Annotated in this window: 40 protein-coding genes (1 of these 40 cut by a window edge); 6 read left to right on the forward strand and 34 right to left on the reverse strand. The window is 34.6% G+C overall.

All coding sequences use genetic code 11. The annotated features are described in order from the left end of the window. The 15 genes from A9D35_RS03210 to A9D35_RS03280 all read right to left on the reverse strand — a co-directional run. On the reverse strand, nt 1-1227 hold the 5' portion of the coding sequence (locus tag A9D35_RS03210; RefSeq protein WP_066218943.1) for a CRTAC1 family protein. 672 nt of this gene lie to the left of the window's left edge; the window shows 1227 of its 1899 coding nt (coding positions 1-1227); it begins with the start codon at nt 1225-1227; its stop codon lies off the left edge, out of view. A 48-nt stretch (nt 1228-1275) separates the two neighbouring features. Continuing rightward, a complete protein-coding gene (locus tag A9D35_RS03215) occupies nt 1276-3669 on the reverse strand; it encodes an alpha-amylase family protein (RefSeq protein ID WP_066218948.1) in 2394 nt (797 codons plus the stop codon). Between the two features lie 432 nt (nt 3670-4101). Beyond that, nucleotides 4102-6087 (reverse strand): glycoside hydrolase family 127 protein, encoded by a 1986-nt coding sequence (locus tag A9D35_RS03220; protein WP_066218951.1) that lies wholly within the window; start codon nt 6085-6087, stop codon nt 4102-4104. Between the two features lie 60 nt (nt 6088-6147). Then, on the reverse strand, nt 6148-7626 hold the full coding sequence (locus tag A9D35_RS03225; protein WP_083191596.1) for a family 16 glycosylhydrolase: 1479 nt from the start codon (nt 7624-7626) through the stop codon (nt 6148-6150). Between the two features lie 20 nt (nt 7627-7646). Next, nucleotides 7647-9161, reverse strand: coding sequence for a family 16 glycosylhydrolase (locus A9D35_RS03230; RefSeq protein WP_235817839.1), 1515 nt, complete (start codon nt 9159-9161; stop codon nt 7647-7649). Between the two features lie 8 nt (nt 9162-9169). After that, nucleotides 9170-10741: an MFS transporter gene (locus A9D35_RS03235; RefSeq protein ID WP_066218955.1), complete on the reverse strand. Its 1572-nt coding sequence runs from the start codon at nt 10739-10741 to the stop codon at nt 9170-9172. A gap of 69 nt (nt 10742-10810) precedes the next feature. Beyond that, complete coding sequence (locus A9D35_RS03240) at nt 10811-12229, reverse strand: sulfatase-like hydrolase/transferase (protein ID WP_066218960.1); 1419 nt, start codon at nt 12227-12229, stop codon at nt 10811-10813. Nucleotides 12230-12526: 297 nt separating this feature from the next. After that, complete coding sequence (locus A9D35_RS03245; RefSeq protein WP_066218963.1) at nt 12527-14233, reverse strand: RagB/SusD family nutrient uptake outer membrane protein; 1707 nt, start codon at nt 14231-14233, stop codon at nt 12527-12529. 15 nt (nt 14234-14248) lie between these two features. Then, on the reverse strand, nt 14249-17476 hold the full coding sequence (locus tag A9D35_RS03250; protein ID WP_235817840.1) for a SusC/RagA family TonB-linked outer membrane protein: 3228 nt from the start codon (nt 17474-17476) through the stop codon (nt 14249-14251). A 501-nt stretch (nt 17477-17977) separates the two neighbouring features. Further along, on the reverse strand, nt 17978-18628 hold the full coding sequence (locus tag A9D35_RS03255; protein ID WP_066218965.1) for a bifunctional 4-hydroxy-2-oxoglutarate aldolase/2-dehydro-3-deoxy-phosphogluconate aldolase: 651 nt from the start codon (nt 18626-18628) through the stop codon (nt 17978-17980). A 130-nt stretch (nt 18629-18758) separates the two neighbouring features. Further along, nucleotides 18759-19649 (reverse strand): AraC family transcriptional regulator, encoded by an 891-nt coding sequence (locus A9D35_RS03260; RefSeq protein WP_066218969.1) that lies wholly within the window; start codon nt 19647-19649, stop codon nt 18759-18761. 462 nt (nt 19650-20111) lie between these two features. Then, entirely contained in the window at nt 20112-21584 is a 1473-nt protein-coding gene (locus A9D35_RS03265; RefSeq protein ID WP_066218972.1) for a sulfatase-like hydrolase/transferase, read from the reverse strand. A gap of 169 nt (nt 21585-21753) precedes the next feature. Then, nucleotides 21754-22884, reverse strand: a complete 1131-nt coding sequence (locus A9D35_RS03270; protein WP_066218975.1) for a hypothetical protein — start codon at nt 22882-22884, stop codon at nt 21754-21756. Nucleotides 22885-22887: 3 nt separating this feature from the next. Beyond that, nucleotides 22888-24813, reverse strand: a complete 1926-nt coding sequence (locus A9D35_RS03275) for an FAD-dependent oxidoreductase (RefSeq protein ID WP_066218978.1) — start codon at nt 24811-24813, stop codon at nt 22888-22890. Nucleotides 24814-24844: 31 nt separating this feature from the next. After that, entirely contained in the window at nt 24845-26458 is a 1614-nt protein-coding gene (locus A9D35_RS03280; protein WP_066218981.1) for a sulfatase, read from the reverse strand. A 161-nt stretch (nt 26459-26619) separates the two neighbouring features. Between A9D35_RS03280 and A9D35_RS03285 the strand changes: the two genes are divergently transcribed. The 3 genes from A9D35_RS03285 to A9D35_RS03295 all read left to right on the forward strand — a co-directional run bounded on the left by A9D35_RS03285 (nt 26620) and on the right by A9D35_RS03295 (nt 31001). Beyond that, entirely contained in the window at nt 26620-28194 is a 1575-nt protein-coding gene (locus A9D35_RS03285; protein WP_066218983.1) for a helix-turn-helix transcriptional regulator, read from the forward strand. A gap of 159 nt (nt 28195-28353) precedes the next feature. Beyond that, the gene (locus tag A9D35_RS03290; RefSeq protein WP_066218985.1) at nt 28354-28812 is read left to right on the forward strand and encodes a (2Fe-2S)-binding protein; all 459 of its coding nucleotides are present in this window, start codon (nt 28354-28356) and stop codon (nt 28810-28812) included. A 2-nt stretch (nt 28813-28814) separates the two neighbouring features. Beyond that, nucleotides 28815-31001 (forward strand): xanthine dehydrogenase family protein molybdopterin-binding subunit, encoded by a 2187-nt coding sequence (locus A9D35_RS03295; RefSeq protein WP_066218988.1) that lies wholly within the window; start codon nt 28815-28817, stop codon nt 30999-31001. Nucleotides 31002-31074: 73 nt separating this feature from the next. On the opposite strand, the gene A9D35_RS03300 is transcribed toward A9D35_RS03295, so the two are convergent. The 9 genes from A9D35_RS03300 to A9D35_RS03340 form a co-directional block, all read right to left on the reverse strand. After that, on the reverse strand, nt 31075-31473 hold the full coding sequence (locus A9D35_RS03300; protein ID WP_066218991.1) for a c-type cytochrome: 399 nt from the start codon (nt 31471-31473) through the stop codon (nt 31075-31077). 8 nt (nt 31474-31481) lie between these two features. Next, the gene (locus tag A9D35_RS03305) at nt 31482-33770 is read right to left on the reverse strand and encodes a beta-galactosidase (protein ID WP_141675460.1); all 2289 of its coding nucleotides are present in this window, start codon (nt 33768-33770) and stop codon (nt 31482-31484) included. Nucleotides 33771-33903: 133 nt separating this feature from the next. Then, nucleotides 33904-34686 carry an HpcH/HpaI aldolase family protein gene (locus A9D35_RS03310; RefSeq protein WP_066218997.1) on the reverse strand — a complete coding sequence of 261 codons (783 nt, stop codon included), beginning with the start codon at nt 34684-34686 and terminating at the stop codon, nt 33904-33906. A gap of 3 nt (nt 34687-34689) precedes the next feature. Beyond that, nucleotides 34690-36144, reverse strand: coding sequence for an NAD-dependent succinate-semialdehyde dehydrogenase (locus A9D35_RS03315; RefSeq protein WP_066219001.1), 1455 nt, complete (start codon nt 36142-36144; stop codon nt 34690-34692). Between the two features lie 21 nt (nt 36145-36165). Beyond that, complete coding sequence (locus tag A9D35_RS03320; RefSeq protein ID WP_066219004.1) at nt 36166-37317, reverse strand: mandelate racemase/muconate lactonizing enzyme family protein; 1152 nt, start codon at nt 37315-37317, stop codon at nt 36166-36168. Nucleotides 37318-37716: 399 nt separating this feature from the next. Then, the gene (locus A9D35_RS03325; protein ID WP_066219006.1) at nt 37717-38070 is read right to left on the reverse strand and encodes a hypothetical protein; all 354 of its coding nucleotides are present in this window, start codon (nt 38068-38070) and stop codon (nt 37717-37719) included. A gap of 32 nt (nt 38071-38102) precedes the next feature. Next, nucleotides 38103-39116, reverse strand: coding sequence for a family 16 glycosylhydrolase (locus A9D35_RS03330; RefSeq protein WP_235817841.1), 1014 nt, complete (start codon nt 39114-39116; stop codon nt 38103-38105). 16 nt (nt 39117-39132) lie between these two features. Continuing rightward, on the reverse strand, nt 39133-40122 hold the full coding sequence (locus A9D35_RS03335) for a family 16 glycosylhydrolase (RefSeq protein ID WP_066219009.1): 990 nt from the start codon (nt 40120-40122) through the stop codon (nt 39133-39135). A gap of 239 nt (nt 40123-40361) precedes the next feature. Then, nucleotides 40362-41219, reverse strand: a complete 858-nt coding sequence (locus tag A9D35_RS03340; RefSeq protein WP_066219011.1) for an AraC family transcriptional regulator — start codon at nt 41217-41219, stop codon at nt 40362-40364. Between the two features lie 424 nt (nt 41220-41643). Between A9D35_RS03340 and A9D35_RS18490 the strand changes: the two genes are divergently transcribed. Both A9D35_RS18490 and A9D35_RS03345 read left to right on the forward strand, forming a co-directional pair. Further along, entirely contained in the window at nt 41644-41952 is a 309-nt protein-coding gene (locus A9D35_RS18490) for a hypothetical protein (RefSeq protein WP_141675461.1), read from the forward strand. Then, nucleotides 41898-42647, forward strand: coding sequence for a T9SS type A sorting domain-containing protein (locus A9D35_RS03345; protein ID WP_141675462.1), 750 nt, complete (start codon nt 41898-41900; stop codon nt 42645-42647). The genes A9D35_RS18490 and A9D35_RS03345 overlap by 55 nt, the downstream gene beginning before the upstream one ends. A 589-nt stretch (nt 42648-43236) precedes the next feature. Here the strand turns inward: A9D35_RS03345 and A9D35_RS03350 are convergent. From A9D35_RS03350 to A9D35_RS03390, 10 genes are all read right to left on the reverse strand, one after another. Further along, nucleotides 43237-43677 (reverse strand): hypothetical protein, encoded by a 441-nt coding sequence (locus A9D35_RS03350; protein WP_141675463.1) that lies wholly within the window; start codon nt 43675-43677, stop codon nt 43237-43239. A gap of 48 nt (nt 43678-43725) precedes the next feature. Continuing rightward, a complete protein-coding gene (locus tag A9D35_RS03355; protein ID WP_066219020.1) occupies nt 43726-45417 on the reverse strand; it encodes a hypothetical protein in 1692 nt (563 codons plus the stop codon). Between the two features lie 14 nt (nt 45418-45431). Then, nucleotides 45432-47189 carry a RagB/SusD family nutrient uptake outer membrane protein gene (locus A9D35_RS03360; protein ID WP_066219023.1) on the reverse strand — a complete coding sequence of 586 codons (1758 nt, stop codon included), beginning with the start codon at nt 47187-47189 and terminating at the stop codon, nt 45432-45434. 11 nt (nt 47190-47200) lie between these two features. Further along, complete coding sequence (locus tag A9D35_RS03365) at nt 47201-50296, reverse strand: SusC/RagA family TonB-linked outer membrane protein (protein WP_066219025.1); 3096 nt, start codon at nt 50294-50296, stop codon at nt 47201-47203. Nucleotides 50297-50655: 359 nt separating this feature from the next. Further along, complete coding sequence (locus tag A9D35_RS18285) at nt 50656-50874, reverse strand: glycosyltransferase family protein (protein WP_083191597.1); 219 nt, start codon at nt 50872-50874, stop codon at nt 50656-50658. After that, the gene (locus A9D35_RS03370; RefSeq protein ID WP_083191598.1) at nt 50844-51278 is read right to left on the reverse strand and encodes a nucleotidyltransferase family protein; all 435 of its coding nucleotides are present in this window, start codon (nt 51276-51278) and stop codon (nt 50844-50846) included. Before A9D35_RS03370 ends, A9D35_RS18285 begins: the two co-directional genes overlap by 31 nt. Then, nucleotides 51271-52290, reverse strand: a complete 1020-nt coding sequence (locus A9D35_RS03375; RefSeq protein ID WP_066219030.1) for an XdhC family protein — start codon at nt 52288-52290, stop codon at nt 51271-51273. The genes A9D35_RS03370 and A9D35_RS03375 overlap by 8 nt, the downstream gene beginning before the upstream one ends. Nucleotides 52291-52377: 87 nt before the next feature. Beyond that, entirely contained in the window at nt 52378-52581 is a 204-nt protein-coding gene (locus A9D35_RS03380) for a hypothetical protein (RefSeq protein ID WP_066219033.1), read from the reverse strand. 125 nt (nt 52582-52706) lie between these two features. Further along, nucleotides 52707-53996 (reverse strand): site-specific integrase, encoded by a 1290-nt coding sequence (locus tag A9D35_RS03385; protein WP_369692141.1) that lies wholly within the window; start codon nt 53994-53996, stop codon nt 52707-52709. A 530-nt stretch (nt 53997-54526) separates the two neighbouring features. Then, nucleotides 54527-55900 carry an ATP-binding protein gene (locus A9D35_RS03390; protein ID WP_083191599.1) on the reverse strand — a complete coding sequence of 458 codons (1374 nt, stop codon included), beginning with the start codon at nt 55898-55900 and terminating at the stop codon, nt 54527-54529. Between the two features lie 356 nt (nt 55901-56256). Here A9D35_RS03390 and A9D35_RS03395 point away from each other — a divergent pair, with 356 nt between their 5' ends. Beyond that, nucleotides 56257-57561 carry a DDE-type integrase/transposase/recombinase gene (locus A9D35_RS03395; protein ID WP_066219041.1) on the forward strand — a complete coding sequence of 435 codons (1305 nt, stop codon included), beginning with the start codon at nt 56257-56259 and terminating at the stop codon, nt 57559-57561. The last annotated feature ends 110 nt before the right edge of the window (nt 57562-57671 follow it).

The raw sequence follows: 57671 nt of genomic DNA on the forward strand, positions 1-57671 counted from the left end.
ACTTTTAACTCCATGAACAACGCCTGTTGCTGGCGCAAATAAATACCCCGCGATACGCCAAGCATCGTTACCAATATAACCTATATAAAATCCTGTTTTATCTTTATAATTGGCGTTATCTGGAAAGCCTAAAGCATTACTATTTACCAATGTTATGTCTTTTCCCGAATGTGTTTCACCAGGAAACTCATAATCGTAAGAGGCCTCACCTATAAAATATGTGGCGTTGTTTGGCCATTGCGACTGGAAATTTTCCATTTGTAAAACATCGCCAACTTTTAAATTATCAAACAAGAATTCTCCACGCTTTGTAAAGAAACCCCAAGTTTTGGTATCGCTATTAAAAAAGGTCTCTCCAATTTCAAAATCTAGACCTCTAGTGATGTATAAATCTAAATCCCCATCGTTATCGAAATCTATTTCATTGATACTTGTAACGTCTAAAATATTATAAGGAAACACTTTGTCTGTGGCATCGGTATAGGTTAAATCGCCTTTACCTAAAAAGGCCTGAACACGACCATTACCGTAAAGTAAAATATCTAATACCCCATCGTTATTAATATCGGTTACTACTGTTTTTTGTCCGTCGGCTTTAACTGCTGGTAATTTCGATTTCACAAATAATTCGCCTTTACCATCATTTTCATAGACATAATTTTCACTTTCACCTTTTTTAACCGCATCGGGAAAAGCAAAATTTAACAAATCTAAATCCCCATCATTATCCCCATCGATAAACTTTACGGTACGACCACGCATAAACTCTAAAGGCACTTTAAATTCTGGTAGCGGAATAAATTCGCGCTGTTTATTTACCGTATAAACTTTAGAATTTCTAGCATTACTACCAGAACCGCCACCGCGAGACATAATAACTTCTAATTGTCCGTCTTTATTGATGTCGCCAATAGATAAACCATGTAAATCACCCATGATAATGTCTATAGGTTTTGCAAATTTGCCTTTATTATTCCAACAAACTTGAATGCCATAGCCATGATCGTTAATAAGTAAGTCTTGGTAGCCATCGCGATCTAAATCGGCAACTACAGGGGCGTCCCATTTTCTTAAATTTTTCTCCTGACGCGGAAATATCTTGTTAGAAACCTCAGAAAAAATAAGGGGTAATTTTGCTTCCGATTGTGCAAAACCTCTATGCTGTAACCCTACAAAAAGCCCTAATGTAAGACCTGCTAAACACAGGTTCATTTTATTTAATTTCATTTTAATAATTCTTTTTTATAGCACTTCATGCTTCAACTACACCCAAAACTATTGCGTCACATTTAATAATAATACACCATTTGATTTTAACTCGAAATCTGAATTTAAAGCCTCGCCAGTCATCATATTGGTCAGTTCTAATTTTTGACCGTTTTTATGTGACAGATTTAATTTCGCGGTGTTTTTACCAATATTAAGTAGGTTTACAATATAACTTCCATTAGCATTTTTAGCAACTCTCCAAACACAACCCTTTGCGCCTAAGCCATTGGTTTCTTGCAATACAAGTTCTGGTAAACTGTTTGAAATTAGCTCTAAAGCTTTGCTTTTAATGGTTTCGATGCTTGCTTTTTTATCCATTTGAATTAAAACACCCTTACCTTCAGTTAATTTTTGGGTACGTTTGGCACCATACTCATTTAATGATAAGCTTTCTTCACCATCTAAAATTACCGTTCCGCCTTGGTTAAGATAATTTTGTAAGGTTTCAAATTCGGCATCGGTAGCATATTGCGTTTTATAAACAAGGATAGCATCCCAGTTAGATTGATCTTGATTTTTAATGCTTTTTTCGGTTGCATAACCTAACGGAAATCCTTCAAAATACAGAGATTCATACATATGAAATAGGCCTTCCATATGATGTTTTATATTAATTGCTGAAGCTTCAGAATAAAATAAACGCAATGGTCTTTTTTGGTTTCTTAATGCAAATAACTCTTCAGAAAAAGAATTTAAATCCATCATAACCTGCGTATATTCATTGGCCACTTGAGGCTGCATATTAACCGAGCCTGCAAAAGAACCCGCTAAGGCAGGATCGAAAAAGTTTAGTTCGCCCTCTAAACGATCTTCTGGCGAGCCATCTGGATCTCTTGCCCAAAACCAAGCCAGTTGGGCATCCATACCATGCAAGGTTGCTAACCAAGTGGTGCTTCTTACAAAATCTGTAGACAGGTCTAGTTTTCTCCAACGTGAAGCTGATAAAAAATGGGATTCTGAATTAAAATTAATTTTTTTAGGCGATACCGATTCCATAAAATCGTAAGACACACTCATTTCCTCCCAGAAATAAGAGTAGCGCTCCTCCCAAGCTTCTGGTTTATTTAATCTATTATCATGCTCTCTAATTTTAGCATCGTTACCAATCATGGAAGTTAAATTGGTTAATGCTTCGGTATCGATACCATGCGTACGACCACTTTCGGTAAACATGTTCGGCATGATTTTGATGCTTGTATCGGCATCAGGATTTGTTTTACGTAATTCGCCTTGTAAATATGAAAACCAATCTATACTTCTGTCCATATTATAACGGCACCAGTCATACCATATTGGTGTGCCTTGCTTGGCCTTATCGATAGGGATTTCAATTTCAACTGCAGCGAAATTTTTAAACGAGGTATTCCAGTTTTTATTCAAGGCTTTTATATTGCCCTTGTATTTCACCTCTAACCATTTTTTTAATTTATCTATGGTATAAGAAGACAGCTCGGTCATTTCATGAAAACGAGAAGTCCAGTGTCCTTTTTCAGAAAACCAGTGAGGTTCATTAGATAAAATATAGCCCATTTGTGTGACTTTTTTCCCTTTGGTTAATTCACCCGATTTTTGAATAACATCGCTCCAAACCTTTCTAGCTAAAGGGTTATCGATATCGAAACCAGTAAATAAGGAACGTCCTTTTTCAATTTCAGGATCTTGTTTATGTACCCAGTCTGGCATACCCATATTCCAAAGGATTAGAAAACCCACGTTGGTATCTGGAATATCTGTAATAAGTTTCAATTTTTCCTGATCGAAAGTACCATCTTCTTTTAAAATATAAGGATTAATAGCACGGTCTTGATTAACTTCATACAACGTACTTCCACCGTGATAAATGTTTCCTAAATAATCGTTGTATACACTTGTATTGGTTAGCGGTTTTCCAACAGTTTTAGAAAAGTAATCGTATAAAAACACTGGTTTTCCATGACTTAAAAACATATCTTTGGCAACTTCAATGTTCTCCCAATCGACTTTAGCCACTGGTCTGCGTGTTATTTTACCCGCTAAAACTTGCTCTAAATCGTTTATGCTTTTATCTAAGATTTGAATAACTTTTTTTCTTTCAAAATCTGGTAAATCTTCAGCCGATTTCTTTTTGTCTTCAGCTAAAGGTGCATAATAACCAAATAGTTTTTCGATGTCGTCTTGGTGTGCTTCATCCCAATTTGCAAATTTTAAAAACTCGTGAGCAAACCAAACGGTGGTTTCCTCTCTTGTAACATCAATAGATTTGGCTTTAGCGGTATCCATTAAATTTGTTAACGTTTCAATTTTGTCTTGAGCTTGAGCTTCTAAAGACTTAGGTTCTTCTTTTTTACAAGAAATAAAAACAGTAATTACAAGAATAAAAAGTAAAGACTGTAAACTTTTGTTAGTTTGTTTTCGTGGCATGCTATCACATTATAAATAATTAATAAAAAGAATCATTCAATAAACTTATCTCGTGATTACTAATAGATAAACAGGTATTGAATTAATTGGTTTACAAGTTCTAAAAAAACAGGCTATTTTATTTACTAGAATATACCCTATACTTCCACAGAATTACCTTGACTATGAGTTTACCTAAAAAGTATCCTTGATGTCATATTGTCGATATATTTTAACCGATTGCTAATCAACATCGGTTTCGACAGGTTCAACCTGACAAACAAAATTCAACTTACTTTTTAGACAGCTACATTATAAAACAAAAAAGGAAGTAGAACGGGTTCTACTTCCTTTTTAAATCTAAAAAATTCAACTTGAGCAATTTTAAGACTGTTTCACGTTATAATGTTAAACCACCGCAAAATGGCTATAAAACAGACTTAATAGTATTCTTTACCACACCACTGGCATAAACACCGTCATTTCTGCTTGACCTCTATTGCTCCAAGCAAAATAAGGCACAAACTGCGTATTAAACGCTTTAAACGAAGGTTTCTTTACTGCTTGGTACATGGTTTCGGTATTATTATCTAAACGCAATAAAATCTCGCCACTAATGGTAGTAATACCACCTAAAAAGTCTGGCTGATGCTTTGCTTCTAAGGCAGCATTTCCATTTAAATACACGTCTAGAATACTCGTGTCATTTGGTAAATCTGGTGTTTCAATACAGTACACCATTGGCCCTCTTTTTATAGCCACTTGGTTACGCACTTCTTCTATTCTAGCATGCCCTTCGATTAAAGTAATTTCCATAAGCATATCTAAAGTTATGGTATCGCCAACGCTCCATGTTCTATTTATGGTAGCAAATGTTCCAGGGGTAACCGCAACATCTACAGCTTCACCATTTACTTTTAAAGTGCTCCCTGTTGCCCATTTTGGTATTCTAATTTGAATATCGAAAGCGGTACTTTTACAAGTATCAACAGTAATTTTCACTAAACCTTTCCATGGGTACTCTGTATCTTGAGATAATTTTAATGGCGAACCATCTAGCATGGTGGTATCTAAATTATTAGCACCGAATAAAACCACAGCTACACCGTTTTCAGATAAGTTATAAGCCCATCCTGAACTTTTACAAATGGTTCTTACTAAGTTTGGCGGACAACAAAAACACTCTAAATACGGTTGTCTTACAGGACTTTCTGTAACATCGGCGTGCGCATCGTAATTCCTTGAATTGTTTACCATACGCAACGGATTAGAGTAGAAATAATCTTTTCCTTCAATACCAATTCCAGACAAACCACTGTTGTATAATACAAGTTCTATAATATCGGCGTATCGTGATTGCGCATGAATTCCCATCATTCTGTGGCTAAACATGGCATTACAAAGGTTGGCACAGGTTTCGTTATAGGCCGTCATGTTTGGCATCATATAAGCATCAATGAAGCCTTCTTCAATCATATCTAAATTTGTTGAAGCTCCGTAATGTGCTTGCCCCACAGCACCTGTAGCGTACATTTTCTTATCGGTAACATTCTCCCAAAGTTTATCTAAAGCTTCAATTAAAGCTTTCTCGCCGGTTTCGGCATACACATCGGCTGCCCCTGCATAATAATACAAGGCCAAAACGGCATGACCAACAGCTTCTTCAGATTCTCGTAAAGGGGTTCTTTCTTGAACCATATCGCCAATAGGATAGCCTTCTGTAGTGGAATCGTGCTTAATTTCGAATGTACCACGACGGTTAATAAATTTCTCGGCTAAATTTAAATAACGCTTATCGCCTACCGTTCTATACAATTCTACCAAGCCCATAATTTGTGTTTGGTTGAAGCCGAAACGCTGATAATGTTTCGTGTCTGGCATAAAGTAAGTGTATAATAAATCGGCCATTTTTACAGCGATATCTAAAAAGTTAGACTGCCCTGTAATGCGATAATGCACAGATCCTGCAATAAAAAGGTGTCCGAAATTGTACATTTCGTGGTACTTTCGGTTTTCAAAACGATCGACACCTTCGGTTATTTGCACATGGGTATGAATGTAACCATCTGGTTCTTGCGCTCTTCCAATAAGTGCGATGTATTCGTCTAATTCTTTTAAAATAGCTTCGTCTTTGGTTAAACCATAAACATAGGTTTTGGCTTCCATAAACTTAAAGAAATCGCCATCATGCCAATAAAACCCCTTATGTTCGCCTTCCTTTTCTCCGGCAGCAATTTTAAAATTATTTAAACCATGACCAATATCGCCACATAATAAATCGCCCATATAAGGCAGCATTTTATCTCCTGCATTTTTAACCTTATCGGCCCAAAAGCCAGACGTCCATTTACAATCTCCAAAATTGATGCTCTTTAATTTTACAAAAGGACTGTTGGAAGTATTTGTAATTGCTGTGGTATGTTTTTTTGTTGTACTCATCGTATTCAATCTATAAATTAGGAATAAACGTGTTTGATACGCAAACTATTTTTGTCTATTTTATTTTGCTTTTTTTATTGTAATATCATCTATAAACAGTCGTGCTGCCTTAGTTTTTGGTAAATCTGATTTTTTAATCGCGATACGCATCTGGTCGTTTTTTGCCGATGCATTTCTGGAAATTTTAGCTTCAACAGTTACCCATTGGCGACGTGGTTGTTTGTCTAAATCTGAAAATGTAATTTCCACCTTAGGATTTGTAAGCGTCATGTGTATTTTGTCTGCCACACGACCTTGATCTAACCATACTTTCATAGATACTATAAAGTCTCCTTTTGGTAATTTTACCGCACCTTCTGGTGTTAAAGCACTCACTTCATGAACTTCTAAAGATTGATTTTTTCCGAAGCCAGAAAACTTTAAACTATTTACTCCTGAAGCATAATCGCCTTCAACAATGGTTAAATATTTTGAAGAAACCTCATCGAATAACCAAAATTTCTGGTAGTCGTTTGCATTTGAATCTTCTGGAACCATTTTTAAAGGTCTAGGATTTTCTTCAAATAAAATAGGCCCTTCAAAACCGTAAAACGCGCGATCTTTAGCTAATAAATTATCTGTTGGTTTTTGCCATACACGCATGTATTCAATTTCAAAATCGACTGGCAACTCTTCCTTATGAGGCAATCCTAACCATTTAAAAATTTCGGAATCCAACCAAATTTCCATAGGGTTGTTTAGTACCCAATCCAATCCAACATCATCTTGTGTAAAGTGGTGTACTAATTTGCCATCAATAAATAATTTTAAGAAATCTTCTCCCCATTCTGCACCGTACACGTGAAATTCGTCTGCGGTTCTATAAGGCAAATTTTCGGTATGCTGAAATACATTTGTTGGGCGTTCGGCTGGCGGACTCCAGTCGTGAGCCGTAGCCAAATACGAATCTTCCCTAATGTTTCCTTTTTTATTTTTAGGATTCCCCATTAGTTCATAAACATCCAATTCCTGCTCGTAACCAATGGCCCAAAATGCACCCGTAATGGCTGCATTACCTACTTTAGAACGCACTTCCATATAACCGTTTAAAAAACGCTTTTTCCCAACCACAGCTGCCGTGGTTATGGGTAGTGGCTTACCTTCATAAATACCGTAGGTTGATGCGCCCATATTACCATCGGCATATTCTTCTTGGGCAAACGGATAATCGGGTTCCCATTGCGTTCTTAACTTTAATTTACCATCTTCTACAATAACATTATGTGGTGCAAATTGTGAAGGAGCACGCCCTTTCCAAATGTAATAATCACCATTTTGCCCCTCTACAAACCATTTGGTTGTATCGATAGAAGTGCCTTCAAACTCATCGCTAATAGCTTCATTAAGCACCCAACCCTCATTGTTTTTAGGATCAGAAAAGGGATACACTTTATCTTTAGACTTTCTAGACTGTGCTTTAGTTGTTTGCACTAAACCTATAGTAAAACACGCCATTAAAGATAAAGGCACCAGGGTTTTAAAATGTTTTTTTGAAATCATTATTTATGATTAATTAGATTTTATTTTACACGCTTAATTTCAATATCATCAATAAAAAAACGAGCTGCTTTAGTTTCTGGCAAATCCTGTTTTTTAATTATAATTTCCATACCATCAATAGGTGAAGATGGTTCTTCTCTTTCAAATTCAGCTGAAATCGTTACCCATTGTTTACGTTCTAACTTTTTTAAACCCGAAAACCCAAGTTTCTTGTAGGGTTCGAATAAATTAACATGTAACGAATCTGGCACACGTCCCTGGTCTAACCAAACTTTCATAGACAAAGTATAATGCCCTTTAGGAATTTGAAGCGAGCCAACAGGCGTTTTTATTTTGACTTCATCGGCTTCTAAATGTTCGTTTTTACCATAACCAGTAAACTTTAAACTTTCAACGCCACTGGCATAATGCCCTTCATAAATATTTAAATATTTTGATGACGTCTCGTCTAGCAACCAAAACTTTTGGTAGTCGTTTGCATTTGAATCTTCAGGAACCATAGTTAAAGGTCTTGGATTTTCTTCAAACAATATAGGACCTTCAAAACCATAAAACGCGCGGTCTTTAGCTAATAAATTATCAGATGGTTTTTGCCAAACACGCATGTATTCCACTTCAAAAATTGCAGGCAGTTCTTCTTGATGAGGCACGCCTAACCATTTAAAGATTTCAGAATCTAACCAAATCTCCATAGGGTTGTTTAGCACCCAATCTGTTCCTAATTCATCTTGAGTAAAACCGTGTATAAATTTACCGTCTCTATAAATATTTAAGAAATCTTCACCCCATTCTGCTCCATAGATATGAAAAGCATCGGAAGTGGTATAATTCAACGTTTCATCGTAACCAAAAGCCTTTGTAGGCCTTACAGATGGCGGACTCCAATCGTGAACTGCAGTTCTATTAGTATTGGAACTTATAGAGCCTTCTTTGGCAATTTTAGGAACGGCAAGTTGCTCATAAACATCTAATTCTTGTTCGTAACCTATAGCCCAGAAAGCCGCTGTCATGGCCGCTTTTGGTGCTTTAGATTTCACTTCCATATACCCGTTTAAAAACCTTTTTTTGCTTACAATAGCAGCTGTGGTTACTGGTAATGGATTTCCCTCGTGCATGCCATAGGTATCCTTATGATCACCATCGGCATAACTTTCTTTAACAAACGGATAATCGGGTTCCCATTGGGTTATTATTTTTAATTTCCCTTCCTCTACAACAACATTATGAGGGGCATACTGCGAAGGTGCTCGACCTTTCCAAATGTAATAGTCGCCGTTTTGCCCTTCTACAAACCATTTGGTTGTATCGATGGAAGTGCCATCAAACTCATCGCTAATAGCTTCGTTTAAAACCCAACCTTCTTTATTTTCTGGATCGGATGAAGGATAAAGTTTAGAAGCAGGACTATTAGACTGCTGCTCCTCTTTTACTTCTGAAACCACGGTTTCTGATACTTTTTCCTTACAGCTTAAAGTAATACTTCCTAAAGCTAAGAAAACCAAAACTACACCATAAATGCCTTTATTCTTCATCATGAGATTCTTTATTTTTTATCTGAAGTCAATGCGGATTGTATCTCCTCAATAGTCATGTTTTTAGTTTCAACCAAATAGCGGTATAAAATAACCAGACCAATAAATACGATGATGGCATAGAATAACAAGGTATTACTTATGCCCATTGTTGCCATTTGCCATGGGAAAAATTTCTGAACCAAATAACTCACAATACTGGTTACTAATGTAAAGAACGGAATGGCAATACCCCGTAGACCAATAGGGAATATTTCTGAAAACAACACCCACATTACAGGACCTACAGAAAAGTGAAAGGCCGCAATAAAACTAAGAATACCTATTAAGATTAACACCGCATTTATATCTGCCGATTTCTCGATTAACACACTAGAAAACGTACGGGCATCCTCTTCACCTAAAGTATCATGAATGGCTTGTTTAAATTCAATATCGCTGCCGTATTCAACATCTACTATAGTATTTAGACGCTCTTTTTTTTCAAGTTCGGTTAATTCAACAACATCCTGATTAGTGATGGTATAACTTGCTGTTTTAAATCCGTAATAACACAAACCAAGACTAAAAATAATCCACACCATACCCCAAATAATTAGTGGTCTACGTCCCAACTTATCCACTAACAATAAGCCTAGAATTGTAAATATAACACTGGTTAAACCAATCCAAATGGCCTGCATAAAAGCCGCATCTGTTCCCACACCTAATTGTTCAAACACCGTTGGTGCATAAAATAGTATGGCATTAATACCTGTTGCTTGTTGGGCTATCGCGATGGTCATAGCGATAATCATGGTAAGTCGCATAGGTTTTGCAAAAATGGCTTTGAGTTGCGCCATGATAGAGTGATCTTGAGTATTTTTACTTAAACTCTCTTTCATTTCTTCCAATTGTACCTCGACCTCACTAACTGGTAAAATTTTACTTAAGGTACCCTTCGCTTCCTGTTCCTTATTATTATAGATTAACCAAGCTGGGCTACGCGGAATAAAGAATAATAAAACAAACCATAAAAAAGCTGGCAAAATTTCTGATCCCAACATCCAACGCCAGGTATGAGTTCGCAAACCAAAATCGACTACCCATTGGGCATCGGAATTAGTCCACTGCAGTATTAAATAATTAATAAAATAAGCTGCAGAAAGTCCAAGTACAATGTTAATCTGAGTCATAGACACTAATTTACCTCTCCATTTTGGAGGCGCTATTTCTCCAATATACATGGATGCTAATGAAATGGAACTAAAAGCTAATCCGCCTAAAAAACGAGCACAAACTAATGACCAATAACTTGGCGCTAAAGTAGAAGCTATAGCTGAAATCAAATAAAGCAACGCGATAATTTGTAGGGTACGTTTTCTACCAAAACGATTTGAAGCATACCCGGCCAAAGGCAATGCTAAAAGCACTCCTAAACCAGGTGCACTAACAACCGTTCCCAATTGTAAATCTGTTAATCCAAACTCCTGAACTATAAAATTAATTGTACCTGAAATTAAAGCGGCATCTAATCCGAAAATAAAACCTCCCATCGCTACGATAGTGGCATATGTAAATGCATTTGATTTATATGACCCCATTGCTTCTTGTGTTGAATATTTAAATTAAAATATCCTGCTTTTTTTAGTTAGTATTGTTTATTACTGGTATTACCCTTTTATTGGTAACATCATTTCTTTTTTCACCAATTCTGGTGTACGGTAGCGATCCATACGATCTATATCGTATTTTTCGAAATCACGTTTTAGCATCCACATTGGGCGTTCAAGCGTTAATTCCCATTCAAACATTTTCTTATACATATCTTTTAAACGCTCTGGATATTTACCTGCCAAATCTTCTTGCTCTGTAATATCTTGTGTTAAATTATACAATTCTGCTGGACGGTCTGGGAATCTAATTAATTTCCAGTCTCCTTCGCGATATACAGCTCTATTTTCCTTTTTCCAATGTAGAGTTTCATGAGGTCTCCCTTTATGTTCTCCTTTTAAATATGGTATTAAATTAACCCCATCAATATCTTTTAAATCGGCTACATCTCCCCCTCCTGCGGCATAAAACGTAGGTAGTAAATCCAGTGTTATAACCGGTTTATCATAGGTTATATTTCCTTTTAACTCTTTAGGCCAAGTAATGACAAAAGGCACACGAATACCACCTTCAAGGAAATTTGATTTTGTACCACTTAAGGGCAAGTTAATGGATGCATTCTTATCGGTAGGTCCACCGTTATCGTTTGAAAATACCACGATAGTATTCTCGTCTAGACCCAATTCTTTAAGTTTATCAAGCACTCTTCCACAAGCACGATCTAAAGCTAAAGTCATTGCTGCTAATTCTTGACGTTTTCCTGTAAGATTTGGAAATTGCTTTAAATCTTCTGGCTTAGCCTGCATTGGTGTATGTACGGCATTAAATGCTAAGTAGATAAAAAATGGTTTGGCTTTATTATTTTCTATAAATGTAATCGCTTCGTCTGCTAACACATCGGTAACATAACCGTTTGGCTCTTCGTAGTGTCCGAAATTGCGTTCCATTTTGTAATCATGGTGAATACCTTCAAAGCTTTTGTAAGGAAAGTAATCGCGAGCGCCTCCTCTAAATCCATAAAACTCATCGAATCCTCTTTTTAAAGGATGAAAACGATCGGCATCTCCTAAGTGCCATTTCCCGTATGCTGCAGTTGCATACCCTAATTTTTTCATATAATCGGCCATGGTAACTTGATCTAACGGTAACCCCATATCGTCTGCTAAATACTTCGAGTTTTCGCTCATATATCCTGGCACGTTGATTTCTTCGTAGCCAAAACGTTGTTGGTATTTCCCCGTCATTAATCCTGCTCTTGAAGGCCCACAAGTAGCATCGCTTACATACCCTTCAAGAAAGCGAACACCACGATGTGCTAATTTATCCAGATTTGGAGTTTTCATAATCTTACTTCCTTGAAAACCAAAGTCAGCATAACCCGCATCATCGGCAAACAAAAAAATTACATTAGGTTGATTCTGCCCAAAAACAGAATATGCAATTACGACCAATAATAGTCCAAGAATCCCTTTTTTCATTTTACTAGATTATTATATTCTACAATGACGTAAGTAATAAATATGATTTTCTTAAAAATTTAATTTCAATTATAAGAAAACTTAAAACTTACGACTATACAAACAAAAGAAATTATCAGACTAATTTCTTCGTTAATTTTACCTGATGGCTACATTATTTTAACCCTAATTTAAATTTACCATATAGAATGGGTTAATATAAGCACAAAAAAAAACCGATTAAATACATAACCGGTTTTAACTAATACAAAACAAACTAACTAAATAATTCTTTATAATACTGTTTAAAACACACTATTAATATCCTGCATTTTGCTCTAAGGCTGGAGCCTTTTCTACTTCAGATGCTGGAATTGGTAAATAGTATTGTTTGGTATCCCAAGGTCTAGTCATTACTGTATATTCCTTGAAAGAAAGAGAACCATCTTTAGCTTTAGTCCAGGTTAAACCTTTAATATCGTACCCTAAATGCGCTTCGTTCATCCAGCGTCTTTCATCAAAGAAATTATGCCCCTCGAATGCTAACTCTACACGACGTTCTCTTTTTATAGCTTCTAATAATTCTGGGCCAGAAGCAGTAATAGCTGGTAATAAAGCTCGCTCTGCTACCTTATTTAAGAACATTCTACTTTCAGATTCATTTCCTAATTGATATTGCGCTTCGGCATAATTTAAATAAATTTCTGCTAATCGGTATAAAATATAAGGGCGTTGTGCCGAAATATCTGTTAGTTGAACCAAACTCTCGTCTTGGAATTTTCTGATATTATATCCTGTTTTTGAAGAATGCAGAACGTTACCTAACCCTTCTGGAGAATCTAAACCATGAGGATAAACACTCGTGTCTTCAGACAAGTAATACTCTACCTGACGCCCTCTAAACGTGGCACCATTAAAATTTAAATCGGCATAATAGCGCATTTCTCTATTTGCATTTGGATTACTAGCATCAAAAGTGCTTCCTTTAGTTGTAGTACCATCGGCCATATTAAATTGTAGCGCAAAATTATGAGAAGGCGAAGATAATGCCCAACCTCCATAACCACTAGGTGATTGTGTTTGGTCTGGTAGAGAGTTTACATCTGTACCAAAATCATAATATGCAGATCCATATGGTCTAGCAAATAAAATATCCTGATTAGGGCTTAAAAACAACTGTTGGTAATCTACTGCATTTGCAACAGAAATTAAATCGCGAGCACCTACAAGTTCGATAACTGCAAGAGCTGCATCTGAAGCATCTTGCCATTTTGATGCTTTAGTATAATCGTAAAGTGGACCGTTAGGTGCTGTACTAGGATCGTGTAATTTACTTGCGGCATATAATAAAGTTCTTGATTTTACTGCTAAAGCAGCTACTTTAGTGGCACGTCCAAACTCTGATGCAGGTCTGTTTTCTGGTAACAACTCTGCCGCTTCATTTAATTCATTTACTATAAAATCTACACAGTCTTCGTAACTATTACGTTCTAAATTAAAATTATCATTTAAGTTTAAAGCATGCTCCATAATAGGTACACCTCCATAATAACTAACCAACTTAGCATAAATATTTGCTCTTAAAAATTTCATTTCTCCTTTAAGCATGTTAATTCGTCCCGGATCTTTACTCATCGCTTCACTACCATCGATACGATCTAAAAACTCATTCGCCAAACGCAAATAATCAAAATAATTAGCCCATTTTTCTGTAAATACACCGACATTATTTGGGTTCCATAGCGCTTGTAATCTAAAAAGATCAAGATTATTAAAATTAAATTTACCTTCGAACGATGCGCCTTCCAAATTAAAACGTCTAGGCCACCATTGTTGCTTGTTTACCCCCCAACTTTCGGTACTGTTATACACGGTATAAACTAATCGTTCTACTTGAGCTGGATCGCTATAAATAAGGTCTTCCGCAAATGCATCAGACGCCTCCGTATCTAATACGTCTGAACAACTTATGATTGTAAGTAACAGACAAATGACTGCTGTATATAATATTTTTATATTTTTCATGTTATCTTTTTTTTATTAAAAACTTAAATTCAATCCAAAACTATAGGTCGTTAACGAAGGATAGGTACTCCCTCTAAAATTGTTATATCCAGCTGCTTCCGGATCTAAACCTCTTTTGTAAACATCGGAACCGAATGTAAACATGTTATAACCTCTCATAAATAATCTTAAGTCTCCAATACCAATAGTTTCTTTTGGCAAGGTGTATGCAATTTCAACTTCTTTTAGTCTTACAAATGCGGCATCCATTAGGTAGATGTCTGCCAATTCATAATTTGCATCATCTCCACTCTGATTTCCACTGTATTGATCTCCTTGACCAAATGCTCTTGGATAAATAGCATCGCGATTATCTGGAGTCCAACGTTCGTTAAACACATAGTCTGGTTTAGCTCCTGCTTGATCAAAATACACTAAAACATCTGCATTGGTTTGTCCTTGGAATAAGAATGTGAAATTGAAATTTTTATATCCTAAACTTCCATAAACACCATATTGAATTTCAGGTACGTTAGAAGAGTAAGTTCTAATTCGATCATTAGCATCAATGGTTCCGTTACCATCGGTATCTAGATAGTGAATTTCACCTTCCACGGTTCCTGGCATTTTAACTTCGGTAGCATCCACTTCGGCTTGATTGTTAAAGATACCATTAGTAGGATACACGATATAAGAATCTATACTGTGCCCTTCAATTTTTCTCCATTCAGGAACATCCTCAGCTTCATCCATATACACCACTTTGTTTAATGCCTTGGTAAAATTAGCACCTATGTTATATGAAACTTCACCAATTTGATCGTTCCAAGCCAATTCAAATTCCCAACCCCAACTATCTACTTTACCTAAGTTTTCTTGAGGAAGTGTAATACCTGCAGCATCTGGAATAGAAGCGTTTCTGGTAATTAATATATCACGACGTTTTTGATAGAAATAGTTAGCATCTCCAGACAGTCGGCTATTAAATAATGAAAAGTTAAGACCAATATTCTTCATATCTGCTTTCTCCCAAGTGATATCTGGATTAGGAACATTGTCTGGTGTATATCCGTTATAACTTACTCCAGGAGTACCAAATACGTAATAATTTGGTTGTGCAGCATTAACAGGTCCACCATAAGCATAACGCGTTAAGAATTGGAACGAAGGAATACGATCGTTACCCATTAATGCCCAAGACGCTCTTAGTTTTAAGTCGTTTACCCAACCTACGTTTTCCATAAAAGCTTCTCTACCAATAGCCCATGATACTGCTGCACCTGGAAAAGTACCGAATTGATTCCCATCACCAAAATTACTTGATCCATCGTATCTTACTGTTAAATCGACGTAATAACGTTTTTTATAATCGTAAGATAAAGACGCAAAATAATTTAAACGGCCCCATTCTTGAGATGCTCCTCCTGATTGTTGTCCGTCATCACTTCCTGCGAATAATTCTGGATGATCGTCTGATGGAAATCCTCTACGCTCTGCCCAAAAATTCCGTTGATTAGATGTTGTTTGTTCTACACCAACAAAGGTGTTAAACGAATGGGCTTCAGCGAATGTTCTGTTATAAAACAAAGTGGCATTAAGCATTAACTCGTCGTACTTCCAAAAACTTTCATTTAAAATTCTTGTATTTCCACGTTGAGAAAAACCCGGTTGCTCTACATATTCAGGATTACCTCCCTCTTGATACGTATATACAGTCCACGGCGTATACCATGATTTTTGATCATTAGACATCTTTCTTATCCCCGCAAAACTTGTTAGTTTTAAACCTTCAGTTAAATTATCTAATTTCCACTCAAACGAGAATTTACCTCTAAAATCGTTATCAAAACGCTTTAAGAACCCGGAGTCATTACTAGACATAACTGCAGGATTTGCTCCGTTTTCTCCACCCCAACCAGGTAATCCATTTGGGTAAATTCCTATTTGTGTTGGCTCATTAGCATAGATATGTTTATAAATGTAACCTTGCTCTACTCCGGGTTGATCGGTTTCTCCAAAACGGCCCGTTAAATCTACTCCAACTTTAAAATTCTTATGAAGCTTAATATCTAAATTAGAACGTACTTGATATTGTTCGAAACCAAGATCTCCAGATCTGTACATCCCTTCTTGATTTAAATAATCTCCACTTACAAAATAGTTTACATTTTCTGAACCTCCAGAAATTGATAATGTCGTTCTAGATTCTGGAGCATAATCTGCGAATGTTAAATCTGCCCAATCTGTATTCGGGTAATTTAAAGGATCGTTACCTGCAGCATAATTATCAATATCACTTTGCGAGTATGGTAATGGTCTACCATATCTATCTTCTATTTCATTTTGATAAATCGCATATTGTTCTGAAGACATAAGCTGTGGTCTAGCAGAAAAGGCCGACCAACTAAACTGCGTTGACAAATTAATTTTTGGTTTTCCTAATTTACCACGTTTTGTCGTAATTAAAATTACACCATTTGCAGCACGCGCACCATAAATAGCGGCAGCACCATCCTTTAAAACGGATAAAGATTCAATATCTGAAGGCGCTAAGTGCGCAAAGGATGCAGCCGGTATATTATCAATTAAAATAAGAGGTTCGTTATTATTTAATGTTGATTTACCACGAATTAAAATAGATGTTTCGTTAGATCCTGGTGTCCCCCCACGGTCATTCACAATAAGCCCAGATACTTTTCCTGATAGTGATTTTTCTAAATCTCTACTCCCTGCTTGCTCTAGTACTTCTGTACCTACGGTACTTACAGACCCTGTAACATCACCTTTTTTCTTAGCCGTATAACCTACTACTACAACTTCCTCTAGACTTTGTGTATCTTCTTCTAAAGTTACATTAATAATGCCTTGACCATTAATAGGAACCTCTATAGTTTTATACCCCATAAAAGAGAATACCAATATAGAATTTGCATCGGTATATTCTAATGTGTAATTACCATCAAAATCGGTTACAGTTCCTACAGATGTTCCTTTTTCCATAACGTTTACACCCGGCAAAAACTGATTTTCATCTTGAACTGTACCAGAAACAGTAAAGGTTTGTTGCACGTTATCTAAGTACGTACTCTTTTTAATTTCTAAAGAAATAGTTTTTGGCATAGCGCCTCCATTTTTAGCTGATAATGGATAACTTACTGCCAAACAATACAAGAAACATAATAAGTACCATTTCATGTTTCCAAAATCTAGTCCATGCGAAATTAGATGACTAGAAAGCATGTGTTTTTGTTTTAATCTTTTCATCAATGTTGATTTAGTTTTGTTTTTTTTTAGGTGATAATCGCGAAGAAGAATTCATTTTTAATTAAAATGAAAAACAAGAAAGACGTAAATAAAAATAGCTTTTAGCAACCTATTAATTACTAAAAACCCGCTTCATTAGAATTAACAAATTCATAACGAAAAACACCTATTTGGTTTATTATGTTAAAATAAGTGTAAATTTTATGAGATTAGTTTACATATATTAACCTTTGATAGCACTATTTTACCCTTAACAAAAAACTAATAAATCCACAAAAATTTAATTAAAAAACTAAAAAACCACCTTTAAAAAAAAGGTGGTATCCTATAGTCTACTTAAGAATCTATGATCATCTAGATTTATTAATATGTATATTTCGAAACTAGTATTCTTATTTAATCAATGTTTTTTAACTGAATTTTACCATTATTAAAACATGCTAGCTTAAAACAACCTTAGAAAACACAATTTTTAAGGAAAAACTTTTCTATAAACCCTGTTTAAGGTAAAAATTCGAAAATCTCTTCTTTAATACTAATAAAATAGTTTTTTAAACCTTCGTAGTCTTTATTATTTACCAAAGTTTTATTTAACAGAGAGCTCCCCATACCAACACCAATAGCCCCTGCTTCAAAAAAGGATCTTATATTTTCTTTAGAGACACCACCAGTTGGCAATAATTTAATTTGGTTTAAAGGTGCTAGAACATCTTTAATATATTGCACGCCCAATTGTGTTGCAGGAAACACTTTTACTGCCGAAGCGCCTAAAGACCAGGCTTTATATATTTCTGTTGGTGTATAGCAACCTGGAAAAATAGGTATATGTTGTGTCACCGCAATTTTTACAACCTCTTCGTTTAAAATTGGTGTTACAATAAATTGAGCACCTGCTTGTATCGCTACTTCTAAATCGGATAGCGTGCACACGGTTCCTGCTCCTACATTTAATTCAGGAAATCTGCTTCTTAATTTTTTTATAATATCTGCAGCCCCTTCAGTATTCATCGTGATTTCAATGGTTGTTAAACCAGCATCTCGATAGGCCGCAACAATATCAAAAATTATGTCTTGAGGTAGGGATCTCACTATACCTACAATAGGAGCTCTATAGTATTGTTCCCAAGAAAATCCCAATTTGTTTGTTAACATGGTTTAGTAATTTAAGTTGTATTTCATGTGTTGCATTTTCTATACGCTTAGAATAAAAGCTACCATTATTCTTCCAGTTAGACAGCTTGGTGTACTAATATAATCATCTGTTAGAAACCAAATCGCACACCTATAATGACATCAAATCTTCCTTCTCTTTATATTGCTCCATATATTCGGTGGGAGTTACCTGCATTAGACTTTTAAATTGTCTATTAAAATTAGTTATGGTATTAAACCCAGATTGATAACAAATAGTAGCAATTTGCTTTTCTCCCTCGATTAATAATCGACAAGCATGCCTTAATCTAATTTCATTTAGGTATTGTGTAAAAGACTTTTTGGTACGTTTTTTAAAATACCGACAAAAGGAATTAGGTGTCATATAGGCAATGGCTGCGACTTCATCTAAATCAATTTTTTTATCAAAATTTTCAGAGATATAAGTAATTACTCGTGCCATGCGCTCCTTTTCATTATTATTAAGGGCACTATTTATAACTTCTGAACACAATATTTCTTGATTTTCACTAACCGAAAGGATGTCTAAAATATTTAATAGTCCTACAATACGTGCCAAACCGTTACAACTTACAAGTCCTACCAATTGGCTATGGACTAAATATGAAATAGATTTCGAAAATTTTATACCGCGATTTGCTTTTTCTAAAAGCGCTTGAAGTTTTTTTACTTCTGCTAGTTCTAAAAAATTGGCACCTAAAAACTCCGGTTCAAATTTGGTGACAATTAAATCAACGCCGCCATGTTCTGAAGAATCTAAATAATATTCCTTATGATTTCTAAATAAATGAGGTACATTACTTCCTATTAAATATAATTCGCCCGGACCAAAATCACCAATAGAATTCCCCACATATCGCGTGCCTTTGCTTTTCATAAAATAAATAAGCTCTAATTCTTTATGAAAATGCCAATTCTGTTCGATGCAAGGAATGGTATCTTGCCTTACATAAAATGAGTTTTCGGGTTTTCGTTCTGTTTGTTTATAGGTAAGTTTCATGTTAGTGGTTGTTTGAATAAGCTTAGGTAGTTGGTAAAAAAGAAATTATTAATACAAAAATGTCTATTCTGTAAAATCTATCCTGATAAGTCTTCATTTTTTTCGAAATTGAAGCCATCCTTACGGCTTGGTTAATGCCATATGTACTTCCCTTTTTTACCCCTGTATAACCAACATTTTATACTACTACAATAAACTTTTCATCTATATATTTTTAAAATGAAAAAACCTTATTTTATAAAAAACGGTTCTACCTTAAATTAATTTTTAGAAAAATAACACGAAATTCACATGCTTTCCTTTATAAAATTACCCTTATCTTAATAATTATTACCTTTTTTAGACAAAACACAAAAAAGTAAAGGTCGCCAAACCCCATATTGTTGACGACCAATTTACTCCCTTTAATAGAAATCTAATCTCAGGGTTAATGCCCTTAAATAATAGAATTCACTCTAACACTTATTTATTAATTTGAAAGGTGGTTGGGAAATCTGACATATGTTTTTCTTTCCAAACCTTACTTAACGCTTCTGGGTCGAACCATCTAGGTTCGGTATGTTTCTTACTCCACTCCTCTGCACCTAAAACCATTTCTTCAAGTTGCTTTGGGAAACTTTCACTTAAATCGGTTGTTTCAGAAATATCCGTATCGATATTAAAAAGCATCCATTTATTATTATAAGCCTTTGTGGCTTTCCATTGATTATGTCTTACCCCCACATCGGAATATCCAGAACGATGACGCATAGCAAATATCATATCATCTTTATGCGGATTTTTTTCATGCACTATATCATTCCAAATATCCTTCCCGTCTAACTTTTTATCGGCAGATATTTTAGCTCCAGCTAAACCAGCGAATGTTGGGTAGAAATCTAGAGCAGATACTGGGCCAGCTTCAATTTTTCCAGCAGGCACATGACCTGGCCAATAGAAAAACATAGGCACTCTAAAACCACCTTCGTAGGTATCACCTTTTCTACCTTTTAAAGGGAAATTATTTGCGCCTTTATCAGGTCTGCCCCCATTATCGCTTAAAAATATTATTAAGGTGTTATCCAATTCGTTTGTTTCCTTTAAGGTATTTACTAATTGACCAACACCCCGATCTACGGCATAAACCATAGCTGCATACGTACGTCTGTCTTTATCTTTAATAGATTCAAATAGTTTTAAATCTTCAGCTTTCGCTTCTAGCGGTGTGTGTGGAGCATTATACGCTAAATACATAAAGAATGGCTTGTCTTTTTTAGAAGCTTCTTTAATAAAACGTACAGCTTCTCGCGAAAAAGCATCTGTTAAATATTCTGTTTCTCTTACTTGTTTATTATTGTGCTCAAGTGGCGTTAAATATTCCCAGATATTTTTATTTCCGTTTTTAACTTGCACATTGTATTTCGCTCTGTAATCTTCTGGAAAATAATGATGTCCGCCACCTAAAAATCCGTAAAAATCATCGAAACCACGCTCATTTGGACGGTAATTAGGAACAGCTCCTAAATGCCATTTTCCAATAGCGCTAGTCGTGTATCCCGAATTCTGTAATACCGTACTAATAAAGGTTTCATTTAAAGGAATTCCCTCACCTACTTTGGTTTCGCTATTTGCTGGTAAATTAAATTGCGAGCCAAACTCGTGCGGATATCTTCCTGTTAACAATCCCGCTCTACTAGGCCCACAAAATGGGTGTGCCACATAAGCCGAAGAAAAAATCGTTCCTGCCGCAGCTAGCTTATCCATTTCTGGTGTTTTAATGTCTTTAGCTCCATTAAAACCTACATCGGCATAACCTAAATCGTCTGCCAATATTAATATTATATTAGGTCTAGAATCTGGATTCTTGCCATCTTTTTGTTGTGCATGTACACTAAAACTTGAAATAAGACATCCAAAAATAAATATCGTAAAAATAGTTTTAACAGGTTTTCGCATTATTAAATTAGTATTGCATGTGGTTTAATTAACTAACTGAAGTATTGACAACAAATTTACAAGTTGTTGCAAAATAGAAATCTATCTTTTTTATCTAAAACATATTAAATTTTACCTTATCAACCGCATAATTTAGCAGGTTATTTCTTAATTAAAAGCAACTTTCAGACTACAAACGTTGCATATTTTCGGTATAAAAGGCTTGTATTTTTTGTTGTTGTTTTGGAGTTAAGGCCTTACTTTTTAAATACCAATAAGTACGTCTGGCTATTAAAAAATCACGGTTTAAAAGTGGAAATACATTTTGAATAACGACTTCCGATTTCGGGTTTCGAGCTTCCATTAACTCAAAAAAACCTGAAAATTCCTGAAATGATTTTAACTTATTTACCGCAAAACTATATGCATCTAAATAATCTTTGTTTGGCTGATATATTGTGTTTTGAATTGATTTTAGAACTGCTATTTTTTGAAGGTTTCCACCGGCATCAAACAATTGCTTTAAAGCAGAAAAATAGATATCTGAAGGTGCTGTTTCTAAATACTGAATGGCTTCCGGAATTAAATCTGAATGTGCTAACCCCTGTGAAACAGCTTGATTTACAAAAACATGTTCATATATATTACGTTGCTCTATTTCTTTTAAAGCTAACTCCACATAATCTTTATTTTCATCTTCTAAAAACGCCAACAATTCCTTATTTGAAACCGTGGTTGCGGTTATGGTTTTAATTTTAGAATTGATTTCACCCTGTGCCCAATGCCAAAGCGTAAAACATGTTAATGCAGCTCCTGGCACTGTATCTTCTTCATTTAGTTCTAGTGCTGTAGCTCCAGAAATGGCATCCACCTCATCGGTATTTAATTCGCCTACAACCGTTAAAATTTCATCCAAATAAACCTCTTTAAAAGGTGAATGTTTATTTGCAAGTATTCGGTTTAACTTGAGGTAATCATCTGCATCAAAAAAATCATCTTTATACTTTTCAAGTGCAGCATCTTCAGCAAGTTCATATTTTTGATATTCACCAAGCGCATTCCAAAATAAACGCACAGGAATCACTTTACAAACCGACTCCAAACAAATTACCGATTCGACATCCATGTAAAAATAATCTGGGATTCCTTGTTTATTTTTAACTTCATATAAAGACACCTGCATAGGCAGTTCCTCGCCTTTATGCTTTATAGAAAGCGTATGTAAAATAGGTTTAACACCTGATTGATGGTACTTAGCTTCAATTTTAAAAATCAAGCTAAACCATATAAAACATGTTGTATATGTTATTAATTTAATCATATTTTAAGCGTAACAGCGCACTTCAAACAAACGTACATTTGCTTTCCCGTAGGTTTCTGTCATTTTTATCTTTATAGCAGACACCTTCTTACTTTCAAATTTAAATTTAATTAAACGAGTTTTATTGTGTTCTATAACACCTAAATCTACCCACGAACCGTCTTCGCGCCCCTGGACTCTTAAGGCTTTCAACATTTCTTTTGGCACCGCATTACCATACAGTTCATCATTTCTACTGTCTTTACGCATCATAATATTACGTTTAACATTTGTATCGCATTTCAGCTCAACAGCAGATAACTCTACAGGAGTTTCCCATTCTAATTGGACTTCGGCAGGCAAGCCTAAAGACTCCCAGTGGTTAATACTACCATCAATATCCCTTGAAATACCATTTGTTAGCAATTTAACATCGCCTGAAGCTGTTGATGAGGCAAACAACAAACTGGCTTTTTTTGCTAAATCCTTCGGGTCGTTTGCAGGACGTTTAGGTATGTACAAATCGTCTCTAAGCAATTGTTCTTGCAGCTCATTAATATAGGTTTTACCTACTTGGCGAGGCGCAACCTTTTGCGTTACACAAATATGTGCTGCGGTACCCACGGCCTGCCCCATTAAAGCACAAGTTGCCATAATTCGACTAGAGGACAAAGCGATGTGCGTCTGACTAACATTACGGCCAGCAAACATTAAATTACTAATGTTTTTGGAATACAAACTTCGGAAAGGAAACTCATAAATCTCATCAAAATGATGATGAAAATGCGTGGGAGGCTCCGAAATATTATCCATACCTCCTGGAATATGCTCATCGATAGGCCAACCCCCAAAAGCTACAGCATCTGGATAATGTTTATATTCGGTTAAATCTTTTTCCGAAACAATATAATCACCCATAAATCGACGCGATTCACGCCTTGCAGGTAAAGAGCCTACCCAATATAGGGCTAAATTTTCTGCTTCAGGAAATTTACCTGAATTTTTAATATAATCCCAAACACCATGTAAATACCCCATTAAACGATGGCTATTAACTTCAAAATCGGCAATAATATCGTCGTCGCTGCCCAATTCTACCCACCAAATACCATCTTGAAACCCTGCAAATTTACGCTCTGGATGTGCCTTTTCAAAATCGTATTTTATAACAAAAGAAGGTGGTGTATACTTCATAGGGCGCCCCATATCTATTGAAGACATTAATAAAGTTGCTCCCATTTGCCAACCATCGGCAACTTTTGGCGCATATTTTTCATTAAATTCCGAACTGGCTTCTCTTCCTGTTCTATATTCGGCTCCTGCTGTTGCAGCTAGTAAACCATCGCCAGAGCAATCGATAAAAACAGGCGCGTTAATGGTGTATAACGTTTCGGTTGTAGCTTGCCAACATAAGGCCGATTTAATTTTATCTCCCGACATTACGGCTTCAATAGCCTGTGTATTTAGCATTAAGGTAATGTTAGGTTCGCGAACAACAAAATCGTATAAAACATGATCTAAAACAGGAAATGATTCTTGCTCGTTATAAAACCTATTTAATAACAACATTTCTTCAATGATTCCTGTTTCGCGCTCTGCCTCGCCATTATTTAATCGGTTAACACCATTTAAATGCACACGCATTTCGCTTGAAGCATTGCCTCCTAAAACAGCCCGATCCTGAACCAACACGACCTTAGAACCTTGTCTTGCTGCTGAAACCGCGGCGCAAATACCGGCTGCACCACCTCCAATAACAGCTACATCGTAGCTTTGTGTTTTTTTTCTTGAAGGTACCCCTGTTTTTCCTGTTCCTAATTGATACCATTTATCCGAATCTCGATCGTAAACCATATCTTTTGAACTTCCACAAGCACTCATAATCAAGGGAACCGCTCCTACAGCAACAGTGGCTTGAGTAGCTTTTGTAAAAAAATCTCTTCGTTTCATGCGTTTATATTTTAATTGTGTTTTTAAATAGTTATTGCGGTAATTGACCCTGCCAGCCTTTATTAAATTGATGTATTAATTGTGCTACGATTTCAGGATGACTGGCTGCACAATTTCTGGTTTCCATCGGGTCTTTTTCATGATCGTACAACTCCACGAAAACAGGGGGTTTCTCAGGATGCGCTCTATCTTTCCAAACTATAAATCGATATTGCTTGGTGCGCATGGCATATCCCATTAAATTATTTTCAAATAAATTGCGACTCCAAGCATCTTTTTGCTGTTTTTTTATGCGGGTTTCCACTTCGGTTAAAAGCGGACCGAAAAACGTTTCTCGCATTGCAGGACGCAATGGGTATGCTCCCCATTCGCGTAAAGCAGGTGTTGGAAACTGACTAAAAACAGCCGTTTTCCATGGCATGCTAGGTTGAGTTAATAAGGGTTTAAAACTATATCCTTCTACATGACTTGGTGCTTTTATTTGCGCCAAATCGCATAAGGTTGGGTAGATATCAACTAATTCTACCAAAGCATCTGTTTTTACCCCTCGTGTAGCATTGGGCATATTTGGTGTTGCTATAATCATAGGCACACGGGTAGCGATTTCAAAATTTGTGGCCTTTCCCCAAATGCCCATATCGCCTAAATGATAACCATGATCGCTCCAAAGAATGATAATGGTATTTTCTCTTAAACCTGCCTCATCCAAAGCATCTAATAATTTACCTATTTGCGCATCCACATAACTCACACAAGCTAAGTAGGCATGCCTTAATGTATGAGATAAAGCATCGTTTATATCGCCTTCTTTAGGAATTCCACTTCTAACGCGTAATTCAAACGAAGGTGTTAACCCCATTTCTGCGCCATCAATTGGTCCTTGCATTTGTGAAGCCAACTTAATATCTTTTTCATCATATAAATCCCAATATCTTTTAGGCGAAGTCCAATTTAAATGTGGTTTATTAAAGCCTAAACCCAAAAAAAACGGTGCTTCTGTTTTCGCCATTTCTTTTAAAGTAGCAATAGCCAACGCAGTATTATAACCATCTAAATAACCGGTATCTGGTACATCGGCATTTTCGTAAGCTGGGCCACTTGCCAATCCAAATTTTGCAACATCTCCATACTTCGCAATCATTGCCTTGCGTTGTTGTTTTGTAGCTTCAATATTTTCTTTTAAAGCAAACCCACTAGGCTTTTCAATGCCTTTAGAAGTTAAACTATCAACAGCTGGTAATCGGCTCCATGATTTTTCATCATCAAGATCTCCATGATGAAAGATTTTCCCTGTATAAACCGTTTCGTAACCAGAATTTTTAAAATGCTGAGGCAAGGTAACCACATCGGGATTTACCGCTCTAAATTTTATATAATTATGAAAAACACCACTGGTTTCGGGACGAATTCCAGTTAACAAACTTGCTCTAGAAGGGCCACAAATAGCCTGTTGGCAATAGGCATTATTAAATAACAAACCTTCCCTTGCAAGTTTATCTATATTTGGTGTTTTAGCTATTTCTGAACCATAACAACCTAATTCTGGTCTTAAATCATCAATAGCAATAAATACAATATTAGGTCGCTCTTGCCCATGAACAAACCACGATGTTAAACATATGAGCATGTAAATTCTTTTAATCATATTTAGAGTTCTTTTAATAAATTCTATATACTCAAATTTAGAACCTCAATTCTAAAAAATTGATTTTTTTGATTACAAAAACTTAACTTCGTATAATTTCAGTAAAAAAATAACTTAACATAACTAAAAACGCTCACCCACAAAAAACACTGTAAACAAGCATGTTAAACTCATTTTTAAAATATAGCATTCTCATTATAACACTTAACATCGGTTTAAGTAGTGGTTTACATGCTCAGCAATTTAAAGCATTTAGAAATGCTACTATAACGAACAAAACACCACTCGACTCTCTTGTTAAAATTTATAAAAATGCGCTTCAAAAACAGGATACCTTAGAAATAATATCGAGTTTAATTGATTTAAGCACTATTAACAGAATACATCTTGAATTTAGCGAAGCTTTTAAATATGCGGGCAATGCTTTATTTCTTGCTGAAGAATTTAAAGACACACTATCAATAGCTCGAGCACATGAAGAATATGGTGTTTTAAATTATTTATTTAAACAAGATGAATCTGCTGGAGAGAATTTCAAAAAAGCAAACACCTATTTCCAAATAGCCTATCAAAACAAGCAAATTCCACAATCCCATTTGTTTAGTTCTAGCTATAATTTAGCACTGTATTATCAACGCACGGCTCAAGATGATTTGTTATTAAAAAGCATTTCAAAGTGTGAGCAAATCGCAAAAAAATCGATTCAAGACTCTGTTTGTTATGATTTTTTAAATGAAAAACGCGCCTCAATATTCGAACGAAAAAAAGAATACAGCAAAGCTATTGCACTACTAAAGAAGAGCATAAACAACCTGAAGCATGCTAAATCGTTTAATGAAAATAAAAGTTTTTTAATCATTCTTAATGCCAGACTTGGCGATCTTTACAGGAGTTTACAGGATTATAAATTGGCTGGAAATTATTACAAAACAGCCTTAAATATTGAAGATTCTAAAAATGAAAACATATTCTACAAAGCCTACATTTACAGCAGATATGCAGAAACATTAACTGAATTAGAAGCGTATAAAGACGCCTATAAGAACGAATTTGAGTCTAAAAAAATCTATCAAAGATATTTAAACCCTAGAAATGATGACAATCTTGGTTTTTTAACCATTAAAAACAACTATAACGAGCAAATAAACAGCAAAAACAAACAACTTATTGCTCAGAAACTAGAGTTAGCCCAGCAAAACCAAAAACTTTTACGTTTACGTGTTTTATGCTTCGTTTTACTATTTACAGCTATCCTTGCAGCCTTAATAATCCGGTCTCACATTAAAAATATTAAACATCAAAAAAAGGAAGCAGATTCAAAATTAGTTATCGACTCCAAAAACAAAGAATTAACAGTAAACACCTTGCAACTTATAGAACGTGAAAAGGTGATTGAATTGTTAAGTGATCACATAAAAAAATCGGATTTAGATTCTACAACTCGAACTTTATTAAAAACAATCGACAAACGGTCTATAAATTTATGGGATAGCTTTAACAATCGATTTATAACACAAAACGAAGGTTTTTATGAGCGTTTAAAAGCCAAAGCACCCGACTTAAGTGCTGCCGATTTAAAAATATGTGCCCTTATTAAACTAAATTTTACAGGTAAGGAAATGGCCTATTTACTTGGTATTTCCTTAGGAAGCGTTCATGTTGCACGACATCGATTAAGAAAAAAAATGAATTTAGACCGTGATGTTAACCTCTCAAACTACATTAATGCCATTTAAAATAGCTGTTTATGTTAATATTTAAGAAGTAACAGGTAATTATTGCCTGTTAACATGCAAAAATTAATTTTAATTGCATATTAATTAGAAAACTAATTTTCAACACATTACAAGAAACATTACATTTAAAGAATAAGTCAATTATATAAACAAACAACTATGATAACGCTACATATAAACGGCACCACTCACAAAATAGATGCAGAACCCGATATGCCCTTACTTTGGGCCTTACGAGACCTTCTAGGTTTTACAGGAACAAAATACGGATGTGGGAAAGGCCTTTGTGGCGCCTGTATGGTTTTAATGGATGGACAAGCCGTAAATTCGTGTTTAATGCCCGTTTCAGCAGTACAGGGTAAAACTTTAATGACCATTGAAGGAGAATCTGAAAATCTTCAATTATTACAAAAATCATGGGCCGACCTAAATGTTCCGCAATGCGGATTTTGTCAACCAGGTCAACTTATTACAGCCACGGCACTTTTAAATAATAATCCATCACCAACTGATGACGATATAAATTCTGCCATGTCTAGAAATTTATGTCGTTGTGGTACGTACCAACGTATTAAAAAAGCAATTCATCAAACTGTAGATCAAAAAACAAAACCTTAATTATGGCAGGAATAAAAAATATAAGCAGACGAGGTTTTATAAAAAATATAGGCTTAGCTTCTGGCGGATTCATATTAGCAACATCGCTTTCGTCTTTCACCAAATTTGCAGAGGTGGTTACAGAAGTCAAGTCTTTTAATCCTAATTTATTTATTCAATTAAATCCAGATGGCAGCTTAATATTGGTAGCCTCTCGATCGGAAATGGGACAAGGAATTAGAACAGCCTTAACCTCGGTAATTGCAGATGAAATGGAAGCCGATTGGAATCGTGTTTCAGTAAAACAAGCCACTGGAAACGCCATATATGGTAACCAGAACACCGATGGATCTAGAAGTGTTAGAACTCTTTACCAAACCATGCGAGTAATGGGGGCTACAGCAAAAGCGATGCTAATTACTGCTGCAGCAAAAACATGGCAAGTTCCAGAATCTGAATGTGTCGCCGAAAACCATTTTATTACACATACTTCGGGTAAAAAATTAGGCTATGGCGAATTAGCTCCTTTAGCAAGCACTATAGATACTCCTGAACATGTAACACTTAAATCACCTAAAGATTTCAAGTTTATTGGAAAGCAATTACCTAGTATAGACGTTCATGATTTTGTTAATGGAAGTGCGATTTACGGATTGGATAAACGCTTGCCTAATTTAAAATTTGCTGCGGTAAAACGTTGTCCTGTTACTTTTGGAACAGTAAAAACTTTCGACAAAACAGAAGCATTAAAAATAAAAGGTGTGCTCGAGGTTGTTGAAATTCCTTGGGTAAAACGCGCCTATGGTGCTCTGGGAGGTGTTGCTGTAATCGCTACAAATACATGGGCCGCTTTTAAAGGGCGAGATGCGTTAAAAGTAACTTGGGATTATGGCGAAAATAAAGATTATAACACTGAATTATTTATAAACCAACTAGAAGAAACCGTACATAAAAAAGGTCGGGTTGACAAATCTATAGGGAATACAGAAACCGCTTTTAGTACAGCAAGCAATATAGTTGAACACACTTATAAATTACCACATTTGGCGCACACTCCTATGGAAGTTCCAAATGCGATCGCGTGGGTTCAAGGTGATACTTGCGAAGTTTGGGCTCCTGTACAAGCTCCTCAATCGGCAAGAAAAGAAGTTGCTAATTTTTTAAATATAGATGAAGAAAAAGTCACTATAAACGTACAATTGTTAGGTGGTGGTTTTGGAAGAAAGGCTAAACCCGATTATGTTGTTGAAGCCACTGCTTTATCTAAAGCCATTAATGCTCCTGTTCAGGTAGTTTGGTCTCGTGAAGACGATATTAAAAACGCCTATTATCATACCATTTCGTCGCAATATTTAAAAGCTAGTTTAGACAAAAACGGACAAGTCACGGGTTGGTTACACCGTTTGGCACTACCTACAATAAAATCTACTTTTCAGCATGGTGCCAATACGCCACAAGCGGGCGAACTGGATAGCGCTGTAAATGTACCTTATAATATTCCTAATATTCAAATTGAAAGCGGAACCTCTAATGCACACCTTAGAATTGGTTGGTTACGTTCGGTAATAAATATTCCAAATGCATTTTGTATAAATGTTTTCGCCGATGAATTAGCTGCCGAAACAGGAAAAGACCCTTTAGAATTCAGATTAAATCTTATTGGTCCCGACAGACTTGAAGACACTAAAAACGAATATAAATACGATACTGCAAAACTGAAACATGTACTTAAAACAGCTGCAAAAAACATTGGTTATGGCAAACCATTACCTAAAGGACATGGCATAGGATTGGCAGTACATTATAGTTTCTTTTCGCATGTTGCCACAGCCATAGAAGTTTCGGTTATTGATAACAAGCTAAAAGTACACAACGTGAGTATTGTAATTGACTGCGGGACTGCTATTAATAAAAATTCGGTTGTAGCGCAGATGGAAGGGGCTACTGTTTTCGGTTTGTCTTTAGCCATGTATGGCAAAATATCGACTAAAAATGGTGTTGTTGAACAAAGTAATTTTAATGACTATCAAATTTTAAGAATGGTTGATACTCCTAAAACACAGGTTGAAATTATTGAAAATAATGCCAAACCTACCGGGGTTGGCGAACCAGGAGTTCCTGTTATTGCTCCTGCACTTGTAAATGCCATATTTAATGCTACTGGAAAACGGTACAGAAGTTTGCCTTTATCTGAACATGGTTTGGTATAATCACTACAGTTTAATTACTAAAAACGCAGATAACGTATTGTGATCTGCGTTTTTATTTTCATAGTACACCTATTTATTTTATAGCCGTTGCTATTGTTTCTTCTTCTATTAACCCAAATTCATTCCCCCAACTGTTGGAGATATAATTTACAACATCTGTTAATTCCTTTGTACTTAAATTATGACTTGGCATACTGCCGTAATACGACACACCGTTTACTTTAATTTCACCACTTAGGCCTTTTAAAATATTTTGGGCCGCTCTAGGAATATCCGACAGCAAATAATCCGACTTGGCTAAAGGCGGAAATGCTCCTGTTAAACCTTCCCCATTTTCCATATGGCAAGCAATACATTGTACATTATAAATCTGTTTACCCCTATTTATACGCTCTTGTAATTCATTCTGACCGAAAACAAAACCCGTATACAACATTACAGTAAGGCTTATTATACTTTTAATAAAATTCATAGTCAATATTATTTTTTTTCTGATAATTCAACAAAATACACCTCGTAAGGTTTTAACACAGGCTGCAAGGACACTTCTATACCATTTAACAGGTCCTTACAGTAGACCTCATGTTCTGCCCCTTTAAGCTTTATCGCTATATTGGTGTCTGTTTTACCCAAGTTAATTATAGACAGAACATAATTTCCTGCATCGTTTGTTGTGTAACGCCACATACATCCTTTATAACCGTTCGCGTTTGTTTCTGTTACCGAAATTTCGGGCAGACCACTTTTGTTTTTTACTTGCGCTAAAACCGACGCTTTTGTTCGATCTAAAGTAGAAACAATTAATAAGGTTCCTTTACTCTGCTTTAATCGTTCTAAAGGCAATCCGTATTCATTCCTTTTTAAACTGATCGCATCTGTAATAATTGTACCTCCTTCATCTAAATACTGCTGTAAGGCATTTAATTCTTCTTGAGTAACATGTTCTGTATTATACACCAAAACCACATCCCACAAGTTAGAATTCTGCTCTAAAAGTATATTCTTGGTGGCAAATCCCAAAGGAATCCCTTCAAAATTTAAAGCTTCATACGCTTCAAAAATACCATCCATATAGCTGGCTTTATTTGCTGCAGACGTTTTAGAATAAAATAAGCGAATAGGTTTTCTCGCATTTTGCATCTTAACAATCTCTTCACTATAGGAGTTTAAATCCATAATAGTTGAAAACAATTCATTGGTAACCTGTGGTTGCTGATTGTTAGATCCTGCATAACCTTTAGTTACTTTTTTTCTTAAGGAGCCATCTATATCTCTTGGCCAATACCACGTTTGCGATGCATTTAAACCTAAAATATGAGCCGCCCAATGTACAGCTCGCACATAGGCAGGATCCATATATAAATCGCGTGAATGATTGGTACTTAACAAATGACTTTCGGAATTAAAATTAAGTTGATTAGGACGTACAGATTTCAAAAAATCATAGCCCATAAAGAGCTCTCTCCAGCCAAAAGCATATTTTTGGTCTAATACAATTTCTCCCGATCGGGTATAATTATAATTTGCTGCAACATCGTTACCGTTAATCTCACTCAATTCTGTTAAAGCTTCCAAATCAATACCTGTACAAGGATCGTTATTGGTAAAAAATGAAGGCATAATTTTTAATTGCGCCTTTGCACTGGGATCGTATTTTCTTATTTCAGATTTCATCCAAGTAAACCATTGGGTTACTCTATAGTCATTAAAGGTATTCCAATCGTACCATTTTGGAGTGCCCAGAAGTGAAATATCCATAGGGATTTCTACAGTAATGGCATCAAAATTTTTAAAATTCGTGTGCCACAATGCATTTAATTGCGCTATAGATTGATGCTTTGTTTGTAACCATTTTTTAAACTTTTCAATGGTAAATGCGCTTACACTTTGACTGCTCCACACTTTTTTAGAACCATTTTTATAAGTAATCCATCGTGGCTCGTTACATAACATATAACCTAAATTGGTATACTGTTTACCTGCCATTTTAGGAACAGTTCCTTTGATAAGATTCCCCATTAATTCCTTTGCTCCCGGGTTATCGATATCATACTCTAAAAACGGAGCACCTTGCATACGATTAAATGTAGCACCGTATTTTTTGTTTGTCCATTCTGGCACATTTTTATTATTTATAAACACAAAACCAGGTGTATTACTTGATTCGGCATATAATTTTTGAAGAAAATTTTCATCCACATTTCCAGAAGCATCTACAAACGAGGGTGAGATAAACGCCACATCTAAATCCCCATAAAACTCTTGTAACTGTTTAGAATCTGGTTTCCATGTAAAATCGGCCAAAAAAACAGGCCGGTTATTACATGTAATTTGATTAGACTCTACCTTAACTTTAGTCCAATCTATATTAGGAATTGGTTGTCTTATTACTTTACCATCCCGCAACTTTTCAGCATATAGTATGGCATTATCAAGCATCTTAATAATGTCGTTTCTTTCAAAATCTGGTAGAGCCTCGGCCATAGATTTCGCATTGTTTTTATAAATTGAAAATTGCTTGAAATAGGATTCGTTTTCAGCCTTATGGCTTTCATCCCATTGGGCATATTTCAAAAACTCTTCGGCCGTTCTCACTGTCATGCGCTCTTTTAAAGCATCTTTTCCTTGAGCTTCAATGGTGTAAATTAATTGATCTAGTTGTGAAATTTTATTATTAGCAGTCTTTTCTAAGGATTGTGAAAAAGACAAATTAACCATTAATACGAAGAGATAAACAAATCCTTTATATTTTATTTTTGAAACCATCATTTGAAATTTTTATTCCATTAAATTTAGAACTAAAAAAAAGAGAACAGCTAAATTATAGTTATTCCCTTTTTCACTCACTTATAAATAATCCTATAATTCCTCATGCAAAAGATTTATTATAGTTTTTTATACATTATAAAAACACATCGTTTTTACAGTGTAATTCTTTTGTAATGCCCTTAAAGGTATTCATGACTAAGCCAACATCTACGGAATACGAGATATATTGCACGCCAATATCTTTCCACATTTTAGCTTTTTCAGGCGATTCTGTAAACGTACCTACAGCTTTACCATATTTTTTAGCTGTTTTTACAGCATCTTTCATAGCATTCACAACTTTCGGGTCGTTAACTTGACCTGGAACTCCACAAGATTGCGATAAGTCGTAAGGCCCTAAGAAAATGACATCAATACCATCAACTTGAACAATCTCCTCTAAATTATTAATGCCTTCCATTCCTTCAATATGAATAATGGTTGTTACTTGATCATTAGCATTACCAAAATGATCGGCACCATTAATATTGGTATATTCTGCAGCACGCACATAACGGCACATACCGCGTTCTCCTTTAGGATAAAACTTAGTGGCTTTTACAACTTTATCGGCATCTGCTTTGGTACAGATTTGAGGTATTTGAATACATTTAATTCCAATATCTAAGGCTCTTAAAATTAAAGTTTCCGAATTTTCGGTTACCCTAACTACTGGTGTTATACCTTTAGCTTCTGCCGCACGAACCATATTTTGAGTAGATTCTATGCTAAATGGACCATGCTCCATATCTATAATTACAAAATCGAAACCGCTAAAAGCAGCAATTTCTACGATAGCTGGATCTTGCATTTTACAAAACGGGCCAAACACTGTATTTCCCGCTTTAAGACTGTCTTTTAATAGATTTCTAATCATAATTTATAATGCTGTTGAAACACGTTTTTTAACTAAATAATCCTCTAATGCTAAATGCGAACAATCGTGACCTATACCACTATTTTTAAAACCTCCATGCGGCAAATAAATCGCGTATTTTACACCATTAATTTGGATTTCTCCAAACTCAAGATCTTCTGTAAAACGCTCAATGCGTTTATGATTGTTTGTGAATATATAGGACGCTAAACCAAATTCTGTATCGTTAGCCAATTCTAAAACTTCATCATCTGTATCGAAAGGCATTACCCCTGCCACAGGACCAAAAGTCTCTTCTCTAAACAATTTCATATCTGTTGTAATGCCAGACAGGATTGTAGGTTGAAACCAGTTTCCGCCTTCTGGTAAATCTGCAGGAATTTCTCCTCCATATTCTAATTTCGCTCCTTTGCCAACGGCATCTTCTATTAACTCCAACATTCTATCCCTAGCACTTCTAGAAGCTAACGGCCCCATAAATACATCTTCGTTTTCTTTAATCCCGAAACCAATTTTTATTTCTGAAGCACGTTTCACATAAGCCTTCAAGAATTTATCATAAATGTTTTTATGAACAAAAATCCTGTTTGCAGCTACACAAATCTGACCCGTATTGCCGAATTTTAAACCTATTGCAAGATCTAAAGCCGTATCAAAATCGGCATCTTCAAAAACAATAAATGGTGCGTTACCTCCCAATTCCATTCCTAATTTTTTGATAGAAGTTGTACTATCGGCAATAACTTTCTGACCCGTTTGTGTAGACCCTATCATTGTTAATACCGCTGGGATTTTACTTGTTGTCATTGGTGTTGCCACATCACGACTAGATCCGGCCAAAATATTTACAACACCTTTAGGGAAGTTTATGCTATGTAAAATTTCGCCAACCATATAAGTTGATAATGGAGAAAGTGCAGAAGGTTTAATAATTAAAGAACATCCTGCAGCTAGTGCTGGTCCAATTTTATAACCTACATTTAAAAGCGGGAAATTCCATGCTAAATACGCAACGACTACCCCTGCAGGCTTCGCAATCATTTTATGGGTATGCGTATTATCGTAATCTGGAATTTGCTCTTCTCTTAAATTCTTCATGGCATTTGGATACCACTCTAAAGCCTCTGTAAGTCTTTCAATATCCTCTAATGACCCAGCATAAGTTTTTCCCATTTCATGAACCATTGCAGTTCTTAGTTCGTGAGATTTTTCTAATATGGCATCGCGTAGTTTAAGCATCCATGTTGTACGTTCATCTAACGAAAGGTTTTTCCAATAATTAAATCCTTTTTGAGACGATTCTAAAGCCCTTAAAGCATCTTCTTTTCCTGCTTTTGCCACCTGAGCAATAACTTCGCCCGTGGCAGGACAAATAACATCCTCGCGCTCTCCACTTGCCGAATCAACTAATTGTCCGTCGATGTATAATTTTTTATATCCGAAATTCTCTGTTTTCATAATCTTATTTAATTCTGAATATTATTTTAATACGGTCTCGCTTTTATGAATGCTATACTTTTGTAATACATCCTCATCGATATCGATACCTAATCCAGGTCTGTTTGGAACCTCGAGATATCCGTCTTTCATGACTATAGACGGATAAGTCAGTTTTTCTCTTAACCCATTTTCTGTCTGATCGTATTCTATTAAAAACTCTGGTTGATACATTCGTCCTGGAATGGATTCTAAATTTGAAATAAAATGTAAGGCGACATGAATACCTATAGATGTTCCCCATGTATGCGGAATAAGATCTACGCCATTTGCACTCGCAAGTGCCGAAATACGCTTAGCCTCTGTTAATCCCCCACTGGCACAAATATCGGGTTGAATTATATCTACCGATTTATTTTGAATGAGTTGTTGAAACCCAAATCTTAAATATTCACATTCACCACCAGAAATTGGAATGGTTGTTTTTTGTCTTAATTCGTTATACTGACCGTAAAACTCTGGCGAAATAGGCTCTTCGAACCAACCAATATCGTATTTTTCAATTTTTCTTGCTAATTCTGTAGCTTCTCTTAAAGTATATGCATGATTAGAATCGACCATTAACTTAATGTCTGGCCCAATATACTCACGCATTTTTTTAACATTTTCAACATCTGCCTTTATACCTAAGCCCACTTTCATTTTCATGGCTTTGAAACCTTGAGCAATATAAGATTTAGCTTCCTTTTCAAAATCTCTAGCAGGATTTTCAAAATCTGTAAAATACATACCTGTTGCATAAGGCATGATTTTAGTACGATGTGCCCCACCTAACAGAGTTGAAATTGGTAAACCCAAAACCTTTCCTTTTAAATCCCAAATGGCAATATCTATGGCACTCATAGAAGCTACCAAAACGCCACGTCTTGCAAAATCGAGAGATTTTCGATACATTTTATTCCAGATAACTTCGTTTAATAAAGGATTTTCTCCTACAACTGTTGCTTCTAACATTTTTATACCGGCTTCTAATACAGTTGCTGGACCGTAGCCTTCACCCCAACCATATTGTCCGTTTGATGCCGTGATTTTCACAACACAAATACAACGTTCAGAATATTCCCATTGCGAAAAGAAAAAGCTTTTAGAAAGTTTATCTTTTAATATAAAGGTTTCTATTTTTTCAATTATCATATTTTAAATTTTTCAAGGTTGGTTACACATTACTACACGAATCCCCAGATGTTAGTAAAAATTCAATTAAACTACAAATTACTATAAATCAATCGTATAATATCATTCCTAATTATTAATTGTAGTAATAAACGCGTATTTGTTTATTCATTTACAAGAGACTAAATTATATATAATCTTAAGGTTTTAATCCTAAGAAATTACCCTAGAGAAAATCAATTTTACCCCATTTTTACTTACCCATCCTTTTAATTGCGTAAATTATTGCACTTAAGCCACTTCTTTACTGTTAATAAAGAATATATAATATCATACCAGGGTATTAAATAAAAAATGCCTCGAAAAACAAGAACTGTTTTTACAAGACATTTTTACCATTAAAATAAAATACACAATGATTTAAACTTTTTTAAGCTCTACTTGCATACGCTTAGAAAAATCCTGTAATTCTTTAGGTGTTTTTCCTGCAATTTGGGAAAACGTAGTATTAAAATTAGTATTAACGTCGTTTAGTTTAGATTTTTTTTCCTCGGCGGTTATAGATCCCGATTTAAAATCTTTCATAACCCCCATATAGTCTGTTATGTAAGCATTACGTGCATCAAGTAGTGCTTTATGCTGCGATTCATTTAGATTAAATTCTTTATCTGCCGCATTTACAAAATAATCAATTTTCTTTTGTTGGGATTTATTTTGACCATACATGGTAGAAAATGAAACCAGCACTAATAGTAGTAAAAGTATTTTTTTCATGAGAATTGTTTTAAGTTACTGAGTTATTAATATTATTTCTTTTGCCATACACGAACATATTCAATTTCGAAATCAACTACACCATCATCTTTGTCTCCTTCAGGACTGTTACGTTCTAAATCTGATTTGCTTTTTGGATATCCATGCCAAGGAAACGTTTCTTGATCTAACCATAAACTAATTGGTTTAGTAGCGACATAACCATTGTATTGATCTGGAACGTCGCGATTTTCCTTCGCCCAAGTTGTGACTTGATCTGCTGTCACTTCTGAAAACAGCTTGCCATCTACAAAATATTTCATTCCGTTTTCGTCCCATTCTACACCATAAACATGAAAATCGTCTGCCACTCTAAACCCTAAATCCTTTTTTTCTGTGTATGTAGGCTTACCTTTCAAAATTTTATTCCAATCCCGAATAGACCACCAAAGCTGACTGTCTAAATGGCTTATATTTTTTTCTGAAACACCTCCAAATAATTCATAAAAATCAATTTCTAACTTATCTCCCATGGCCCAAAATGCACTTGAAACCTCAGCATCTGCAGCTTTACTTTTTATTTCTATATAACCGTATTTAAACTCTCGACGTCCTATTAAACAAGCAGTCGTAAGGTTTTCATAAGGTAAGGCATCTCCAAAAACAGGTGTATGTACCTCTTTTTCGAATGGAAAATCTGGTTCCCAATGCGTTTCTAAAACCAATTTACCTTCTTCTAAACGGTAATTTCTACCTGAAAACTGTGAAGGCGCTCTCCCCTTCCATACTTTTTTATTAGGCTTATCGGGATGTTTATATACAGGTTTACCATTCTCGAATTTACCCACTACATACCAACGCTCTTCATTTAAGGCTGGTGCTTCGAACTCGTCGCTAACCGCATCATTAAGCACCCAATTTCCCGTATTATCCGGATCGGAAAAAGGCACAACCTTGTTAACACTTATAATCTTAGAAGAATTTTCGGGCATTGTTTTGGATTTACATCCTACCCCAACACTAAAAATCATAACCCCCACTAATACGTTGAAAATACTTTTAAACATATATACAATTTATAGATTACCCTTTTTGCCAAACCCTTAAATATTCAATCTCAAAATCGATAGTTCCATGTTCACCAACTTCTTCTTTAGAGTCTGGAACACCGTGCCAAGGAAACGTTTCTTGATCGAACCATAATTTTAATGGTTTCGTAACCACATAGTTTTCTTTAGATCCGTTTCCTCCATTATGAATACTATCATCATACGCGTTAATTTGACTTACTGATGCTTGGGTAAACAACTCGCCATCTACATAAATTTTAATACCTGCTTCGCTCCAATCGAACCCATACACATGAAATTCATCGGCTACTCGGAATCCTAAGTCATGATTTTCTGTATAAGTTGTATGTCCTTTCCCCTCTGGAGTCCAATCGTGAATGGACCACCATAGTTCGCGATCCCGCCACAATTTATTTTCTTGCTTATGATCTCCAAACATTTCGAAAAAATCAAATTCTGTATTACCTCCTGTTCCCCAAAAGGAACTCGTAATTTCGGCATCGGCAGCTTTAACTTTCACTTCTAAATAGCCATATAAAAATTCGCTTTTCGCAATTACCGCAGCAGTAGTTATGTTTTCATATTTTGTTCCATCTGCATCTACTTTTGGAGAAAAATTATAATCTGGCTCCCATCGGGTTTCCAATTTTAATTTACCATCTTCTAGCCTTACATTATCTGTACTGAATTGAGATGGTGCTCTTCCTACAAAATTCGATTGATATTCCCCGTTTCTACCTTGGATAAGCCATTTATCCTCGTTTAAAGTTTCTGCTTCAAATTCATCGCTTACGGCGGTATTGATTTTCCAATTCCCATTATTCTCTTGATCGGACAATGGTAAACTTGGGTCGTAAACCTCGGGGTCTGTAACATCCGGATCTGTAGTGCTAGAACCTGAAGCATCATCACTAGTACAGTTTAGTAAAAAACTTGCAAAGAGTACTGCTAATGAATATTTTAAAATTTGTTTATAAACAGGTGGTCTTGTTATCTTTTTCATTTCAATCAAATTAACACGCTACATTTTCCAAAACAAGGAAAAACAGACTATCTAATATGAAACAAATTAAATAAAATACAAGAAGACTAAATCAGCTAAAATTAACCACTACTAACACTATTTTACCCTAAGAAAACTAAATGAATAACATAGTTGAAACAAAAAAGGTTTTATACTCTAAAAGTGAGTTTATAATTGTAGAACTGAAAACGATTTGCGTTTAATTCTGAAATTATTTACTATAATTTATAACGGTAAGCTTTGGGTGTAAGCCCCATAATTTGTTTAAACTGCTTATTAAAATTAGGAATAGATTTGTAGCCTACACTATAACATATTTCCGAAATCGGACTATTTTCTTGTACGAGCATACGCGATGCATTTCTGATTCTAACCTGATTTAAAAACTCGGTAAACGATTTATTTGTAAGCTTTTTAAAGAATCTACAAAATGAATTGGTGGTCATGCATGCAACTTCTGCTACATCGTTTAAACTAATATCATTCTTATAATTTTCGGATATGTATTTAATTACAGCATCTAAACGATCTGGAGATTCCGACGTAAATTGACGCATATCTGTTGTAGATAATACTTTTTTGTTTTCGGTTAAAGACAGTTTGTACAAAATTTCTAAAAGTGAGATAGACTGGTAGCCTTTAGACAAATCTGTAATTTCAAGTAACTCCTCTCGAATGCTATCGCTAACCGATTTGTCAAACGACAAGCCATACTTAGACAGTTCTAGCATTTTTTTAACCTCAGAAAATTCAGGGTTTTCAAAAGTTCCTTCTCCCATAAAATTGTCTGTAAATTTTATAACCGTAGTATTTACCATTAAGTCCTTTTGCCCTTCGTAATACGATTCATCATTTCGCCACAAGTGCGGCAAATACGACCCAACCAAAACCAAATCGCCAGGATAAAATGGCGAAACGCTATCTCCTACAAACCTAATCCCACTACTTTCCGAAATATATAACAATTCGAATTCTGCATGATAATGCCAAGATTGATCTAAACAAGGAACAGATCTCTTATAAATATTAACGCGTTTATTTACAAAATTCTCGGTGTTTTTTAAGACTAGTTTCATAGAATGAGATATTAAGGATTTATGACACTTTTTATTCTGAGTATCGAATAAATAAGCTATAAATCATGATAAATAATAATGATAACAACTGAATATTACCCCAAATATGATGTAAATATAATAATTTTCAAACATTCGAGTAAAATAATTAACAATAAGCAAGCATAGATTTTAAATTTTCACTAATATAATTCTCATTTTTTACGAAATCAACAAAACATTGTAAACAACCTAATTTTAGGATTAGACAACACAAAGTATATACAAGCACAGGATCGGCTACAAAAAGCTTTAAATCAGCATCAAGTAATCATTAGAATTAAAAACAGGATAAAAAACAGTTAGTGGAAGGTAATTAATGCAAAATGCTTAACCTATATATTCATTTAATTTGAGTATTAACTATTCATCTAAAATTAATATTATGAAAAAACTTTACTCAAGTATTCTAATTGCTTTGGCCGCAACCACGGTTTCAAGCGCACAAGTAGTTGTAGATTTCTCTGATGACTCCTATCACACTACCGAAGTAACAACTAATCTGGGAAATCATGCAGACTGGAGTTATGGAGGCGGTGCTTGGCGTGTAGACGGAGATAACGACCAAATAGTAAATTTAAAAGCGAATTGGCAGTTATGTGTTTACAATATACCTTTTAAACAGAAAAGGTTGGAGATGTGTTGTCTGCCAAAGTTACCACACGGTTGGGTGGCGATGAACTTGATTTTTTAGCAGAAGAATCTTTTTTATTAGTAGGATTTCAAACCAATACTACGCTTACAGGATCTAGTCGCGACAATAGAGAAGGTGTTATAATTAAATCTTCGGCAGCGGCAGACAACCAAGTATTTTTAGCCTCGCAAGGCATGGGTAATTTCGATAAGAACCCAACAATTTCTCAGGCAGATAAAGGACCCTACGAAATTATTGTAGAAATTGAAATCGCTGAAGATGCTGCGAGTACAGTATTAAGCTCTAGAATTAGAAATTTAACTTCTGACGAAACATCTGAGACTATTACTGTTACTGGAATTAATCAAGTGGTTTATGATGCTATTGTAGGTGATGGTGCATATTTAATGCTATACAACTATAATCCTTTTCAAGGGATTGAAGGTGTAGATTATAACATTACAAGTATTTTCGTAAATGAAATAGTGTTAGATGTAAAATCGAGTACACTATCTACACCTGATCTTAAAACTTCAGACTTTGCTCTGTATCCAAACCCAGCAGAAGATGTGCTTTATATTAATAGTTCTACTAAAATTGAAAAAGCTGAAATTTTTGATGTGTTAGGAAAATCGGTATTATCTCTTAAAAATGTAAACGATGTTATAGATATTTCTACATTAAAAAACGCTTTATACATGCTTAGACTAACTACCAACACAGGTGTTTCTATAAAGAAATTTGTTAAAAAATAAGATTTTACAACCCCACTTTTAATAAAACACCCTTTTGATGCTTTAATCAGAAGGGTGTTTTTATTTCCGTTTACAAGGTATTACAGTCTACAAATAGCACTCAAACAATCTCTCCTAAAAATAGTCAAAAATCATCTAGCATTTTAACCTGAAGTTCTTTCTATACTTCAATTCCTTTATAACATCTTAAAACACGATTTTAACGATTTCAAATTTTTAAAATTCACTTCCAGATCTATTTTCCGATATCCACATGATTCACCCTTATACGCTACACCGATTTTACATTCTGATTGTGCATCCTACTAGATAATTACGTAAAGAGCATCGCGTATTTCGCCTGAACCACTACACATTTATACTAATTATTATAAACACAACACCGCAGAACTTATAATTTCTAATTAAAATAGCTTGATAGGATAGGCACTTTTATTAAAAACATGAGATAATAGATGTGTCTCTTTTCTGCGATTTAACAATTGTAGTCGCTCCAGCTTTCTTCTAATCTCACCTAACATGTTATAAAAAAAAGGATAAAACACAGATGCGCTTTACCCTTTTCTAACCAAATTAAATTACAAGTTAACTAATTATAGACCTCTATTTCGTCTATTTTTACACCAGTATATTCTATTGTTACTACATTACCATCTTGATAATTAGATATTGCCATTAACGTACCTTCTCCAAAATCTCTATCTCCCGTAAGGTTATAGTCTACTTGGTACGTCTCGATATCATCTTCACCATCGCCATCTAAATCTGGCATAGTACGTTCCTTTTCTACACTCCACATAACATCAATACTAGCAGCTGAAGAATTATCTGTATAATTCATAGATTCATAATTCTTTGCATTTACCTCTGTTATATACTCTATGGTTAAAGGCGTTTCTTGATATACATTTAGTTTATAGGGTGCATTTTGACCAACTATATTGGTTATAGAATACACCGGAACTAAAGAAATATCTGGTTCTTTAAAATTCGATTCTTCTTCGCAAGCCAACACAAAGAGTGCTAGCATAAAAAGGCTTATATATTTTATAATATTTTTCATCATTATCTAATTTAATTAAGGTCTTACTTCTACTACTTTTAAGGCAAAATCATCAAAGTATATGGTTTGTCTTCCTACACCTGCCCCTGGATTATCATCTGGAGAAACTAATAATGTTAATTTCAATTTCTCGGTAATTGCAGGAACTGTAATAATTTGTTTAACCTGTGTCCATTGTCCTTTGGTTACACCTGAAAGATCCCATGATTGACCAAATTCTGGAACGATATCACCATAGGTTCTAAACGCTGTTATAGAACTATTTGGATCTAAATACACCATATAAGACACTTCGTAAGTACCCGCTTCTACCAAATCTATAGTTCCTAAACCATAAGAAAATAATTGGAAATTTTTTGAAAGCTCTTCTACAGAAAGTTTAACAGATGCTAGGCCGTTAGAAGCGCGTTCTTCTGTTCTAGACCAATTAGGATCTTGTGCTGTATTGTTTGCTCCTACCCAAAATGCGCCATTAGGTCCTAAATATCCTCGATTTAAAGCATCCATATAAATTTCATAACTTGCCCAGCTTCCAGACTTAAGAATATTGTTGCCAATATGCATAGAGACAGTTTCTGGCCCAAAGGATTGCAGCGTTCTTTGATCTAAAGATTGTATGCCCCCATCACTAGTGTAGGTCACAGTAATCTCATCAGAATTATAAATTGGCTGCGTCAGTTTTAACTCCATTATTGTACTGTTGCTGCTTACCTTAGCAGAGTGTACCGGAACTATCTGGTCGAATCCAGAGACTGAATTCACTACATGAACTTGAAAATTTTGTTCTTGGCCTGTAAATGGAGCTATTTCACCGTTTACTCGGAACGTAATTGTTTCGTTTTCTAGTTCTTTTAAATTGCCATCGAAAACAAATGGTTGCGTAGATTGAATTACCTTAACTCTTAATGGTATTAATTTTTCAGTATTATACTTTGGAAGCTCGTTTATACGTGAAGATTTCATACTACCCGCATTATAGGTCCCGAGTTTATAAAATTTTATTACTGCCGTAACACCCCCAGTTTGGGCAGGCGTTCCGTGAGGTACAACCCACGACCTAGCATTTGGACGTCCAACAGTTGTGGCATCTTCAAACACTAATTCCCCTCCTGCTTCTACTTCTACTTCTGGCCAACTTAAAGAATCCTTAAGCAAAGGCATATCATCGGCTAAAACATCTAAAACCACAGCATCGTTTTGAAACACTTTAAAAGCAGGTTTTATATTTTCATAAACATCAAAAACAAAAGAGGTATCTATGACCCATAAATCGCCTTCTTGTACCGCTTCTATTTTTCCATCTTTTCCGTTATAGCTTACAGGATGTTTAAACTTATTTAACAATCTTACTTTATTTATTCCTGGATTATTAAATAACACATGTGCTTTTTCTGTATCAATTTTTAATCCAGCAGCTTCATCAATAAAGTTTGCTAAAGTATCATTTGGTGCAAATCCAGATTTAAGAAAATGATTCCCTTCCTCAATTTGCCATTCATGACTTACAGTACCTTGCGAGAGGTCGAAAAACGACATAAACGTGTCTATGTTAACACTAAATGGATTTACTGCAAATTTATCAATACTTATAATCCAGGACACGTCTGAAAGGTCATCTGGCGCTGTATACTCTACGTAATCATCATCTGAACAACTAAAACCTAGCAGCACACATAAAATAGGTAGAATTAATTTTATATTTTTCATCTCTTTATTTTTAATTAGTTGTTTGTATTTCTTTCATCTAAAGGTATTGGATAGGTACCATGTGTGGCTTCTGAATAATTTAAAGCAGGCTTATCATATTCATAATCCACAATAACTCGATTTACTCCTGGATCTTGAGCTACTAATGATGGGAAGTTGGCTTTAGTTACCGTTTCTCCTTCATCATTGCTATAAATAAAGTTAACACCATAAAACGTCATATTAGACAATTCTCTTAAGCGATCTTCAAAACCATAATTATCTGATTTTTTCCATCGTTGAAAATCTAACCATCTAATACAATGCCCTTCAGCCCCCATTTCTAACGGCTTATCTTTGTACATTAATTGATGCATTAATGTTTCGGCAGTATAATTTATCTCATCGTAAGTGTGTGCCGAGTCTGATCCTGATGGTCCTAATAATACTAAGCCCCATCGTTTACGAATTTCATTCATTAGCTCTAATGCGCCATCAACATCGCCTGTTTTAATTTTACATTCTGCCTGCATTAGCATAACATCGGCCAACCTATTTAGCACCACATTTTTACTAGAAAGAGTAGCAGAATTATAAGGCAATTCTGTTTCTGAAGCCACAATATCGTGGTTAGTGTATTTCTTCCACCATGCAAATCCCCAAGCTGTACCATTAAAACGGGTATATTCACTAGTTGGAGCTTTGTAGTACTCGGTTTGAGTATCTTCTACCAATGCCATCATGGCCGAAGCTCGTAAAGGCACATTTCGTTGAGTAACTCCTGAAATTGGATTATTATAATAATTTCTATCATCTAATGGATCCATTGGTTCTGTTTTGTACTCATAAGCAATCCATGCAGGACCAGTAGCTCCTCGTGTTCCTGAAGTTTGCTGATTTAACCAATTGGTTCCAGAATCACCATTCCATCTACTTAATTCAATTCTTATAAAATCTTCTGAAAAGTTAATTTCCAAAATTGACTCTTTATTGAATTCTCCCGCGGTGGTAAATAATTTAGCAGGATCGTATTCTAACTGATACCCATGGTTATAAATAACATCATCAAAATAAGGCATCGCCATATTATATTCTAATTCGTATAAATAAGTAGAACCTAATATTGTTGCAGCTGCCCCAGAAGTAACCCTACTTAAATCTCCATCTGGATATTCTCCATTTTTATACAGATGCTCGTATGCATATTTTAAATCTTCACGTACAAAAGCTACTACTTCTACTTTGGGCGATAACGGTTTCGCAAAATCTGCTTCGGTAACCGCAACTTTATCTCGGATCACAATTTTACCATCGTTGAAAGTTGTGTAAAGATAGAAATGAAATAAGCCTCTAAAAAAACGTGCTTGTGCCATTTGAGAAATCCATTCTTCTCTATCGCTTACTGTACCTTCAATATTCTCTAAAGCTTCAATAACCTGATTGGCTCTAAAAATACCTTGATAATTTGTGTACCATTTTTCAGCTATTTCATCAGAACTTGCTGTGTATGTATGGTTATAAAATGGCTCTGTGAACTGAGGTACAGGGCGACCATAACCTGGGTATCCCATATCCGACCGTTGCATTTCCTCTATAATATTGATTAAAAATGGGCTGTGTAAAATTTTATACACCGCATTTAAACCAGTACCTGTTTCTTTTAGATTTCTCCAATAACTATCTTTAGAAATTTCATTCGGATTAACTTCATCTAAAAAATCGTTATCCTGACAGGAGGAAAAACTTCCGATGATTAATAGTCCTAAAAATGCTTTTATAATTGTATTCTTCATGATTCTTCGTCTTAAAAATTCAAATTAAGTCCTAATAAATATTGTGCCGATGTTGGCCCTGTTCCTTTATCTAAACCTTTACCAGCAATTCCACCTCCAATTTCAGGGTTATAACCAGAATAACTTGTAAATGTTAAAGCGTTTTGTGCTGTAGCGTAAAGTCTGAATCTTGCTAATCCTAATTTTTCGCTTGTTTTTTTAGGTAAACTATAACCTATTGTAGCTTGTCTTAATCGTAAATAAGATCCATCTTCAAGATATAAATCGCTATATCCTATAAAGTTTCTATGGGTTCTTATATCTCCTCTAAAAGCAGGTATTGATGTTTCTGGGTTAGCTTCAGACCATTGATAGATTTGATCTTTATGTCTTCCAAAACCATAAGCCCAAGCATCAAAACCATTCATGATCTCCTGCCCAATTGCTGCGTACCAGTTCATTGAGAAATCGAAACTTTTATAGGTTAAGTTTAAATTATAACCAATTTCGAAATCAGGTAAACCACTTCCGCTATACACACGGTCGTTATCATCTAACATATTGTCACCATTTTGGTCTATAAAAATGACATCTCCCATTCGTGCACCGCTATCTATTTTTTGATATTCTGCTAATTTTTCTTCAGTATCTACGATACCGTTTGTTCGCCATAAAAAGAACGATGCTACTTCATGACCAACAGATAAAGCTGTTACTCTAGATTGAGCTGGAGCTCTACCAACTAAACCATTATCGTTTGTAAATAAAAAGTCTGTATTACCATTAATTTTAGTAATCTCGTTGGTGTTGGTTGAAAATGTTCCGTTCATTCTCCAATTTACCTTTCCTGTTTTCATGCGGTAACCCATAGTTAATTCGGCACCACTATTCACCATATTACCTACGTTTAACGTTACTGTTGCATTATATCCACCTCCCACAGATAATGGTAAAAACACTGGAAATAACATATCTTCTTTACTCGCGTAATAATATTCTGCAGATAAGGTTAATTTATTCTTGAAGAAAGCGAAATCCATACCTATGTTACTTGTAGTAGTGGTTTCCCATTTTAGTAACTGGTTTGCTAAACTAGTTTGTGTTGCACCTAAATTTAAGGTCTCGTTAGTACCGTTGTAACCCACGTAGTTAATATCTTGAGAGATCACTGGAGAAAATTCGTAAGATCTAATTCTGTCGTTACCCACAGAACCATAAGACAATCTTACCTTCCAGCTATTAATCGTCTTTTTCATACCTGACCAAAAATTTTCTTCCGAAATATTCCAAGCCGCAGCAACCGATGGGAATGTTCCCCATTGCTGATCTGCATCAAATTTAGAGGACCCATCACGACGAATACTAGAACTTAATATGTAGCGATCTTTGTAGTTGTACTGTATTCTACCAATAGTACCAATTCTTGTATCTGTATAATCGAAACCAGACGATACACTTTGATCTCCCGTAGCACCATCTAACACATCTAAATCTGGATTAGTAGCTCCTAATCGCTGTGCTGCAAATTGCTCGTTTTTATATTTTTCGAACGTTGTAAACAAAGTAAAAGTAAGATCATGATCGTTAATTTTCTTGTTATAAGTTAAACCAGCATCTACACTAAAACTTGTTCTAAACCCACTAGACCTTCTAATATAGCTATTAGAAGGCGAGGTTTGAACCACACCTTTATCACTAACAACTTCTTGATATGGTCTGTATTCACTACCATAGGTATTTGTAGTTGTTATACCTGTGTTTACTGCTGCAGAAAGATCATCTGTAATTTCGTAATTTGCATTTAAAGAAGCATTCGTTCTAACCGATCTAACATCTTGGGTTGTTCTAATACTTTCTAAAACCCAGTTTAGTCGATTTACATCGTCTCCATCTCCTCCGTCAAGTACATCATAATAATCTGGATCTAAACTATTTTGGGTGGGATTATATACTATGGCTTGAGACACTAAGTTTCCTTGAGGAATGTCTCTATCGTCTACAGATAAACCTACACTTGTTTGTAACCTTAATTTATTTTTTTCATAAACCGTATTAGACCTTACATTAAAACGTTCGTAACCTGAGTTAATTTGAAGCCCTTCCTGGCTGTAAAATCCTAACGAAACGTTATAGGTAATAGAATTTGTACCTCCAGAAATATTCGCGTTATAATTCTGTACTGGAACATCGTTATTAAATATTAAACTATTTAAATCGGTCTCGTTCTGGAACGAATAGGCATTATTCAATAATTGTAAACTTAAAGCCGCATCATCGTCTGAGGCTCCAGTAATATTTCTTTGTGTAACTATATCAAAATAGGTTTGCTCTACAGAATTCATTAGTGGCACTGCCTTATTTCTATGCGTAATACCATAACTTGCATTAAGTCTTACTTGCAACGCCCCAGCTTCACCTTGTTTGGTTGTAATAATAATTACCCCTGTAGCACCACGAGAACCATAGATTGCAGTAGAAGCTGCATCTTTTAAGATATCGATAGTCTCAATATCTGAAGGTGGAATTCTTGGATCTCCTTCTTGTACTATACCATCTACAACATATAGCGGCGTATTATCGCTTAACGACGTTATACCACGAATTAAAATTTCTGAATCTCCTCCTGGAGTTGCCGATGTGATAACATTCACACCAGCTGCTTGTCCTTGTAATGCAGATGACAAATCTGAAGTTACGATTTTCTCTAAATCATCTGATTTAACTTGTGCTACTGCACCAGTTAGTTCTTTCTTTTTAACTGTTCCGTAACCAATTACAACAACTTCTTCTAAGGCATCCACCTCTTCTACCATGGTAACATTCATAGTAGCCGACTTTACCTTTAGGGATTGCGGAGTCATACCTAAATAACTAAACTTCAATACATCTCCCATTGCTGCTTCAATAGAAAATACCCCATCAAAATCGGTGACAGCCCCAGTACGTTTTCCTTCCTTTTCTAAAAGGACAGAAACCCCAGGTAAAGGCATATCATCCTCTCCTTTAACTACTCCAGTAATCGTCTGTGTTTGGTTTTGGGCATACATCCCGGTACACAAAACTAAACATAGTAATAGAACAATTTTACCCTGTATTTTCCCTACAGTTAAACCTTCTTTTCTTTTCATTAGTTTGATTTTAATTAGCTTGTTTTAAACAATAATCTGTTTGACCAAAAACGCACAAATAAGCAATTATATGTAACAAAACACCTGTTTTGTTATCATATTTATAATTTAAACTCTTTGATCGGATGTAAAATTAAATTTAATAAATGTTAAAGAAATATTAATAATTACCTTTCACTTAACGTATTTTACCTGAGTACAAGTTTAAACTTAACTTATTGCCTATTAAAGTAGCACAAAATATTCATTAGCTAAAAAATGAAACTATCGTCTCGTTTTGACAAAGTCCTATTTACGCATTGCATCTTTTAAAATTGAAAAAATTAAATAAGAAAGAAATTCAACAAAAAACACCTCGGCTAGATATCGAATGTTTTACTATACAATTCATCATAATCCGATTTTGTATCCAAATCAAAATTTTCCATATCGGGCTTACACCTAATAACGTGAGATGAAAATGATTTTAAAACAGATTGTGCGCCAATATCTTCTCCTAGTTTTCTTAATTCTGAAAAATAAAAAGCATCAAAAATAACAGGAACTCCTAATTTTGAATTGAAATATTCAGATGCCAAAATCTGTTTTTTATTTTTTGAAATGATGCCATCATATCCTTTAGGTAGGAAGGACGTATAAAAGGTTGATCTGCTAATACAATAAGTACAGCATCCACTTTTTCTGAAGACTTACAAATATAATTAACTGCAAACGCAATAGAATTCCCCAACCCTTCTTGCCACGTTTTATTATCTAAGATGGTTACTGGGTAATTAATAATATGTTCTTTTATTAGATTAAAATTAGCACCTAAAACGACTAAAGTCTCCAATGATTCTAGTTCTAAAACAGTGTGCAAACTATGCTCTAAAAGTGTTGTATTTCCCCATGGTAATAATTGTTTAGGACGTCCCATTCTGGAAGACGACCCCGCAGCAAGAATAATAACTTTTAAATTTAGAGATGCATCAACTTTAGGCATGAATATGTCCTGTTTTCTCCCTTAAAGATATAGGGTGCTGTTGCCTTACAACCGATAATATTTCAGAAACAATAGACACAGCAATCTCTTGTGGAGTCTCTGCACCAATATTTAATCCTGCCGGACCATAGATGACGTCTAAAAAAGCTTCATCAAGCATCTCGAATTGAAGTTCTAACACTTCAGAAATTAATTTTTCTCGGCGTTTTACAGGTCCAAGAAGACCAATATATATGGGCAAAGTATGTTTTAACGCTAGCAGATTTCTCAAATCTCGAGCGTAGTTATGTGACATTAAAACTATAGCTGTTAATTTATCTATACACAAGGCATTAAAATCGATATTTTCAAAATATAACAACTCATTAGCACCTGGAAAATCATTTAAAGATTTATGTTCAGATAATCCAGCGACAACCACTGTTTCCCACCCCATGCTATGTGCAAATTTACATAGTTGAACAGTGTCATGCTCGGTTCCAAAAATAATTAGTCGAAAACGAGCAGGCAGGATATCTTTAAATTCCATAAGCTTATTTTCCTCTTGAGGGCAATTATATTTTGAAAACCAATTTTTTTCATCACGAAATAAAAAGTACGAACCATAACTTTTATTTGTACTTACCTCTGTTGAAAACAAAGAAGTAATTTGAATAGGTATCCTTTGTTTTAAATATGACCGAAATTTATTTATTATACTTAAATCTAATGAAAATGGTTCGATTAAAATATATAATATGCCTTCGCAACCTAATCGGTAACGGCCATCATATGTCATAACTTTAGGAACAGCCGTTTTAAAAACCGAGTCGCTTTGCCGCTTTACCTCTTGTTCTACACAACCGCCACTTACGGCTCCTACTATTCCACCGTTAGATTTTATTAACATTCGAACCCCAGGCTTTCTATATGATGAGCCTTCTAAATGCACAACAGTTGCCAATACACAGTCTAAATGCTTTTGTTTAGCATTTAAGTAGGCATCTATAATGTGTTTGAATTCGAAAGTCATGTTTTATAAAAATAACCAAATTATTAAAAAGGAATATCATTCTTTACAATCTCTAAGAGATTGTAAACTTCCCTAAAATAAGAACAACTACTGGCGTTGCGGTAACAAATTTAACTTATTTGAAAAATCTACAGATTTTAAGGTATCTACTTTCATAGCTTGGTTATTACCCTCATTTTTTAGATAATCGTTTTTTAAAACCTCCTTGCTATCTGATTGACAAACCAAGGTTCTAAACACAAAAAAAACCACAAAATACACGACCAAGTGAATTACTCCTATTCTCCACATAAAAAATAATAATTTTATAGTACAAATTAAAAGGTAAATTATAATAGAGATTGACACAATTTTATCTTATTCTTCTTTTAAATATTCTTAATGCCACCTATTCTATGATTGGTAAAACTAACTTTCTAAAAATTAATAATACTTCTATTACTTTCATCCATACTTTCAAACTTATTCAACAACTTATTAAAATCTTCACTAATCTTGCTCTCAACTACTCTTGCATAAATTTGAGTTGTCGATAATTTTGTATGGCCTAATAGTTTTGAAACCGTTTCTATAGGCACACCATTTGATAGCATTACTGTTGTTGCAAAAGTATGTCGCGCGACGTGAAATGTTAGTTTCTTTTGAATGTTACAGTCTATAGCTATTTCCTTTAAATATTTGTTTGTTTTCTGATTCGATATCATGGGAAAAACATAATCTGTTGAATAATCTTTATATTTTTCTATAATTTGCATTGCTTTGGGAAGAATTGGCACCTTAACGGTTTGGGATGTTTTTTCTCGTCTTGTAAAAATCCAATAGTTACCGTCGATACCCTTAGTAATTTGTTTTTTAATTAGATTCTTTTCATCTATGAAGGATAAACCCGTGTAACACGCAAACAAAAAACAATCCTTAACCCTCTCTAATCTATCATTATAATAATGAGTATCTTCTAAAAACTGCAGCTCTTTAGTTGTCAGATAAGCCCTATCATGCTTATCGAACTTTAATTTAATTTTTTCAAAGGGATTTTTTTCAATCCATTCTAATTTAACGCCTAAATTCAAAATCTTCTTAAAACGCTCTAGATGTTTCATTACCCCGTTATTGGCTAATGACAGACTACCCTTTACATTTTTTAAGAGTCGTAAAAAGAATTCAAAATCTGTTACAAAACGATAATTTAATTGTTTCAAATACACATCATCTACTTTTAAACTAGTACTTAAAAATTGCTTTAAGTACTTTTCGGTAGTATAATAATTTTTCATAGTCCCAGGCTTCAAAACATGAAGCATAGTTGTATTATGATACGTTATTAAATCTGTTAGTGTTTTATAAACATCACCCTCCCCTAAATATTTAGCCTTTATAGTTTTTGAAGTAATAAGGTCACCTTGTTCTAATAATTGTCTATGACAATCCAGTAACTTAATATAGGCTTGATCCAAATACGTATTTAAGACAGTTATCTCCTTTGACTTCCCTTTACCTCTACTCTTGGAGCTATCCCATTGACTCAATAAAACATGTCTTTTAAGACTAATTTCCGAGCGTTTTCCATTAACAGTTACTCGTGCATAAATAGATAAATTTTTCGAGTCTGTTTTAGATTTTCTTGTGAAGAAAATAATCGCGAATGTGTTTGTTGTTTGCATCTTACAAAGCTTTAATTGAACATTTGTTTTATGAATGACAAACAAAAATTACCCTTTAAAGTCCTTTAAATGTACAACTATTTGATCTAGAGACGCTTCTAAAAACGACTCACCGAATGACTCACCTTTAATATGATATCTTATGATATTATATAATAGCACCAAAAACAAAAAACACTGAAAATCAATAGATTAACAGTGTTTATATTGCTACTTGAATCAAGTTAGTCGGGGTGGCAGGACTCAATTAAAAATCACAAATATTTAATTTTCAAATACTTAGATTTAACAAAAGAGTACAGGACACGCTATAGGACATATTAAAAAAGATATTTGACATTCACTTATCAAATTTAGCCAAAATAGTATAATAAATATTATTTTCGGTTAGGTGATGGATAAATTATCCTTCAAAATTTTAATCCTATATCATACCAATCTGCTTTCGTGCCATTTTTGTGCCATTTTTGTGCCATTTTTGTGCCATTTAAATATATATATTTAAAAAGTGCTCCTTAAAAACATTTATAATACAAGCAATGTGAATATTTCATTCGTGCCATTTTTGTGCCAAACTATACTTCATAACCCGATACATTAATTACGTATTGTGTATTTTTACTCAACCCTTTTTTCTTTAGAAGATTCAATTCAACTAAAACATCTATATCCCTTATCGCTGTTCGTTTGGCCACCTTAAATTTTTCAACATACACACTACTGGTTATAGAACCGTTACCTTTAACGTATATTATCGCTTGCTTTTGCCGATCATTTAAATCTAAATTTGAAAGATACTTGTCATTATATATATCTTTAAAAATAGTTACTGATACCCCTCCTCCTTTTTCCACTATAAGTGGTTCAATCAATCCGTGATTTTCACATTCTTCAATAACTTTTAATGTGCCTCGCCCCCAAGATTCAATATAACCTCCCTTATAAAAAATATTAGCCATTAATTCATTCCTCGGATAAGAATTATGTTCGATTTTTAAATCCTCAGCAGAAAGTTGTTCAGGTAGGCTTCCTATATTCCATATGGTGATACGGTCATCATATAACCTAATTGTGATTGGTGTAGTTATATAAGTTCTATGAATAATTGCGTTAAAAAGAACCTCTCGAATTGCTTCAAATGGATATTCTGGTGTCTCTATACGACTAAGTCCTTCATAACTAATATTTCTAACTAAATACTTAGCATTTAATATTTCAATTGTTTTTTCTGCTAATTCAAATGCATTGCTTTCTATAACATCTTGAGCAATAAGATCAGTTGGCGAATCTCCAAACTTTCCAATCTTTAGATATGCATTAGTAAAAAAATTAGTAGGTTGTTTACCAAACAATAGAATAGCAGCACGAGTATATTTACCATCATCATTTATTAAATCTAATTTTTTCAGTATCGTTTCTGGATCACTAATATTTTTAATAGATGGCAGCCTCCCAGTTCGCATTGCACTCTGCCTAAAATTCTCAACTGCCCGCATATCAATATCATTAATAGTAACATTCTCTAAAGGAATTTTATCCCAAGTCTGATTGGATTTAACTAATAGAAAATCTTGAAGTGCATTCCCATTTAAAGTTTGTGTTGTACTCCCACTTCTTCTATAGAACTTACCGCGATAAGAAATAGGACTAGAACTTGCAGGAACAATAACCTCAATATAATCCAAGCCCTCTTTATTATGATGATTTACCTCACAAAACAAACCTAACAAATCTCTTATCTGATTTGGTAAATTAACAAGTAATTTTTCGTAATCATCTACTCCAACAATTTCTCCTGCGTCATTTACTCCTATTAATAATTTTCCTCCTTCTGAATTCGCAAAAGCTGAAATCCATTCAAAGTACTCATTTCTCCACGTTTCCTTCCATTCTATATTTTGCTTTTCAAGCATATTTTCTCTTTCAGTTAAATTGGTATTATTTCCCAAAGGTAAATATTATTTGAAGATTAAAGTATTCTATATAACAATGAAATGTTAGTGTTTTTTTTTTGAAGGTTGACAAGATATCAACACCATATTTACATTTACTAATACTTACCAAAACACCCCTTGTTAAAAGAAACCGACCACTACTCTATTACTAAAATGTTTCTTAATAATCCTAAGTGATTCCTAAAATATTTTGAATAGTTAAATTTAAACATATCTATTTATATATATCCAATTCGTATCCAACACAATAATTAGTGATTAAAACTGGGTAAAAAAACATATATACTTGCATTTAACCTTACCAAATCTAAGGTTTTACCTTAACATTAATCGAATTTTAATTCTGAATTTTGGCTTTAAAAAGAATATTTATCGAAATTCAATCTAGTATAAAACGTCAGTCTTGGGACACTTGTGTAAAGCATTATTACAGATTAGGCTTAGAAGAACATATTCCTGAATATTTAACAATTAATATCCCTAGTTCTAATATTTCACGATGGAAACAAGAACCTAAAAGCAAATATAAAGGCTCTGAACTTTCCGAGTTTATCAATCAAGAAATCGATTTAATTAAACGTTTTAACCAATCTACAAAAATTAAAACCGTAATCGAATGTTATTTCAAACTCTCCGATACCATAAACCATATCACCTCTAAAGCTAAGGGGGTTAAATCGCTTATTAAAAACAACATGGAATTGGTGGTTAATTCCGTAGAATCTGTAAAACAGACAATACCAATAAATAAAGCACTAAAACTTTTCAATATCTCTAGAAGTTCCTTTGAAAATTACAAAACAATACTTATTCATAAATGTGAATCCTATTATTATAAATGGTGCTCAAGAAAAATGCCAAATCAACTCTTAGCAAGCGAAGTGCGAACCATAAAAAACTATATGAATCATGATACTTATAGATACTGGTCAAAATCGTCCATTTACTTGAAAGCTATTAGAGATAACGCCCTTACCTGTGGCCTATCCACTTTTTACAAATACTGTAATCTTTTAGGTTTTACTGGTAATAATATCATTGTTAAGCCTAATAATTATAACCCGCTTAAAACGACAAAACCGAACCAGGTATGGTGTGCGGATGTTACTATTTTTAAAACTCATGACGGTGTAAAACACTACATCCATATATTAATGGATCACTTTTCTAAAATGGTTTTGGGCTATCAAATTGAAAAGCACAGCTCAGGAAAAGTTATACGACACCTATTACAAAGTGCTTATCTGAAATACAAACCAAAACAAACCCTATTTTTAACAGATGGTGGTTCTGAAAATGTAAACATCAATGTTAGTTCCCTTATCGATGCCTCATGCGGAAACCTTCAGCATAAAATAGCACAACGAGATGTGTTGTTTTCAAATTCTATGATTGAGGCTTTTAATAAAGTTCTTAAATATCAATTTCTATATCCTAAACAGATTAACTCCCTAAATAAGCTCGAACAAATACTCCATAATGCCATCGAGACATACAATTTACAACGACCACAACTAAACTTAAACGGAAACACGCCTTTTGAAGTTTTTGATAACTCCTCTATCGATTTTAGTACCTATTCTGATACGTTTAAAGCTCAAAAACAATATAGAATAGCTCAAAACAGAAACCCTTCCTGTAAATTATGTTTATAAACCAAGGAATAATATAATATCAAGGATTTAGACTGTATTCAAGTTAATAAAAGAACACTTCCATTATCCTTTTTCCTTACACAAAACCATAAATAATTCATCCTTAACCA

The sequence above is a fragment of the Formosa haliotis genome (assembly GCF_001685485.1).
In the GTDB taxonomy this organism is placed as follows: domain Bacteria; phylum Bacteroidota; class Bacteroidia; order Flavobacteriales; family Flavobacteriaceae; genus Formosa; species Formosa haliotis.

Coding starts and splice junctions, on each gene's coding strand:
- A9D35_RS03215 (WP_066218948.1), bottom strand. CDS start 3,669: ATGCCACGAAAACAAACTAACAAAAGTTTACAGTCTTTACTTTTTATT.
- A9D35_RS03220 (WP_066218951.1), bottom strand. CDS start 6,087: ATGAGTACAACAAAAAAACATACCACAGCAATTACAAATACTTCCAAC.
- A9D35_RS03225 (WP_083191596.1), bottom strand. CDS start 7,626: ATGATTTCAAAAAAACATTTTAAAACCCTGGTGCCTTTATCTTTAATG.
- A9D35_RS03230 (WP_235817839.1), bottom strand. CDS start 9,161: ATGATGAAGAATAAAGGCATTTATGGTGTAGTTTTGGTTTTCTTAGCT.
- A9D35_RS03235 (WP_066218955.1), bottom strand. CDS start 10,741: ATGGGGTCATATAAATCAAATGCATTTACATATGCCACTATCGTAGCG.
- A9D35_RS03240 (WP_066218960.1), bottom strand. CDS start 12,229: ATGAAAAAAGGGATTCTTGGACTATTATTGGTCGTAATTGCATATTCT.
- A9D35_RS03245 (WP_066218963.1), bottom strand. CDS start 14,233: ATGAAAAATATAAAAATATTATATACAGCAGTCATTTGTCTGTTACTT.
- A9D35_RS03250 (WP_235817840.1), bottom strand. CDS start 17,476: ATGAAAAGATTAAAACAAAAACACATGCTTTCTAGTCATCTAATTTCG.
- A9D35_RS03255 (WP_066218965.1), bottom strand. CDS start 18,628: ATGTTAACAAACAAATTGGGATTTTCTTGGGAACAATACTATAGAGCT.
- A9D35_RS03260 (WP_066218969.1), bottom strand. CDS start 19,649: ATGAAACTTACCTATAAACAAACAGAACGAAAACCCGAAAACTCATTT.
- A9D35_RS03265 (WP_066218972.1), bottom strand. CDS start 21,584: ATGCGAAAACCTGTTAAAACTATTTTTACGATATTTATTTTTGGATGT.
- A9D35_RS03270 (WP_066218975.1), bottom strand. CDS start 22,884: ATGATTAAATTAATAACATATACAACATGTTTTATATGGTTTAGCTTG.
- A9D35_RS03275 (WP_066218978.1), bottom strand. CDS start 24,813: ATGAAACGAAGAGATTTTTTTACAAAAGCTACTCAAGCCACTGTTGCT.
- A9D35_RS03280 (WP_066218981.1), bottom strand. CDS start 26,458: ATGATTAAAAGAATTTACATGCTCATATGTTTAACATCGTGGTTTGTT.
- A9D35_RS03285 (WP_066218983.1), top strand. CDS start 26,620: ATGTTAAACTCATTTTTAAAATATAGCATTCTCATTATAACACTTAAC.
- A9D35_RS03290 (WP_066218985.1), top strand. CDS start 28,354: ATGATAACGCTACATATAAACGGCACCACTCACAAAATAGATGCAGAA.
- A9D35_RS03295 (WP_066218988.1), top strand. CDS start 28,815: ATGGCAGGAATAAAAAATATAAGCAGACGAGGTTTTATAAAAAATATA.
- A9D35_RS03300 (WP_066218991.1), bottom strand. CDS start 31,473: ATGAATTTTATTAAAAGTATAATAAGCCTTACTGTAATGTTGTATACG.
- A9D35_RS03305 (WP_141675460.1), bottom strand. CDS start 33,770: ATGATGGTTTCAAAAATAAAATATAAAGGATTTGTTTATCTCTTCGTA.
- A9D35_RS03310 (WP_066218997.1), bottom strand. CDS start 34,686: ATGATTAGAAATCTATTAAAAGACAGTCTTAAAGCGGGAAATACAGTG.
- A9D35_RS03315 (WP_066219001.1), bottom strand. CDS start 36,144: ATGAAAACAGAGAATTTCGGATATAAAAAATTATACATCGACGGACAA.
- A9D35_RS03320 (WP_066219004.1), bottom strand. CDS start 37,317: ATGATAATTGAAAAAATAGAAACCTTTATATTAAAAGATAAACTTTCT.
- A9D35_RS03325 (WP_066219006.1), bottom strand. CDS start 38,070: ATGAAAAAAATACTTTTACTACTATTAGTGCTGGTTTCATTTTCTACC.
- A9D35_RS03330 (WP_235817841.1), bottom strand. CDS start 39,116: ATGTTTAAAAGTATTTTCAACGTATTAGTGGGGGTTATGATTTTTAGT.
- A9D35_RS03335 (WP_066219009.1), bottom strand. CDS start 40,122: ATGAAAAAGATAACAAGACCACCTGTTTATAAACAAATTTTAAAATAT.
- A9D35_RS03340 (WP_066219011.1), bottom strand. CDS start 41,219: ATGAAACTAGTCTTAAAAAACACCGAGAATTTTGTAAATAAACGCGTT.
- A9D35_RS18490 (WP_141675461.1), top strand. CDS start 41,644: ATGAAAAAACTTTACTCAAGTATTCTAATTGCTTTGGCCGCAACCACG.
- A9D35_RS03350 (WP_141675463.1), bottom strand. CDS start 43,677: ATGCTAGCACTCTTTGTGTTGGCTTGCGAAGAAGAATCGAATTTTAAA.
- A9D35_RS03355 (WP_066219020.1), bottom strand. CDS start 45,417: ATGAAAAATATAAAATTAATTCTACCTATTTTATGTGTGCTGCTAGGT.
- A9D35_RS03360 (WP_066219023.1), bottom strand. CDS start 47,189: ATGAAGAATACAATTATAAAAGCATTTTTAGGACTATTAATCATCGGA.
- A9D35_RS03365 (WP_066219025.1), bottom strand. CDS start 50,296: ATGAAAAGAAAAGAAGGTTTAACTGTAGGGAAAATACAGGGTAAAATT.
- A9D35_RS03370 (WP_083191598.1), bottom strand. CDS start 51,278: ATGCCTAAAGTTGATGCATCTCTAAATTTAAAAGTTATTATTCTTGCT.
- A9D35_RS03375 (WP_066219030.1), bottom strand. CDS start 52,290: ATGACTTTCGAATTCAAACACATTATAGATGCCTACTTAAATGCTAAA.
- A9D35_RS03380 (WP_066219033.1), bottom strand. CDS start 52,581: ATGTGGAGAATAGGAGTAATTCACTTGGTCGTGTATTTTGTGGTTTTT.